Source organism: Sutterella sp. KLE1602 (assembly GCF_001578585.1).
Taxonomy (GTDB): Bacteria; Pseudomonadota; Gammaproteobacteria; order Burkholderiales; family Burkholderiaceae_F; genus Sutterella; species Sutterella wadsworthensis_A.
Window position 1 is genome coordinate 94150 of the sequence record NZ_KQ968562.1, and the last position, 56947, is coordinate 151096.

Here is a 56947-nt window from a genome sequence, read left to right on the forward strand (position 1 = left end):
TCCCCACAGGCTAACGAGCTTCGTCCGCGCTCTTAATAAGATGGTCAGCTCCAGAAGGGGCATCAAACACCGGAGACCATCAATGCAGAACTTGACAACCTGCAAACAAAAGAAGCACTCTCTCTTAAATCTCGCTTTCGGCCGAGAATACCACGGCATCTAAGTGCCAAAGAGTCGACTAAAACTCATACGATAAGAGGAGTGCTTCGTCATGAATAGTACACAAGTTTTCGAGAAACGCAAGATCGCCGTTGCGATTGGCATCGACCTGGCCAAAGACCATTGCGACGTTGTTGCATACAACGCTGACAACAAGATCTGCTTCACCAAAGCCAACATGACCTATCCGAAGCTTAGGACGGAGATATAAGCCGCAATTGGGTAAAACAGGATGGGAAGTCTGCGGACATGCGGGTTTCCGCATTCCGAATCCATGTGCGGAGAGGAGCTCCGTGGTTTCACGCTCGGTTGGCCCCCTCCTTTTGTTGCTAAAATAATAAATTAAGTCAGACAGCGGCGTACAAACCTTAGGGAAGGTCGCCGCCTTGCCTTTTCGGGGTTTCTTCCCTCCGGTTTTCTTCAATCCGCTCACAGAAATACTATGACCTCTCAAGCCTCTGCTCAGATGATGGCCAACGCGATCCGTGCCCTCAGCATGGACGCCGTCCAGAAAGCCAAGTCCGGTCACCCGGGCATGCCCATGGGCATGGCCGATATCGCGACGGCCCTCTGGTCGCGTCACCTTCGTTTCAATCCGACGAATCCGAAGTGGACCGGCCGCGACCGCTTCATCCTTTCGAACGGCCATGGCTCGATGCTGCAGTACGCTCTGCTGCACCTCACCGGCTACGACCTTTCGATCGACGATCTGAAGGCTTTCCGTCAGCTGCACAGCAAGACGCCCGGCCATCCCGAAGTGGATGTCACGCCCGGCGTTGAAACGACGACTGGTCCGCTCGGTCAGGGCATCGCCAACGGCGTCGGCATGGCGCTTGCCGAAAAGATGCTTGCGAACGAATTCAACCGCGAGGGTTTCCCTGTCTTTGACAACCGCACCTACGTCTTCCTAGGCGACGGCTGCATGATGGAGGGCATCAGCCACGAAGTCTGCTCGCTCGCCGGCGTCTGGAAGCTCAACAAGCTCATCGCCATCTACGACGACAACGGCATTTCGATCGACGGTGACGTCAAGGGCTGGTTCGGCGACGACACGCGCGGCCGCTTCGAAGCCTACGGCTGGAACGTGATCGGCCCGGTCGACGGCCATGACATCGACGCCATGGACGCCGCCATCGCCGAGGCCAAGCTCTCCGAGGATAAGCCCACCCTCATCATCGCCCGCACCACCATCGGCAAGGGCTCGCCCAACCGTCAGGGGACCGCCAAGGTCCACGGTGAAGCGCTCGGCGATGAGGAAATCGCCGCCACCCGCGCCGCGATCGGTTGGCCCTACGCTCCGTTCGAGGTTCCGCAGGAGGTCTATGACGCCTGGGATCACCGTGCCGAAGGCGCCCGCATCGAAGCCGAATGGCAGACGATGTTCGACGGCTATGCCGCCCAGTATCCCGAGCTCGCCGCAGAACTCAAGCGCCGCCTCGCCGGCGACCTGCCCGAAAACTGGTCCGACACCGTGATGGACGCCCTCTGCGCCGCCGAAGAGGCTGCCGAGACCGTCGCCACCCGCAAGGCCAGCCAGAAGGCCCTCAACGCTCTTGCGCCCGCGCTTCCCGAACTGCTCGGCGGTTCCGCCGACCTGACGGGCTCGAACCTCACGAACTGGACCGGCGTCAAGTCGCTTAACAGCGGCGACTTCCTTGCCCGCCACATCAGCTACGGCGTCCGTGAGTTCGGCATGTCTGCCATCATGAACGGCATTGCGCTCTACGGCGGTTTCATTCCGTACGCCGCCACGTTCCTGACGTTCTCCGACTATTCCCGCAACGCCCTGCGCATGTCCTCCCTCATGAAGCAGCGCGTCATCAACGTCTTCACGCATGACTCGATCGGCCTTGGTGAAGACGGCCCGACGCATCAGTCCGTCGAGCACGTGCCCAGTCTGCGCCTCATCCCCGGCATGCATGTCTGGCGTCCCGCCGACACGGTCGAGACGATCATCGCCTGGGCGAGCGCCATCGAGCGCCGCAACGGCCCGTCCTGCCTCGTGTTCACGCGCCAGAACGTTCCGTTCCTCGATCGTGACGAAGTGGATGCCGACGCGATCGCCCGCGGCGCTTATGTTGCCGCCGAAGCGCCTGCCGGCGCCGGTGAAGCCGAAGTCGTGCTTCTCGCCACGGGTTCCGAAGTTGGTCTCGCCATGAAGGCCCGCGCCGAGCTGACGGCCCGCAACGTTCAGGTCCGCGTCGTTTCCATGCCCTGTGCGAACCTCTTCGACGAACAGGACGAGGAATACCGCCGCGCCGTGCTGCCCGAAGGCGTGCCCGTGCTTGCCATCGAGGCTTCCAAGTCCGACCTCTGGTACAAGTACTTCTCCGGCAAGGGCGCCGTGATCGGCGTCGATACCTTCGGCGAAAGCGCGCCGGCCTGCGTCCTCTGGGAACGTTTCGGCTTTACGGTTGAAAACGTGGTTGCCAAGGTTGAGCAGCTTCTCAAGTAACAACAAAGACAGAAGGATTAGACATGACCATTCGTGTTGCCATCACCGGTTTCGGCCGCATCGGCCGCAACGTTCTCCGCGCTCACTACGAGGGCGGCAAGAAGCATGACGTCGAAATCGTCGCGATCAATGCCCCCGGCGACCTCGCCATCCACGCCCATCTTCTCAAGCACGACTCCTGCCACGGCCGCTTCAACGCTGACGTGCAGGTCGAAGGCACGGACACGCTGATCGTCAACGGCGACCGCATCCGCGTCTTCGCCACGCGCGACCCGAAGGAGATCCCCTGGGGAGAACTCAACGTCGACGTCGTGATGGAGTGCACGGGCGCCTTCAATTCGAAGGAAAAGAGCATGGTGCACATCGAGCAGGGCGCCAAGAAGGTCCTGCTCTCCGCTCCCGGCAAGACGGCTGACGCTACGGTTGTCTACGGCGTCAATCAGGAGGTCCTCAAGGCCTCCGACCTCGTCGTCTCCAACGCCTCCTGCACGACGAACTGCCTCGCTCCGCTCGCCAAGGCCCTGCACCGCACGGTAGGTATCGAACGTGGCCTGATGACCACGGTCCACTCCTACACGAACGACCAGGTCCTCACCGACGTCTATCACAAGGACATGCGCCGCGCTCGCGCTGCCACGCTCTCCATGATCCCGACGAAGACCGGCGCAGCCAAGGCCGTGGGCCTCGTGCTTCCTGAGCTCAACGGCCTGCTCGACGGCTTCGCCGTCCGCGTCCCGACGATCAACGTCAGCTTCATCGACCTCACCTTCATCGCCAAGCGCGACACGAGCGTCGAGGAAATCAACGCCCTCGTGAAGGCCGCCTCCGAGTCCGAAGACCTCGCCGGCATCCTCGGCTACAACGACGAGCTTCTCGTCTCCACCGACTTCAACGGCGATGACCACAGCTCGATCTTCGACTCCACGCTGACGAAGGTCTCCGGCAACCGTCTTGTGAAGGTCACTGCCTGGTACGACAACGAATGGGGCTTCTCCAACCGCATGCTTGACACGGCCTGCGCGATGATGGCCGCCAAGTAAACGGCAAGTTCCGATGATCATGAAAGCCATGCCCCGGATCCGCATCCTCGGCGTGGCTTTCGCACTTTATGTTTCCTGAGCGGCGCAATGCGCCGCACTCCCTTTCGGAGAACAAGTCATGCACGTTCTGACTCTTGAAAAGCTTGCCAAGGACGGTCTTCTCGCCGGCAAGCGCGTCCTGATCCGCAGCGACCTCAACGCGCCGCACGATGAAAACGGCCGTATTACCAACGAAACCCGTCTTGTGGCCAGCGTTCCCGCCATCCGCACCGCGCTTGACGCCGGTGCCGCCGTGATGGTGATGAGCCACCTCGGCCGTCCGACGGAAGGCACCGTGACGCCGGCCGACAGCCTCGCGGGCGTTGCCCGCCGCATGGGCGAGCTTCTGGGGTGCGACATGCCGCTCGTCGCCGACTGGGTTGATGGCGTCAAGGTCGGGCCCGGCCATGTCGTGATGCTCGAAAACTGCCGCTGCAACGTTGGCGAAAAGAAGTGCAACGACGAACTCTCGAAGAAGTACGCCGCCCTCTGCGACGTCTATGTCAACGACGCCTTCGGCACGGCCCACCGCGCCCAGGCTTCCACGGTCGGCGTCGCCCGCTACGCTGACGTCGCCTGCGCCGGCCCCCTGATGGCTGCAGAAATCGACGCCCTCACGAAGTCCGTCGAGGAGGCCCGTCACCCGCTCGCCGCCATTGTCGGCGGCTCCAAGGTCTCCACGAAGCTCACGATCCTCTCCAACCTCGCCGAAAAGGTCGACCGCCTGATCGTCGGCGGCGGCATTCTCAACACGTTCCTTCTCGCTGCGGGCAAGCCGATCGGCAAGTCCCTCGCCGAGCCCGAGCTCGTCGATGAATGCCGCAAGGTGCTCGCCGTGCTCGCCGCCAAGGGCGCCAGCCTGCCGATGCCCGTCGACGTCGTGGTCGCCAAGGCCTTCTCGGCCGACGCCGAGCATCGCGTTGCCGATGTGGACGACGTTGCCGAGGATGAAATGATCCTTGACGTCGGTCCCAAGACCGCCGCGATCCTTGCCGACATTCTCAAGAGCGCCGGCACGATCGTCTGGAACGGCCCGGTCGGCGTCTTTGAAATGGCTCCCTACGCCGAAGGCACCCGCGTGATGGCCGACGCCATCGCCGAGGCGACCGACAAGGGCGCCTTCTCGATCGCCGGCGGCGGCGACACGGTTTCCGCCGTGCACCAGTTCGGCATTGCCGACCGTGTCTCCTACATCTCCACGGGCGGCGGCGCCTTCCTTGAGTTCCTGGAAGGCAAGAAGCTCCCGGCCGTGGCCGTGCTTGAAGAGCGCGCCGCTCAGTAACAGGATCGCTGATCCGCATCCGGACGGCGGCAGGACCCATGGCCTCCGTCCGGACAACAAGGCGCCCCGCCTGAGGCGGGACGCCAACCGCATGCAGAGAAACCCCTTTGAGGAGAGAAAACATCATGAAGGAAGCCATTCTTGAACGATTCCTGCGCTATGTGGCCGTCACGAGCCAAAGCGACGGGAAGGCAGGCGTCGTCCCGAGCACCGAAGGCCAGCGCAAGCTCGCCGGCATGCTCGCCGAAGAACTTGCCGAACTCGGCTTCGTCAACATTGAGATTTCCGAATACAGCGTGCTGACGGCACTGCTTCCGGGCAATCTTCCCGACAACAAGGCCGTTCCGACGGTCGGCTGGTGCTGCCATCTCGACACTGTGGATGCCGGCCTCAGCCCCGACGTCCATCCTCAGGTGATCCGCGGCTATCAGGGCGGCGACATCTGCCTGAACAAGGAAAAGGACCTGTGGATGCGCACGTCCGAGCATCCTGAAATCGAGAAGTACGTGGGCGACGACATCGTCGTCACCGACGGCACCTCGGTGCTCGGTGCGGACAACAAGTCGGCCATCGCCAACGTCATGACGGCCTTCGACATCGTCGTGAAGGAAAACCGCCCGCACGGCGACATCTACGTCGCCTTCGTCCCCGACGAGGAGATCGGCCTTCTCGGCGCCAAGAAGATCGACTTCTCGAAGTTCCCCGTCGACTTCGCCTACACGGTCGACTGCTGCGAGCTCGGCGAAGTGGTCTACGAAACCTTCAATGCAGGCAGCGCCACGATCCGCATCAAGGGCGTCACGGCCCATCCGATGTCCTCCAAGGGCGTTCTCGTCAACCCGACTCTCATCGCCACGGACTTCGTGCAGATGATGGACCGTGGTTCGACGCCTGAATGCACCGAGGGCACCGAAGGCTTCGTCTGGGTCAACAGCATCGTCTCGAACCCCTCGCAGGCCACGGTTTCGATCAAGATCCGCGACCACAATCGCGAGAAGTACGAGGCCAAGAAGGAGCTCATCGCCTCCGCTGTCGAATACCTGAAGGTCCGCAATCCGCGCGCCAGGATCGAACTTGAAGTGAAGGACATGTACGGCAACATCGCCGACGCGCTCACGGACGACAACCGCTGCGCCGTCGATCATCTCTATCGCGCGCTCGAGATCGCCGGCGTCAAGGCCAACACGATTGCCATGCGCGGCGGCACGGACGGTTCCTTCATCTCGACGCAGGGCGTCATCACGCCCAACTACTTCACGGGCGGCCACAACTTTCACAGTAACTGCGAATTCCTGCCGCTTGGTGCGGCCGTGAAGAGCACGGAAGTGACGCTCACCCTGATCGACCTGATTGCAGGCACGAAGCACTAAGGTCAGGCTTGCTCTGAACCTGAACGGGCGTCCTCACGCTGTGAGTGGACGCCCGTTTTCGTGAGGGCGGCAGGACGGAAACGGAAAGGGAAATCATGACGACACAGCTTCATGTGACGGCACTCGGTCTGCCGGGCGTCCTGCTTTTGAAGAGCATCGTTCACGCGGATGCGCGCGGCAGCTTCACGCAGAGTTGGCAGGCGGCTGACTGGCGCGCGGCGGGCGTGGACATTGCCTTCATGCAGGACAATCTCGTCTGCAACGCCCGCAGAGGGACGCTGCGCGGCATGCACTGGCAGCGTGAGCCGCATGCGCAGGCCAAGGCCGTGCAGTGCGTCAGAGGAGCGCTCCTTGACGTTGTGGCAGACGTGAGGCCCGAGAGCTCGCTGTTCGGCAGGTGGATTTCCGTCGAGCTCAAGGCTGGCGAGGGGGAGTCTCTCTATGTGCCAGCCGGCTATGCGCACGGCTACGTGACGACGGAGGACGATACGATCGTGCTCTACAAGGTCGACAAGCCATGGGTGCCGGGGTCGGAGGCCTCGTGTCGATGGAATGATCCGACGCTGAACATCGACTGGCGGTGCGAAAATCCCATCCTCTCCGAGAAGGACGCCGCAGCCCCCTTCCTTTTGCCGTGAGAAAGGTCTGAATGCAGAAAAGCCTGCCGATCCGGCAGGCTTTTCTCACAAGTCGACTTATTTTTGCGGGTCTTCCGCGTCAAGTCCCTTTCGCTTCTGGATGAACTTCCAGACCATGCCCACGAGGACGGGGCCTGAGATGGCGGCGATGATGCCGAGAAGAAGGATGAGAGAGAGGTTGTTCTTGATGAACGGGATGTTGCCGAAGAGGTAGCCTGCGCCGACGATCGAGACAGCCCAGAGAATGGCACCTGCGCCGCTGAAGAGCTCGAAGCGGATGCCGTTCATGCGGGCTGCGCCTGCAATGAGCGGCGCGAAGGCGCGGACGATCGGCACGAAGCGGGCGAGCAGGATGGTCTTGCCGCCGTGGCGCATGTAGAAGTCGTGAGCGTGGCGGAGCTTCTTTTCGTTGATCCAGGAGATGTTGCCGCTGTAGATGCGGTTGCCGAGCCAGCGGCCCTGCTCGTAGCCGAGCGTGTTGCCTGCGATGGCGCCGACGATGACGGCGAGCATGATGAGCCAGGGACTGGCCGTACCGGAGGCGGCGACGGTGCCTGCAACGAAGAGAAGAGAGTCTCCCGGCAGGAATGACATGATCACGAAGCCAGTCTCCAGGAAGAAGATGAGGAACATGGCGGCGTAGATGAGGGTGCCGTAGTCCGTGGCGAGGGAAACGAGAAAGGCGTCCGTATTGGTAAAGAGGTTGACTACGAGATCGAGGATGTCCATCTGAGAATCCCAGGTGATTGTTTCCTGCCCCCGAGGGAGGGCCGGCCATGTGCAAGGAGCGGAGATTGCACATATCATACTGAATGCAGTCCCCGGCTGACGGGGCATATCTTAACGAATTGAAATTGCCCGAGGCTTATGCAAAACCTGATGCCGCGCACGCTTGCGCCCAAACGAAGCATTGCTGAACTACCGAGCCAGCTCATCAGCCAGATTGCGGCAGGCGAAGTGATCGAGCGTCCTGCCTCCGTTGTGAAGGAGCTGGTGGAGAATGCAATCGACGCTGGCGCCGGTGAGATCGACGTCAAGCTCGATGGCGGTGGCCTCAAGCGCATCGTCGTAACCGACAACGGCTCAGGCATTCCGAAGGACGAGCTGGCGCTAGCCCTCAGACGGCACGCCACCAGCAAGATCCGCGACCTTCTGGAGCTCGAGCGCGTCGGAAGCCTCGGCTTTCGCGGCGAGGCCCTGGCGTCGATTGATGCCGTTGCCGAGATGAGCATCCGCAGCCGCACGCCTGAGGCCGACAGCGCATGGGAGATCTCCGACGGAGAGGTGCATCCCGCCGCAGGCGTCGTCGGCACGCGCGTGGAGGTGCTCGACCTTTTCTACAAGACGCCGGCTCGCCGCAAGTTCATGAAGTCCGACGCGACGGAAACGGCTCATGTGACCGAATATCTCGAGCGCCTGGCGCTCGCCAACCCCGACATCGGCTTCACGCTTTCGGCAAACGGTCGCAATGTTCTGAAGCTTCCTGCCGCCACGAACGTTGTTGACCGCATTGAGGCGCTGATGCCCAGAGCCTTCAAGGGACAGCACCGCGAGGTGGCGGCCGAGGAGGACGGCATGACGATTCGAGGACTCGCCGGCATTCCGGCCATCGCCCGCAGTCGTGCGGACGGGCAGTACTTTTTCGTCAATGGCCGCTATGTGCGCGACAAGACGCTCATGCATGCCGTCAAGGCCGCCTATCAGGACGTGCTGCACGGCCAGAGCCAGCCCGTCTTCTGTCTCTATCTGACGCTGGATCCGACTGCGGTCGACGTAAACGTACATCCCGCCAAGCTTGAGGTCAGGTTCAGGGAGTCGAGCAGGGTACACCAGTTCGTCATGCATGCCGTGAAGGCGGCTCTCGCGCCGCCCACCGCCTCGCTTCTGAATGGTGAGGAGACCGAGGCAGCCCTGCCTGCTCAGAAACGGCAGGAGGCCGCACGTCCCGTGCAGTCGTCTGCACCGTCCGTTTTTTCATCAGGCTCGCTCGGTAGCACTCCCGCATTCACCGCACCTTTGCGTCCCGTGTTCAAGCCCGAATCCTGTCCTGACGTCAGCACGGCTATGCGCCTTTTCGGCGCGGACGTCGATACTGCCAGAGCGGCTGCGCAGGGCAGAGTTCCTGAGGGACGCTTCTCGGGACGGAAAGACGGCAATTGGCTCAAGAGCGAGAAAGTGCCGCCTGCCGAACCCGAATCCGGACGTCTCGACCTTCAGGGAGGATCCTTCCTGAAGGAGACGAATGAGGCAACGTCTCTCGGGCCGATTGACGTGCCCCCGCCCGAAACGGCCGAGGGCATGAGCTTCGAGGAGATTGCCGAGGCGGTTCCGTCCGCTTCCGACAAGACCTCGGCATGTGTTGCGGCCACTCCCGCATCTGAAGCTTGCAAGCCCGCGACGCTTCCTCCGGGGACGCTCGGCCGCGCCATTGCCCAGATCGGCGGCATCTACATTCTGGCGGAGAATGAGCGCGGGCTCGTGGTGGTTGACATGCACGCGGCGGCTGAGCGAATCACCTACGAGCGTCTCAAGCGCGAGATGGACGCCCGCGGCATCGCCGTACAGCAGGTTCTGATCCCGCAGGTCTTCCGCCTGAACCCGCTTCTCTTTTCCGTCTTTGAGGAAAACCGCGAGCTTCTTTCCACGCTCGGCCTTGAGCTCACGGGGGCCGGAGACTGCGCCGTCGCCGTGCGTGCGCTCCCGATGCTCTGCAAGGACATGCCGTCCCAGACGGTGGAGACCATGGTGAAGTGTCTTCTAGAGGATCTTCAGAACTTCGGTGAGACGTCTGTCATCGAGGAGCTCAGAAACAGGCTTCTCGCCACGGTCGCCTGTCATGGCTCCGTGCGCGCGCACCGCCGTCTCACCCTGCCCGAAATGGACAGGCTTCTGAGGGACATGGAGGAGACCGAGCGGGCCGACCAGTGCAACCACGGCCGTCCGACATGGCGGCAGATGACGCTTACAGACTTGGACAAGCTCTTCATGAGGGGCAAGTGATGGACGCGATTGAAAAGGTCCTGCATGAATGCGGGCAAAAGCCGCAGGCGCTGATGATTCTTGGGCCTACGGCGGGCGGCAAGTCCGCTCTTTCTCTGGAGATCGCCCGACGTCATGACGTTGAGATCATCTCCATGGATTCTGCGCTTGTCTACAGGGGCATGGACATCGGCACGGCAAAGCCGACGAAGGAGGAAAGGGCGGTATGCCCGCACCATCTGATCGACATCCGTGACATTGGTGAGGCCTACAGCGCCGCCGATTTTCTGGAGGATGCCGTGAGACTCGTGGGTGAGATCCGCTCGAGAGGGCGGCTTCCGCTCATCGTGGGCGGCACGATGCTCTACGCCAAGGCTCTCAGGGACGGCATCAACGACATGCCCTCGAGCACGCATGAGGTTCGCGAGGCGGTGGCGACTGAGGCGGCTGAGCGCGGCTGGCCAGCCATGCATGCAGAACTCGGGAGGATCGATCCCGTGACGGCCGCCAGACTGGCGCCCAACGACAGCCAACGCATCGGGCGCGCTCTGGAGGTCTGGAAAATGACGGGCAGGCCGATCTCGGCCTTCCATGCAGAGAGTGTTCGCAGACCTGCGGTGGAGACGTTGACGATGGGGCTGCTGCCCTCGGACAGAAAGTGGCTGCATGCCCGAATCGAGGCAAGGTTTGAACAGATGCTTGCCGATGGCTTTCTGGATGAGGTTAGGTCTCTGATGATGCGTCCAGACTACGATCCTGACAGCCCGGCCATGCGGGCCGTAGGCTATCGACAGGCAATTGATTTCATCGAGGGGCGCACCGACATGGCGGCCTTTTATCTGGCAGGCGTTGCGGCCACCCGACAGTTGGCCAAGAGACAGATGACCTGGATGCGCAGCATGCCCGACGTTGCTCTGTTGGACCCACTTGACGCGGGCGCGCTCGACAGCGTGCTCGGGCTGCTGGAGAAGGTGACTTCTCCTGCGCTTGTTTGAATAAAAAGAAAGCGGCACTGCATCCGTTGCAGTGCCGCAATTCTTGGTCAGTGGCCTAAGGCCGATCAGCGGACGACGCAGGGAGCTTCGCCTTCGGGAAGCTTGGCGACCGTGCCGATCGTGAAGACCTTTTCGCCCTGAGCTTCAAAGGCTGCGCGGGCCTTTTCGGCGTCTTCGGCGGAGACGATCACGACGAGACCGATGCCGTTGTTGAAGACGCGGTGCATTTCATGGCTGTCGATGTTGCCCTTTTCCTGGAGCCAGTCGAAGATGGCCGGGCGCGTCCAGGACTTGCCGTCGATGACGGCCTGAACGCCTTCGGGAAGAACGCGGGGCACGTTCTCGACGAGGCCGCCGCCCGTGATGTGGGCCATGCCCTTGATCTTCACGGACTTCATGACTTCGAGAACCTGCTTGACGTAGATGCGGGTGGGTTCCATGGCGCGGTCGGCGAGCGTGGCACCGTCGAACGGCATGTTCCAATCAGCGCCGGCGACTTCGACCACCTTGCGGATGAGAGAGAAGCCGTTGGAGTGCGGGCCGCTCGAGGCAAGGCCGAGAATCGTGTCGCCCGGCTGGATCGTGCGGCCGTCGATGATCTGGTCCTTTTCGACAACGCCGACGGCGAAGCCTGCGAGGTCGTATTCGCCTTCCGGATACATGCCCGGCATTTCGGCGGTTTCGCCGCCGATCAGAGCGCAGCCTGCGAGTTCGCAGCCCTTGGCGACACCAGCGACAACGCGGCCGGCGACGTCAACGTCGAGCTTGCCGCAGGCATAGTAGTCGAGGAAGAAGAGGCTGCGGGCACCCTGCACGAGGATGTCGTTGACGCTCATGGCAACGAGGTCCTGGCCGACCGTGTCGTGACGGCCGAGCTTGAAGGCGAGCATGAGCTTGGTGCCCACGCCGTCCGTGCCGGTGACGAGAACCGGGTTCTTGTATTCCTTGCTGACTTCGAAGAGCGCGCCGAAGCCGCCGATGGAGCCGAGGACGCCCGGGATCATCGTGCGCTTGGCAAAGGGCTTGATGCGTTCAACGAGTTCGTCGCCGGCATCGATGGAAACGCCGGCAGCCGCGTAGGAAAGTTGGCTCATGGAAAGTATCTCGAGTAAAGAGGGTCCGCGGGCACACGCAGAAGAGGGGGCACGTCGTGCCGAAGGGTGTGACCGGGGACGGGTTGCCTAATAAAAGAGTTTGCGAAAGTATAAGCCAAAGAGCCGTCTCATGAGGCGGATAAGACGATTTTTGAGCAGGGGAGGTCGCAGGCGGAGCAAGGGTTTGAGTGAAGCGGAGGCATGACAAATGGAGCGGACGAAAACAATGTTTTCGAGGTAAACTCTAAGATTCTGGACGTGTGCGCATCATGCGCTCAGATTTCCACCGCCCGAGATTATGTACGAACACGAACCCGATCAGTATCTGCTCGACCTGCAGGAGCGCGACAAGCCGACGCTCGACAACTTCGTTGTCGGTGCCAACGGCGAAGCCGTCAGTGTTCTGCGAGAAGTGGCCGCAGGCTGCGGGCCCACCTTCGTGTATCTTTACGGTCCCAAGGGGGCGGGCCTCACGCATTTGCTGAGGAGTCTGGTGCCTGAAGAGGGCTTCCGCGTGCCGATGTTCGATCCGAAGGTGCCGCTCTACGTCGTTGACGACGTGGACGAACTGGATCCGGGCTGGGCGTTGCAGCTGCTTGCACTGCAGAATGCCGTGCGCGGAACGCCGGGCATGCATCTCGTGTGTGCGGGCAGGGTGCCCGCCGCTCAGCTTCCGCTTCCCGAAGTTGTCAGAAGTCGTCTGGCCTGGGGACTCTGCTATGCAATTCGTCCGCTTGACGATGAGGAGCGTCTTGCCGAGCTTCACCGTCAGGCCGCACGACGCGGCATCGAGCTCACGCCTGACATCCTTCACTGGATTGGGGCCAACCTGCCGCGTGACATGCGCACGCTCACCTGTGTGCTTGATGAGGCGGACCGCCTCGGGTTGCAGAAGCAGCGTCGCGTGACGCTTCCTCTGTTGCGCGAGGCCGTGACCTCTCTTGATGAGAGGCAGCACGCCCGTCAGGCATACTGATCCCGTTTTTTCACGACATGAAGTTTGCAGTCTTCGATCTTGATCACACGCTTCTCCCCGTCGACAGCGGAGAGAACTGGAGCCGCTGGCTCGTGAGAGCCGCAGGCATGGATGTCGCCCTGATGGACGCCCGGATCGAGGCCTATGCCGAAGCCTACCGCAAGGGTGCATTCAGCGCCGACGAGTTCATGGGCTTTCAGGCGGGGCTTCTGGCCGCCTGCAGGCGGCAGGATCTTGAGAAGTGGTGCACAGCCTACATCGATGCCTGCGTCAGGCCGCACCTCCGCCCCGAAGCGCTCGATCTGGTCGAATCCCGCAGGAAGGCGGGGTTTGAGCCCGTGCTTGCTTCAGGCACGCATGCCTTCGTGACGGGTGCGATTGCGCCGCTCTTCGGCATCAGGCATCTTGTGGCGGCTCGACCTGAAGAGGACGCCTTCGGAGAGTTCACGGGCCGAATTGCAGGGTCCCACTCTTACGGCGAGGGCAAGCTGGTGCTCCTCAGGGAGTTTCTGGAGAGTCTGGGCGCTGCTGATGACGGCCTCAGGTTGGAGGCCTACAGCGACTCGATCAACGATCTGCCGATGCTGGCCTTTGCCGCCGAACGCGGCGAGGCGTTCGCCGTCAATCCGGACGGCATGCTTCGGTCGGAAGCCGCCCGCAGAGGTTGGCGAATCATGGATATTTTCAAAAAGGACAGGGCGTAAATGTTTGGCCGTATTGTCAACCGGGTGAGGGACATGTTCGCCCCCCGTTCCGTTGTCGTCAAGAATCCCCGCGTGATTTCCGCAGATGAGCACCGCATCGATCCGGCCCTGGTGTCGGCTGAGGCGCGGGCGACCTGCGAGGCGCTCAAGCGTCGCGGCTTCCAGGCCTACATCGTGGGCGGTGCCGTTCGCGACCTGATGCTCGGCGTCACGCCCAAGGACTTCGACGTGGCGACCGATGCGACGCCCGAACAGGTGAAGCGCTGCCAGCGCCGCGCCGTGATCATCGGCCGTCGCTTCAAGCTCGTACATGTGATTTTCGGGCGCGAGATCATCGAGTGCTCGACCTTCCGTGCGCTCGAGGGCGCGGGCCAGCGCAAGGACGCCACGGGTCGCGTCGTCTCCGACAACGTCTTCGGCGAGATGTGGGAGGACGCGGCCAGGCGCGACTTCACGATCAATGCGCTGTACTACGATCCCCAGACGCAGGAGCTCTTCGACTATCACCGCGGCTTTGAAGATCTCGCCGCAAAGCGCCTTCGCATGATCGGTGATCCAGCCGAGCGCTACAGGGAAGACCCCGTGCGAATGATGCGCGCCGTGCGCATCGCGGCGAAGCTCGGCTTCACGATCGAGCCCGCCACTGAAGCGCCGATTCCCAAAATGGCGAAGCTTCTCGAAAACGTGCCCTCCGCCCGTCTTGTCGACGAGGTACTCAAGCTTCTGACCAGCGGTCATGCCGTGGCCTGCCTCTCGAAGTTGCGTCAGGAGGGACTTCACAAGGCGCTTCTGCCGTTGCTGGACGTGATCGTCTCCGAGCCTGACGGCGAGGAGTTCCTGATGCTCGCCCTGAAGCGCACCGACGAGCGCATCGCCGTCGGCAAGAAGATTTCGCCCTCCTTCCTTTTTGGCACGCTGCTCTGGCCGCAGGTCGTCAAGCGCTGGCGCTACAACGAGGATGAAAAGGGCATGAGCCGCATGGCCGCCCTTCATGCGGCCTGCGTCGACGTGCTTGCCACCCAGTGCCAGCAGCTGAACATCCAGCGACGCTATCAGGCGGACATCCACGATCTGTGGATGCTTCAGGCGAGGTTCGAGCGCCGCACGGGCAAGACTGCCTATGCGCTCGTCTCCCATCCCCGCTATCGTGCTGCCTATGACTTCATGCTGCTTCGTTCGCTGCTCGGTCATGTGCCCGAGTCTCTCGTTCAGTGGTGGGACGCTTTTGCGCTCTCCGACGAGGAAACTCGTGCAGGCATGATCGCAGAGGCTCAGCGCGAGGCCCGCATGACGGGGGACGCCGCCCGCAGCCATCGACGCCGCGCAGCGTCCGCCGACGGCGAGACGCCTGCCGAGGATGGCGAGCGCCGCTCGTCGAGAAGGCGTCGCCGTTCGCCGCGCCGCTCCTCCCGCAGCCGTCAGGAGCGCAGTGATGCCTGAGGCGATCATCGCGCTCGGGGCCAATCTGGGGCAGCCCGTTGAGGCACTCAGGTCTGCTGTGCAGGCGCTCGGACGGACGGACGGCATCCGCGTGCTCGGCACGAGTCGCTTCTATACGACGAGTCCCGTCGAGTCTTCCGGTCCCGACTACGTCAATGCTGCGGTGCTGGTCGAGACGACGCTTGAGCCTATGGCGCTTCTGCGCGCCTGTCAGGCGATTGAGAACGCACACGGTCGCGTTAGGCCGGCGGGTGTTGTCAATGCGCCCAGAACGCTCGATCTGGACGTGATTGCCTATGAGGGGACGGTTTCCGACGATCCCGTGCTGACGCTTCCTCATCCTCGCATGCACGAACGCCTCTTCGTGCTGGTGCCGATTGCGGATCTGCTGCCTGACTGGAGACTGCCTGACGGGCGCACCGTCGGAGAAGCCGTCAGGGACGTGCGGGAGGCTCATCCCGATCAGCTGATCCGCCCACTGGGCCCGGAAAATATGGCATAATTCACTCCTTAATTTGAAAGGGTTCCCCGGATGGCGGAATGGTAGACGCAGCGGATTCAAAATCCGCCGGTGAACAACCATGAGAGTTCGAGTCTCTCTCTGGGGACCATCAAAAGCTAAGGTCGATGCAGTCGTTGCACCGGCCTTTTCTTTTATCCTGCAAGCGGCAAAGCCTGCGCGGAAGTCCGCACAGGCTTTGCGTAATGAGAGTTGGGTCCTGTCTCAGAGATGCTGGCGGAGGAACTGTGCCAGCGCCGCGAGCTCGTCCTGACAGATTTCGTGGTCCATGTCGAACGGAAGCCAGCGGAAGTCGGGGTTGATCTCCTGAATGACCTGAGCGCTGCGCTTGGCGGTCAGTGGCGAAATGACGGAGTCGAAGAGACCGTGCGCCATGAAGACGGGCGTCTTGCGGCCGGCGGGCGTGATTTCTGAGAACAGAGTGCCCGCGAGCGGCAGGTAGCCCGAAAGGGCCACGATGCCCGCGACAGGTTCTTCTTCACGAAGTCCCGCGTAGAGTGCGGCGGCCGCGCCCTGAGAGAAGCCTCCGAGGAAGATGCGGCTGCGGGGGATGCCCGCCTTTTCGACGTCCGTGATGAGAAGACTGATGCGGGCTGCGGTTTCCCTGATGCCTGCACGGTCCTCGTTGTCGTCGATCTTGTCCGAGCGCACGTCGTACCAGGCGCGGAGCGGATAGCCCGGATGCGCGGAGATTTCACGCACGGGGGCGTTGGGCAGAACGAATCGGCAGACGGGACCGCCGAAGTCAAGGATCTCGTCAGGGAAGGGCGCGAAGTCGTTGTTGTCGACGCCCATGCCGTGGAGCCAGATGACGGCGGCTTCAGGCGCATTCTGCGCGCGCCGCGGGGAGACCATCAGGATGTCCTTCGGATCGAAGGGCTTGACGGCGGGTTCCGCAGGCTTGGCGGGTTGGGAGGGTTGGACCGGTTCGGCCTGCTTCTCCTCTGCGGGCTTCGGGCGCTGAGCGCTCTTGGGGCGGAAGGCCCTGACGACTTCCTCGCGGGTCTCGACGTAGGGACCGCCGATGAGGTCGATGCAGTAGGGCACGGCTGCAAAGATGCCGTTGACGACGGACTTGCCGTCCTTGCCCCTGAGGCCCTCAAGCGTTTCAGCAATGGCCTTTGGCTGGCCGGGAAGATTGATGATGAGCGCCGCATGATCGGGCGTTTCGCGAAGCACGGCCGTCTGGCGCGACAGAATGGCGGTCGGGACGAAGTGGCCTGAGATCGCTCGCATCTGTTCGCCGAAGCCCGGCATCTCGCGCGTACCGACGGCAAGCGTCGCTTCGGGCGTGACGTCGCGGCGCGAGGGGCCCGTTCCGCCCGTCGTGAGGACGAGGTCGCAGCCGATGATGTCGACGAGCTCGCGCAACGTTTTCTCGATCTCGAAGCGCTCGTCGGGGATGAGGCGCTTGTGCACGGCCATCGGATTGATGATGGCCTTCCTGCACCAGGCTTCGAGCTCGGGAATGCCGCGGTCGTCATAGACGCCCCTGCTGGCGCGGTCAGACACGGACACGAGGCCCAGAATCAGTTCGTTTTCACTTTTGCGAGGCGGCTTCATCGAAATCGTCCTTTGGCCTGATGGTTATTCTTCGTTCTCGTCGTCTTCGGCGAAGAGGCTGATGGGCTCTTCGAGAAGATCATGAAGGTAGCGGTAGAGCTCGCGGGCGCTCTTGGGCGGCTTCTGTGCCTCGCGCTCCTTGCGAGCTGTACGCACAAGCGTGCGAAGGCGTGGGATGTCAGCTTCGGGATGCTCGCTGATGAATTTGGTGAGCGCTTCGTCGCCTGCAAGCATTTGGTCGCGCAGCGTCTCGCAGCGGTGAAGCAGGGCGACGGCGGCGCGGGATTCGCCTGTGACGCGGTCGATCGCTTCGCGAACGGCGACGGGATCCATGTTGCGCATCTTCTTGCCGATGAGCTGGAGCTGGCGTCGTTGCGCGCCGAAGCTTCTCATGCGGCGGAATTCGACGATTTCCACGAGAACCTCGTCGGGAAGGCCGATGCGCTTGAGCTGCTCGTCGCCGAGCTTCGTCATCTCGCGTCCGAGATCCTGGAGCGCGTTCTGCTCGCGCTTGAGCTGGGATTTGGAGGGGCCGCGGTAGCCGTTTTCGTCAACGTCGTCTTCGTAGATCTGTTCCTGGCGCATGGCAAAGCTCTTGCGTTAAAAAGTCATCAAAACCCTTATGATAGCGGGATCGCGGGCAGGACGTCGGATGTCCGAAGGCCCGTGAAGGCGGAGGAAGGAGAGTGAAAATGCAGGATGAAGTCGAAATGCGCACGGAGGAGCTCGCCCGATGGACGGTGGAGCGTTCGAAGTCGCTGGGGGCGGACTGCGCAAGCGCAGAGGTGAGCCACGACAAGGGGCTGAGCGTGACGGTGCGCATGGGGGAGGTCGACGCCGTAGAGCACACCGAGGAGCGTGTCCTGACGCTCAACGCGTGGATCGGAGGGCGAAAAGGCTGCGCAAGCACGGCGGACTTTTCCGAACGCTCGCTCGAGGCGGCCGTGCAGGCCGCCGTCGACATCGCCCGCGTCTCGGCGGAGGACCCTGCTGCGGGACTTCCCGAGACGGAGGATCTGCAGGCCGACATGCGTGACCTGTCGCTCTGGCATCCGTTCGAGGGAGGCGTCCAGGAGGCCGTAAGGCTGGCCTCGGCCGTAGAGGAGGCCGTCTTCGAGGCGGACGAGCGGATCGTCAACTCCGATGGCACGAACTTCTCGACCTCGTCGGGGGAGTTCACGCTGGCCAATTCGCTCGGGTTCTGCGCTGGCTACAGGTATTCGCGTCACGACATGGACGCTGCGCCCATTGCCGAGGACGACTCCGGCATGCAGCGCGACGGCTGGTGGACGCAGGGGCGCGCCGTCGAGGATCTTCTGGACCCCGCCGAGCTCGGACGCACGGCTGCCGGGCGCACGGTCGCTCGCCTTGGCGCAAGGCCGCTGTCGAGCCGTCGTGCGCGGGTGCTCTTTGATGCGCCCGTGGCGACGGGACTTCTGGACATTCTTGAAGAACTCCTCAACGGGCGCGCCTGGTACAGGCATGCGAGCTGTCTCGAGGGAAGGCTTGGCGAGCGGATTCTTCCTGCTCATGTCTCCGTGGAGGAGGATCCCTATCTCATGAGGGCGCTCGGTTCCGGAGTCTTCGACGACGAAGGGTGCGCGGGACGAAGACGCATGATCGTGTCGGACGGACGGATTGAGGGGATCTTCCTCTCCAGCTACTCCGCCCGAAGGCTCGGAATGAGGACGACGGGAAATCTCGGCGGAGCCTACAACCTGAGGCTTTCCAGCACCGAGACTCGACCTGAGGACACGAGGCGGGCGATGCTCGAGCGCCTTGGCACGGGATTCCTCGTGACGGAGCTGATCGGGCAGGGGCTCAACGCGGTCTCGGGAGACTATTCGAGGGGAGCCTCGGGCTTCTGGGTCGAGAACGGGCGGATCGTCGCCCCCGTCGAAGGGGTGACCATTGCCTCGAACATTCTCACGATGATGAAGACGATCGAGGCGATCGGAGCCGACGAACACGACACGGGCGTGCGTCGATCGGGAAGCCTGCTGATTCCCGATCTGATGCTCGCGGGCGAATGAGCTCTGACGAATGAGCCTCGAAGGGGCTTCTTCGCAACGAGGTGCAAAGTCAGGCGTCTTTGTCGAGACAGTCGCGGGCAAAGCGGGTAGAATGCCGCTTTTCTCAAATTCCCACTGGCCTGTCAAGCCATGCAAGAACAGCACTTATCCGATTTCGATTTCGAGCTCCCGCCGGAGCTCATCGCCCAGTATCCCCTTGAAAACCGCACTGCATCTCGTCTTCTGCACATCACGAAGGACGTGATCGAGGACTGCACGTTCACGGACATCGAGGGCTTTCTTCACGAAGGCGACCTGCTTGTCGCCAACAACACCAAGGTCATCAAGGCCCGCCTGCTCGGCCGCAAGGCCACGGGCGGCAACGTCGAGGCCCTGATTGAGCGCGTCACGGGCGAGCGCACCGCTATCTCCATGGTCCGCGCCAGCAAGTCCCCGAAGCCGGGCACTGTCCTCTACTTCGAGGCCGACGGCATCGAGGAGCCCGTCATGGTGACGGGCCGTCAGGGCCAGTTCTTCGAACTTGAGTTCGAGCGTCCCGTACTCGACGTTCTCGAGGCGTTCGGTCGCGTTCCGCTTCCTCCCTACATCACGCATGCGGCGCAGAAGTCCGACGAGAGCCGCTATCAGACGGTCTATGCCCGCTATCCCGGCGCCGTGGCCGCTCCAACGGCCGGCCTTCACTTCACCGAGGATCTTCTCGGCAGGCTTGCGGCCAAGGGGGTCGACATCGAGTATGTCACGCTTCACGTCGGCGCGGGGACCTTTCAGCCCGTTCGCGTCGAGAATCTTTCTGAACACCAGATGCATTCGGAATGGTTCAACATGCCCGAGGACGTGGCCGCGCGCATCAATCGTGCGAAGGCCGAGGGCCGCCGCGTGATCGCCGTCGGCACGACGTCGCTGCGCACGATCGAGAGCGCGGCCGACGCCGTCGGGCACGTGGCCGCGGGCGCCCGCGACACCTCGCTCTTCATCATGCCCGGCTATCGCTTCCGCATCATCGACGCGCTCATCACGAACTTCCATCTTCCGAAGTCGACGCTCGTCATGCTGGTCTCCGCCCTTGCGGGCCGCGAGCGCATTCTGGAGGCCTACCGCCATGCCGTTGAGGAGAAGTACCGCTTCTTCAGCTACGGCGACGCATGCTTCATCGAAAACGCCCGTCTTGCAGGCTGATCCGGCCAGCAGGACCTGTACACAAGACAAGGACACAAGAGAAACATGGCTTTTGATTTCAAGGTCAAGGCGACGTGCGGCAGAGCCCGTCGCGGCGAACTGACGCTCAATCACGGCGTCGTTCAGACGCCGATCTTCATGCCGGTCGGCACCTACGGTTCCGTGAAGGCGATGGCGCCCTATGAACTCAAGGAGATCGGCTCCCAGATCATCCTCGGCAACACCTTCCACCTGTGGCTGCGTCCCGGGCTCGAGGTGATTGGGGCCCACAACGGTCTTCACGACTTCATGCAGTGGGACAAGCCCATCCTGACCGACTCGGGCGGCTTTCAGGTCTTCAGCCTTGGCGAACTGAGGAAGATCACCGAGGAAGGCGTGAAGTTCAGCAATCCGATCAACGGCGACAAGCTCTTCCTGTCGCCCGAAGTGTCGATGAAGATCCAGCGCGTGCTCAACTCCGACGTGGTGATGGTGCTCGACGAGTGCACGCCCTACAAGATCGGCGACCGTCCCGCCACCGAGCTCGAGGCCGCCAAGTCGATGCGCATGAGCCTTCGCTGGGCGAAGCGCTCGCGTGACGAGTTCGATCGTCTCGAGAACCCGAACGCACTCTTCGGCATCGTCCAGGGCGGCATGTTCGAGCACCTGCGTGAGGAGTCGCTCGAGGGCCTCAAGGACATCGGCTTCCACGGCTATGCCGTGGGCGGCCTTTCCGTCGGCGAGCCCAAGGAGGACATGCTCCGCATCATGGACCACATCGTGCACAAGCTCCCCGACGACCGTCCGCGCTACTTGATGGGCGTGGGCACGCCCGAGGACCTCGTGGCCGGCGTCTCCCAGGGCATCGACATGTTCGACTGCGTGATGCCCACCCGCAATGCGCGCAACGGCTGGCTCTTCACCCGTTTCGGCGACGTGAAGCTCAAGAACAGCCGTTACCGCAACGATCTGCGTCCGCTTGATCCGAGCTGCAACTGCTACACGTGTCGCAACTTCACGCGCGCCTATCTGCATCATCTCCACAAGGTAGGCGAGATCCTCGGCGCGCGCCTCAACACGATCCACAACCTCTCCTTCTACCTTCAGATCATGCAGGAGATGCGCGACTCGCTTGAGGCAGGGACGTTCGAGGCCTGGAAGAAGCAGTTCGCCGAGGATCGCGCCCGCGGGGTGGAGTAAATCCTCCCGGAGTTTCTCAGTCAGAGATAAGGCAAGATCCTTATAATGTCTCAAATCTCCTTCGGCGGGACTCGCTTCCGCCGAAGGTTCCGATTTCACACATTCCTGAATCACTGGAGTTCAAATGTTTTTTGTTAGCGATGCCATGGCTGCCGGCGAGGCCGCCGCTCAGGTGGGCGGCATGGAAGGCTTCCTCATGCAGGTCGTTCCGCTCGTCGTCATCTTTGCCGTGTTCTGGTTCTTCCTGATCCGTCCTCAGCAGAAGCGCCAGAAGGAACACATGCAGATGTGCGAAGGCCTGACGCGCGGCGATGAAGTCACCACGCTCGGCGGCATTTCCGGCCGCATCGAGTCCGTCGATGAACAGACGATCGGCCTTCAGGTGGCTTCCGTCGACGGCAAGCCCGTCGTGATCCGCATGCAGCGCACCTCGGTCAGCGTCGTCCTCCCGAAGGGCACGCTGAAGATCTGAGCAGCATCAACGTGCACGCACTGAAGTGCACGAAGCGCTGAGAGCAGATGCTCTTGGCGCTTTTTTAAGCCCGGACGAGCGTCCGGGCTTAAGCCCATTTTCGAACCCCACTTTCTTCAAGTGGTTTTCACAACGGTTGCGCCTGAGGAAAAATCCTGCGGCGCAACGGAGTAACATGCGATGAACCGCTATCCTCTCTGGAAATACATCGTCATCGTTGTCGCCCTTGTGATCGGTCTGGTCTACACCCTGCCGAACTTCTACGGCGAGTCTCCTGCAGTGCAGGTCTCGTCCGGCAAGGCGACGGTGAAGGTGACGGAGCAGACCCTGAAGACGGTCGAGGATCTTCTGCGCAATGCAGACCTGCATCCCAACGGCATCTTCTTCGAACAGGGCGCCCAGCAGAACACCGTGCGCGTACGCTTCGAGCCGACTGAGGCCGAAAAGCAGCTTCAGGCCCGCGAGGTCCTTGAAAAGGCGCTCAACCCGAACCGTGAGGACCCCGCCTACGTGGTGGCCCTGAACCTCACCCCGAACACCCCGCAGTGGCTGCTTTCGATCAGGGCGCTGCCGATGTATCTCGGCCTTGACCTTCGCGGCGGCGTGCACTTCCTGCTTCAGGTCGACATGCGCGCGGCCATTACGAAGCGCGCCGAAGCGACGCTCGCCGACCTTCGCACGCAGCTTCGCGACAAGCGCATCCGCCACACGGGCATGAACCGCGTGGGCAACGTGGTTGAAGTGAGCTTCGCTTCCGAAGAGGAACGCGCCCGCGCCAATGACCTGCTGCGCAACACGCAGCCTGATCTGGTGCTCTCGCTCCCCGAGGCTTCCGCCGCTCCGTACCTCCTGCGCGCCGAACTCTCCCAGAAGGCCGTCCAGAACGTCCAGTCCTACGCCCTGAAGCAGAACATCTCGACCCTGCACAACCGAATCAACGAACTCGGCGTTGCCGAGCCAGTGATCGCCCAGCAGGGTGCGGACCGCATCGTGGTTCAGCTTCCCGGCGTGCAGGATACGGCCAAGGCCAAGGACATTCTCGGCCGCACCGCCACGCTTGAAGTCCGTCTTGTCGACGACTCTCCTGAGGCGCTCGCCCAGCTTGCACAGGGCAACGTGCCCTTCGGCGATGAGAAGTTCATGGACCGCGAGGGCAACGTGCTTCTCGTCAAGCGCCGCGTGATCCTCACGGGTGAAAACCTCAACGACGCCCAGCCCGGCTTTGACAGCCAGACGCAGGAGCCGACCGTCAACCTCGAGCTTGACAGCCGCGGCGCCCGCATCTTCCAGGACGTGACCCGCGACAACGTCGGCAAGCGAATCGCCATCATCCTCTTTGAAAAGGGCAAGGGCGAAGTCGTGACGGCTCCCGTCGTCCGTCAGGAAATCGGCGGCGGCCGCGTGCAGATCTCCGGTCGCATGTCGACGGTCGAGGCGACCGACACGGCCCTGTTGCTGCGCGCCGGCTCGCTGGCTGCTCCGATGGAAATCGTCGAAGAACGCCTGATCGGTCCGTCGCTCGGCGAAGCCAACATTTCCGCGGGCTTCAAGTCCACGCTCTACGGCTTCATCGTGATCGCGCTCTTCATGGCCGTCTACTATCAGGTCTTTGGTCTTGTGAGCGCCGCCTCGCTCGTGTGCAACGTGATGATGCTCATCGCGCTCCTGTCCATGCTTCAGGCTACGCTGACGCTGCCCGGCATCGCCGCCATCGCGCTGACGCTCGGCATGGCCGTTGACTCGAACGTGCTGATCAACGAACGCATCCGCGAGGAACTGCGTCTCGGTCGTCTGCCTCAGACCGCCATCAGCGAAGGCTACGATCGTGCCTTTGCGACGATTCTTGACTCGAACATCACGAGTCTCATCGCCGGTCTGGCGCTTCTGATCTTCGGTTCCGGTCCCGTCCGCGGCTTTGCCGTGGTGCACTGTCTGGGCATCATGACCTCGATCTTCACGTCGGTCGTGGTCTCCCGCTCGATGATCAATCTGATCTACGGCCGCCAGAAGAAGCTGACGAAGGTTCACATCGGTCAGATCTGGCGTCCGGACGCAGAGAAGACTGCTCGCTGATGAGGGGATAACATCATGGAATTTTTCCGCATTCACAAGACGATTCCGTTCATGCACTACAGGCATGTGCTGAATCTGATCTCTCTGGTGAGCTTCATCGTCGCCGTTTTCTGGATCTTTACGCACGGCCTTGCGTTCTCGATCGAGTTCACCGGCGGCACGCAGATGGAGGTCCGCTATCCGTCCGCGGCCAACACCGAACAGGTTCGACAGGACCTCAAGGCCGTCTCCAACGAAGTGCTCGTCCAGACCTTCGGCACGGCCTCCGACATCGTGATCCGCGTGCCGACCAAGCAGGGCTACACCTCGGGCCAGGTGGCCGAGGAGGTCATGAAGGTCATTCACCAGAAGACCCCTGAAGCCCAGCTCACCCGTACCGAATACGTCGGTCCCCAGGTGGGCGAGGAGCTTGCCCGCGACGGCGGCACGGCGCTTGCGCTCGTCGTGGCTGGCATCATGATCTACCTTGCCTTCCGATTCGAATGGAAGTTCTCGGTGGCGGCCATCATCGCCAACCTGCACGACATCTTCATCGTGCTGGGCATCTTCTCGGTGATGCAGTGGGAGTTCTCGCTTCCCGTGCTCGCTGCGGTGCTGGCGGTCCTCGGCTACTCCGTGAACGAGTCGGTGATCATTTTCGACCGCGTCCGAGAGCACTTCCGCACGATGCGTCGCGCCGATACGATGGAGGTCATCAACTCGGCCATTACGGCGACGATCTCGCGTACCGTGATCACGCATACGTCGACGCTCTGCATGACGCTCTCGATGTTCTTCTTCGGCGGTCCGGCGCTGCACTACTTCTCGCTCGCCCTGACGATCGGCATTCTGCTCGGCGTCTACTCCTCCGTCTTCGTGGCGGCGGCCATTGCGCTCTATCTTGGCGTGAAGCGCGAGGACCTCGTGCGTCCGGTCAAGAAGGACGAGGTTGAGGAAATGGTGCCGTAAGGTTGCTGCATCCTGCACCTCAAAATGAACAATGCCGTCCGGGCTTCGTGTTCGGGCGGCATTGTTCGTTATGGCGTTGATGAGATGCCGATCTGAGCCCTTACTTCATGAAGACGAAATAGACGGCCGCCACCAGACAGGCGAAGGCGGCGAAGTGGTTCCAGGCCAGATGCTGCTGAAAGGCGATGACGGAGAAGAGCGTGAAGACTGTCAGGGTGATGACCTCCTGAATGATCTTGAGCTGAATGAGCGAGAAGGGACCGCCGTTGCCCTCGAAGCCGATTCTGTTGGCGGGCACCATGAAGCTGTATTCAAGAAGCGCGATCGCCCAGGAAAAGAGCACGACGGTGTAGAGCGGCCAGTTGCTGATGAGTTTGGCGCTCTGGAGCTTGAGATGGGCGTACCAGGCGAGCGTCATGAAGACGTTCGAGACGAGCAGAAGCCCGACGGTTGCAAAGCCTTTGGAGAGCATGTCGGTCAGATGCTCCGTTCATAGAGTTGCATGAAGACGCCCCTCAGCAGGGAGTCCGTCATGCGGGTGAGCTGTTCGACACCCTCTTCGGGCGTGAGCTTGCGGATGGCCTGAAAGCTCACCTTCTGTTCGGTCATGGCGTCCTGCACGGCCTTCTTCCAGAATTCGGGGCTTTCGCCTTCCTGCCAGTCGCCGCGGCCGCGCCCAAAGTGGGCGACGGCCAGATAAAGGAGCAGGCTTTCCAGCATGAAGTCCTGAGCGGCACGTTCGCTCCAGGAGATGTCGATGCCCTCCTTGCGGTGGCGGGAGTTGTAGATGGTGGCCGCGCCGACGCCGCCGATGGCACCGATGATGCCGCCGAGCAGCGTGCCGAGTCCGAGCGAGAGTCCTGCGCTCGCCATGTCGGCTGCGGCTCCCGCTGCAGCGCCGCCCGCTACGCCCACGCTAGCGCCGACAGCGGCGGCGGGGCCGGGGGAGATGCTGTGCGAGGCCATCTGCCAGTCGGTCTTCATGCGGCGCAGGATTTCGCGAGAAACGCCGCTTCCCGTGAGACCGTTGATTCCGATGAGCTTGTCCGTGAGCGAGCACAGGCTGTCGGCGGCCATGGCCGAGAGTGCGGTCTGGGCGTCCTCAAGCGCCTCGTTGCGCGTCTTGATGAGGCCGATCTGTGAGCCGAAGGAGCGCAGATGGTCCTTGAGCGTGGGAGTCGGGACGAGTTCGTGGGCCTGAAGCAGACGCCACATGTGGCGGGCCATGGCGTCGACGGAGGAGAGGTAGAGGGCGCGGCGGCTGCGTGTCCAGATGTCCCGAAGCGTGTCGAACGTCGAGTGCATCTGAGCGGGCAGCGCCCTGCCGATCGAATCGAACAGCGCCGTTTCCTGCACCCAGCAGCGGGCGAAGGCGTCCATTGGAAGGATGTCCTTCACGAAGGGGTACGGAGCCATGGCCTCTCGCCAAGCGGCGACGTCTGCCTGTTCCTCAGCATGCGTTCTGGGCTTGCCCATTTGGTTGAGCAGCACGATGACGGGTTTGTCTATCCAGGATAGGATCTGCATCTCCGCCGTGATGTATGGGGCTGTCTTGGGCAGGTCCGAGGCGTTGACGAGGTAGAGCACGACGCTGGAGATGTCGCGCACGTGCTTGATGGCCCTCTGGTTGAGCCAGAAGGCCTTGTTTGTCATGCGGTCCCAGATTTCGGAGAGGAACCATCCGATCGGGTTGCTTCGACCTGCAAGGCGCTTGGCGAGCGCGACGGAGTTGCCGAATCCCGGGGTGTCCCAGAGAACAAGCTCGCAGCCTGCCGAATCGCGGGCGAGCACGTAGTCGTCTGTCGTCTCCGTCACGTGGGCGCGGTCGGCGACCTCGCCCACGTCCCGCATCAGCAGGGTGCGGGCAAGCGTGGTCTTGCCGATGTTGGTGTGGCTCACGAGGCTGAGGTGAATGCGGAACTGATCGTGATCGGACATGTTTTCTTCTACGCGTTTTCGGACTGTTCCTGAATTATCGCACCTGACCTGAAAGGAGCGTGCAGATTCGGTCGACGTCTTCAGGAATGCTCATGTCGGTGGCCAGCGTTCTGAGGCCCCGCTCTGCGGCAAAGGTTTGCCAGAGGGCCGTGCGACTGCCTGCGGCGGGGTTTTCCCTGCCGAAGCGCCTGTTGATGCGTGAAAGATCAAGCACGACGACGGGGGCGGGACTCTGCTTCGAGGTGCACCAAGAGGCTGCCGCATCCATCATGGCCCCGTGCACCTCCACTTCTGGAGTGGAGGACGGGTCGAAGGCAAGAAGCAGGCGGTGGATGATCGCGGGTTTGACGGCGGCGAGAACTTCACTCGTTGTGCCGTCCCAGGCACTGTTGGCCAGCAGGTCGACGTCTCCTGAGCCGGGCTCGGCAGTCTTGAGCTTTGCCTTGAAGTCATGCCAGTGTGCGGGAAGGCCGTCGACCGAATCCGTGCTGTCGACGATGACGGTTGTTCTGACAGCGGGAGCGTCGGATACCGAGAGAATGGAACGGTAGTAGGGAGACTCAAGGTCGATGCGGACGCGACGACGGCTTGCTGCGAGCCCGACGGTGCACTTCAGGACGAGCAACAGGCGGGGAAGAATGATTGCGAGTGCAAGCAGGCACATTAGGCGCAGAAGCCATGGTGCGGCGTCGACTGCGGAGGCGGTCTGCGCGTCGAAGGCGAGCGCGGCGACCGCGCTGACGTCGGGCACTGGCGGGCAGAAAGGAAGATGACCGTAAATCGTATTAAGGACGGTGTGGACGGCCTCTGGGTTGTCGGCGAGCCAGGTGCTTTCCCAGCCGACGTGGTAGGCGGTGCCGATGCCGCGTACGGCCATGCCTGCGAGAAGGCCTGCGGCGAACAGGATGGCTGCAATGTGCAGGGCGCGGGCGACAAGCCAGCGGCATTGGGGCAGGAACAGCGCAGTTCCTGCTTCAACGGAGACGGCGGAGGAGCCTGCGGCCTTCAGAAGGCTTCTGGAGAGGAACTCCCTGACGGACAGAGGCCGTCGGGAGGTGCCGCTCGGCATCAGGGGCTTGAGAATGATCAGCAGGTAGACCGCAAGGTTCCAGACGATGAGAAGAAGGAGAGGCGGCGAGAGAAGGTTGATCCTTGCACCCTCGGTGGCGAGGTGGTCGGTGAGCATTCCGCTCATCAGGGCGGCAAGACCGAGAATGACGGTCAGCGCGAGGCTTGCGCGGCGAAACGACGTTGTCCCGAACGCATTGGCGGGATCCTCGTGCAGGCGGGCGGCCACAAGCCTGGCTCTCAGGGGGAGAAAGTCTCTTGCGCCTACCCCCTCGCCCGCGAGCCTTTTGGCGTCGCGCGTGGCCGCATCCCGGTTTCCGGCACTCCAGCGTCCGTCGCCTCCCGCCCTTTTCTCGAGCATTTCGGCAAAAAGGACGTCGCGGGCATCGCTTTCGGAGAGGTGAACGAATTTTGGGGTGGAGTCGGACATGGTCGGAACTGCTCAGGCAAGGGACAGTGCGGGCCCCGGAGGAACGCTCCGAAAAAGGGCCCGCTTCTGCAGTCATCATGCCACGTCTCGAGGATCGGCGGACGTGGGGAAAGGTCAGGACGGCATGGCGTCGAGAAGCGCCTTGACGGAGGCGGGGATGTCGGGCGTACCGCAGATGGCGGAGACGACGGCGACGCCGTCGACGCCTGACTGCATGACGCTGCCGACGTCGGCAGCCTTGATGCCGCCGATGGCGACCGAGGGACAGGGCGCACGGCTGACGATGTCCGTCAGGCCCGAAAGACCGATTTCGGCAGCCGCATCCTTCTTGGTGGGCGTAGCCCTGTAGGGACCGATGCCGATGTAGTCGACGAGCGCAGGATCCACGCCGAGGCATTCCGCCACGTTGGAGACCGAAAGCCCGAGCATCATGCCGGGCGTCATCAGGCGATGGCAGTCTTCAGGCGAGAGATCCGACTGGCCGACATGCACGCCGTGAGCGCCGATGGCGACGGCGACGTCCGCGTGGTCGTTGATGAAGAGCGGCACGTCGTACGGGGCGAGCGCCTTGAGGAGCTCCCTGCCGCATTCGGCATAAAGGCGCTTCTTCCAGTCGGGAGCCCTGAGCTGCACGGCCGTGACGCCTGCCGCGGCAGCGGCTTGCGCCGTGCGGACCAAGCCCTCGGAGCCGCCGCAGAGACCGGGATCAAGCACCAGATAAAGACGAAGGGCGCGAAGAACCCTGTAGTTGTCGGACATGACGGACCTCATTCGGCGGATGTGAAGTCGGCGGGCTTGATTAGATGGAGCCCGTCGAGGTAGGCGTTGTGGAAGCTGCCGGGGCCTTCGGACCTTCGGCGGGCTGCTTCGGCGGCCTTCTTCGCCAGAGCACAGGCTGTGGCCGAGGCGGTCAGGCGGTCATCGGAGACGGCACAGAAGGCGGCGACAAGCGCTGAGAGCGAGCAGCCCGTGCCGACGACGAGCGTGGCCATGGGGTCGCCCCCCGTCACGCGTAGCGTACGGACGCCGTCAGTGACGTAGTCCGTTTCGCCCGTGACGACGACGATCGAGCCCGAACTGCCGGCGAGTCGCATGGCACCCTCGACGGCTGCGTCGGACGAGTCCGTGCTGTCGACGCCCTTGCCGCCGGACTTTTCGCCCGCAAGAGCGAGGATTTCGCTGGCGTTGCCGCGAATGACCGTCGGCTGCTTCTCGACGAATTCGCGGATGATGCCGTCGCGCCAAGGAATGCCGCCAGCGGCGACGGGATCGAGCACCCAGGGGCGGCCTGCGGCACGTGCGGCATCAGCCGAGGCATGCATGGCGCGCAGACGTGATGGGTAGGGCGTGCCGATGTTGATCAGGACGCCTCCTGCAATGCCCGCGAAGAAGCCTGCCTCCTCCTCGGCGACCACCATGGCCGGCGAGGCGCCTGCGGCGAGCAGGACGTTGGCGGTGATTTCCTGCACGACTTCGTTCGTGAGGCAGTGAACGAGCGGGCGGGCCGTGCGCAGAAGCTCGAGATGGCGGGCGGCGTCGACGCCCGAAAGCAGGGGTGCGGTCATTTTGCTGAAAAGGCCTAAGCCAAAAGGTTCTGAAGGCTTCATAATACCTGCTTATCCCCAAGCGGATGCCCTTCACAACATTTCGCCAAACAAACGCCCATGCTCATTCATCCTCAGTTCGATCCCGTTGCCTTCAGCCTAGGACCGCTTGCCGTACGCTGGTACGGCCTCATGTATCTGGCGGGCTTCTTCTGCTTCTGGCTTCTCGGCAGGCGCAGAAGTTCCGAACCGTGGCGCGGGATTTCGGGCGAGGATCTGGAGAACCTGCTTTTCTACGGCATCTTCGGCGTCATTCTGGGCGGTCGCCTCGGCTACTGCCTTTTCTATCAGCCTGAGTTCTACCTGTCGCATCCCATGCAGATCCTGCATGTCTGGGAGGGAGGCATGAGCGCTCACGGCGGTCTTCTCGGCGTCATTGCCGTCATGATTCTCTACGGCCGTCTGCATGGAATTTCGTTCTGGACGATTTCGGACTTCGTTGCACCGCTCGCGCCGCTCGGCCTCATGCTCGGGCGCATCGGCAACTTCATCAACGGAGAGCTCTGGGGGCGTCCCGCTGATGCATCGCTTCCATGGGCGATGATCTTCCCTCAGGCGGGCGACGGCGTGCCGCGTCACCCCTCGCAGCTCTACGAAGCCCTCGGAGAGGGGCTTCTGCTTTTCATCCTGCTCTGGTGGGCCTCCTCCAGACCGAGGGCTGCAGGCTTTGTGTCGGGGCTTTTCTGTGCAGGCTACGGCGTGGCGCGCTTTGTGGTCGAATGGTTCCGAGAGCCTGATGCTTTCTTGGGACTGCAGGCGCTGGACCTTTCCAGAGGACAGTGGCTCACGCTCCCGCTCATCGTCCTCGGCATTGCCGTGATGGTGTGGGCGGGAAGAAGGAACAGGGCCTGAACGGGCACCTGCATCCTCCATGTCTGAAAACGAAGCAGCCGCCCCGATTCCATTGGAATACGGGCGGCTTGCTACAGGATTGCCACAGGAGGGACTGTGAATGTCACGTTCACGATATTTCTGGCGATCGATCTCCAACGAATGGGACGGGTGCGCCAATCAGCGTGAACAACTTGCGGCGATTCTTCGTGATCTCTCGAGATGCTCAGTTCGAGCAGGATGCCTTCAGGCTAAAGAAGGTTTCTGACGATGAAGGCAAACTCCTCCTTCTCGACGGGCGTGATCGAGAGGCGATTGCCCTTCTGAAGCACTCGCATGCCCGCCAGCTCGGGCTCTTCCCGAAGACGTCCGATTTCGACGACGGGGCACTTGAAGAGGGCTTCGACATCAAGCGTGAGCCAGCGGGGATTCTCCTTCGTGCTCTTGGGGTCGTAGTATTCGCTTTCAGGATCGAACTGCAGCTCGTCAGGGTAGACGTCCGAGGCAATTCTGGCGATGCCCGCAATGCCGGGCTTGGCACAGCTCGAGTGGTAGAAGAGCACAGCGTCGCCGATCGTCATGTCGTCGCGCATGAAGTTCCTGGCCTGATAGTTTCGGATGCCGAACCAGGAGACCCTGCGGCCGGGAGCGGCGAGCGCGTCGTCGATGGAGCACTCGCCGGGTTCGCTTTTCATGAGCCAGAAGCGACTGGCGGTGCGCAGGAGGTCTTCCGTAACGGTCGTGTTGTTCATGGGGGATCTGCCTAGCAAAACGGGCAGTCCCTTCGAGAAGGACTGCCCGTGAAAAAAAGGGACCTGCAGCGGGGCTGGACTACGTTACCTGAACCGGAAGTTCAGGGCGGTCGGCTCCGGAGCGGAACGGGCAGGACAACGCGTGTCCTGCACACTATCGGCTCTCGAGTCTGCCAACCTAATGGGTTTAGCATTGGTTCTAGGAACATTGGAGCCCGGTGCTCACCGCTACAGGGTTGAATTCATTGTAGCGGATTTGAGCTGCAGCGTGGGAGGTCGTTGCAATTTGATAAGCGGGTGTCAGAGGACGGCGCCGCGGCTCATGTTTGCGTAGATGGCCTGCTCGCACTGGCGGCAGAGGCGCTCGATTGCCTCCGTGGTCTCCGCGTCCGGCCCCGAGGCCTGCAGGGGTGCCGCAACGGGAGCGGGACGGGACTCAAGTTCCGCTATGCGGGCCTTGAGACGGGCAATCTCGGCGTCCTTTTCCGCTGCGGAACGCTGGGCGTCCGTGGAGTTCTTCTGGACGTTCTTGTTGGCCTCGTAAGCGACTTCAAGCGCCGCGAGTACGGCGATCTGATCCTGATTGATCACCTTTCCCCCCTCCCGGATGGCCTTCATCTGCTTGTCAACGATGTCGGCGCAGCGCTGGATGAGGGCCTCCTCGCCCGTGCTGACGGCAAGGCGGTAGGAGCGGCTGTAGATGTTGACGGTTACTTCAGGCATGACGTTCTCCTTCAGAGCCGCGGATCGCCGCTGCGGGAGGCGCTGAAGAGCGCCTCGACCTTGCGCCGCATGTCTTCAAGGCGGTGCTTCGTCTGGGCGAGCTCGGCCTCGCGGGAGGCGAGTTGGGAGGCCAGACGCCTGCTTTCCGATCTTTCGTGCTCGAGGCGCGCAATGAGCTGAGCCACGAGGGCCTGCAGGCGTTCAATCTGAGGATTCATGATGATGCTCCTCGTGAAAACGGATCAGTGCTGGGCGGCGACGCCGGGATCAACCTGAGGGGCGCGGGGCTCGAACGTATCCGTCGTGCCGAGGATCATCTGGTCGGCCTGCTCCTCGTCGGGCATCGGGTCGGATGTCCAGTGGTCCACGCGGCCGTCTTCATTGAACCAGACGGTGAGCTTGCGCAACTGGCGGTCGTCGTTGCCGCGAAGCAGATAGTAGATGTAGTCCCAACGGTAGGGGTGGAACTGGTCGCGCAGAAGCGGAATGCCAAGGAGGAACTGCACCTGCGGCTGGGTCATGCCCTTTTCAAGCTGCAGAACCATTTCACTCGTGATCAGGTTGCCCTGATGAACGTCGGCACGATAGGGCTGCAGGAATTCAGGGACGACGCTGCGAGGGCTGTCCCAAGCTTCGGAAACCGTATTGCAGCCGGTCAGGACCAGCGCTGCAGTCATCCCCAGAGCAGCAAGAGAGAATCTGTTGGCAAGCATAAAAAATCCAGTGAGCGGTGTTGCGGTGTGCAGAAGTTACACCAGCCTCGTATGATAACGGGTAAATGAACTTTTGAAGGGACGGACTAACGTGAACGATACGTCTGGAAACCAAACCTCGGAACTGAAGAACGCCGGCCTCAAGGCCACGGCGGCCAGGCTCAGGATTCTTGAGCTCTTTCAAAAGCGTGCCGAGGAAAAGAACGGTGAACGCCGTCACATCTCCGCCGAAGACCTTTACAAGGAGCTGGTGAGCACAGGAGTGGACATCGGTCTTGCGACCGTCTACCGCGTTCTCGCCCAGTTCGAGCAGGCGGGTCTCATCGTCAGACACCATTTTGACACGGATCGGGCCACGTACGAGCTTGAGGACGGCGGGCATCATGACCATCTCGTCTGCCTGCAGTGCGGAAAGGTGGTGGAGTTTGTTGCTCCCTCCATTGAGAAGGAGCAGGCCGCCGTCGCCAAGCGCTATGGGTACGAGCTCAGCGACCATACGATGGTGCTCTACGGACTTTGCGCGGACTGCCGCAAGAAAAGCGCGGGCTGACGCAGCATCCGTTGGTGCGCAGGCCTTGAGCGGACCTTCCTGAGAGGGGCCGCTTTTTGCGCTTGCTGGACCAGAATGCGAAAAAGCCCTTGAAAACGTCGTTTTCAAGGGCTTTGGAATTCTGGTGCGCGATACTGGTTTCGAACCAGTGACCCCTGCCGTGTGAAGGCAGTGCTCTACCGCTGAGCTAACCGCGCGTCGAGAATTTGAATTATACGGATTTGTCTGGGTTTTGCAAGAGTGGCTGGAGAAGGAATACCGCAAATGTGGTATGCGGGTGCTCAATAGCTCGGAGCGGGGCGCGTGCCGGCCGCGACTTCGCAGCCCATGTTCGCAAGCTCGTCCGCCTTTTCGTTGCCCGGGTCGCCCGCGTGTCCCTTCACCCAGCGCCATTCGATGTCGAACTGCGAGGTAAGTTCGTCAAGCTGCTGCCAGAGCTCCGCATTCTTGACGGGCTTCTTGTCGGTGGTTCGCCAGCCGTTGCGCTTCCAGCCGTGGATCCACTTCGTGATGCCGTCCTTCACGTAGGAACTGTCGGTGTGGATGATGATTGGGCACTTGCGGCGCAGAGCCGAGAGCGCCGAGATGACGGCCGTGAGTTCCATCTGGTTGTTGGTCGTGAGCTTGCTGCCGCCGTACATTTCCCGGGTATGCGCGCCCCAGACCATGTAGGCGCCCCAGCCTCCGATGCCGGGGTTGCACTTGCAGGCGCCGTCGGTCCAGATTTCCAGTGTCTTTTCGGTTTGCTGTGCCATGTGAGGATGTTGCGGAACGGTTGAGAAAGCAGACAGTGTACCGTCAGTTGCCGTGTCCCGCCTGCCGTCTGGCCTCCTTGGGAACGGGGAGCGGCGAGCCCGCCGTCAGGATGTCGAGCGGACTCTTCATCGGCAGACGTCCGACGAGCTTCATGCCTGGCAGGCGCTTGACGGCGCAGAGCACGATCAGGTTGGCGCAGTGCGGCGCCCAGCGGTCACCCGCCTTGTCAAGCCATTTCCAGCGTTCGAAGTTCCTGAGGCTATGGCAGCTCGGTGAATAGACGCCGAAGCGCCCACGGTCGATTTCGAATCCCAGAAGCGTGAGCCAGTCCTTGAGGCGGTAGAGCGGAACGGGTGAGGTGTGTGTCGGCAGGTAGGGCCTCAGGCCTGCGCCGACGGCCTTCTGGCGCATCCACCAGAGGCTCAGGGGATTGAAGACCGTCAGGATAAGCCTGCCTTCGGGCACTAGCACGCGAGCCGCTTCGCGAAGTGTCTGGTGTGCGGAGGGCGCGAAGTCAAGCGCATGAGGAAGCGTCACCAGATCAAGCGATTCGGTGGGAAAGGGCAGCCATCCGCTTTCGGCCTGCACGGTTTGCAGGGTGGGACGAAGAAGCCTGTTGTCGAGTTCGTCGTAGCTTTCACTCGTGAGCCACTGCGAAGTGATGCCGTTCGCTCTCAGCGTGTCGAGCTGAGGTGCGCCGACCTGCAGGGCCTCTCTGCCGAAGGCGTCGGCCGAAAACTCGTCGTACTGGGAGGACTCCCACGCATGCAGGGTCTCGCCCTGCGGCGTCTTCAGAAAGTCGGCAAAGGAAAAGCTGTTCATGGCTGCTGTGCGGATCGGGCGCATCTCTGCGTGAATGTGTATCTCATTGTGCCTGAAGAGGCGCTCCGGCATTGTAAATTCAATACGATTGATAAAATCGACTAATTGTCGATGCAAGACACGCTCCTGCCCATTTTTTTTTGCGCCATGATCAGACCGCTTCAGATTCGTCCGTTTCTGCTGAAAACGCTGCCCCTTCTTAGTCTCGGATTCACCTTTCTGCTTTTCGAGCCCGCAGCGGGCATTCCGAAGGCGGCTGCGGCTGCAGGCGTGCCTGCGGCCGACGAGGCTGCGACCGTTGCGCAGGCGGCTTCGGACGAGCCTGTCGGCACGGTTGAGGCACTCGGTCCTCCTGTTGACGTCTGGGACCGCATCCGTCGAGGCTATGCCATGCCTGCCCTTGAGAACGACAAGGTCGATCGGTGGCTCGAGTACTACCGCCGCAAGCCTGACTATTTGAACCGCATGTTCGAGCGCTCGGGGCGCTACCTCTATCACATTCTTGAGGAGGTCGAGAATCGTGGCATGCCCACGGAGCTTGCGCTCCTGCCGTTCGTGGAAAGCGCATTCCAGCCCGAGGCGCTTTCGCGCGCCAAGGCTGCAGGCCTCTGGCAGTTCATGCCTGCGACGGGCACGCACTACTCCCTGGAGCAGAATCTCTGGCGCGACGACAGGCGCGACGTGCTTGAGAGCACGCGCGCAGCGCTCGACTACTTCGAATATCTTTACGGTATGTTCAGTGACTGGCATCTGGCGCTCGCCGCCTACAATTGGGGCGAGGGAAGCGTGCAGCGTGCCATTCGCCGCCAGCAGGCGAGGAAGCGCCCTGCCGACTACCAGCATCTCCGCATGCCCAATGAAACGGCCAACTATGTACCCAAGCTCGAGGCCATCAAGCGCATTGTGACCGATCCCTCGAAGTACGGCGTGAAGTTGCCCGACGTGGGCAACGAGCCCTTCTTCGTCACGGTGACGAAGCCGCGCGACATTGACACCGAAACGGCCGCCGAGCTCGCGGGAATGCCGCTCAAGGAGTTCCGCCAGCTCAATCCCAGTTTCAAGTTGCCCGTGATCGTTGCCTCGCACAACAACGTGATGCTGCTTCCTGCCGACAAGGTCGACGAGTTCATCGACAATCTTGCAAGCTGGATGGACGGTGGCCAGCCGCTCTCGCGTTGGACGACCTACAAGTTGCAGGAGGGCGAGACGCTTGCCTCAGTCGCCGAAGCTGCAGGGATGACCGAGGACGAGCTTCGGGATGTGAACGGTATTCCGAAGGGCCGTCGCGTGCTCGCCAACTCCACGCTTCTTGTGAGGGCGAACGCAGATGATCAGACGGACATTGCGGCCGAGACAGCCGATGCAAAGCTCCGCCTGTCGCCTCTCACCACCTGGCGTCGCGTGACCTACCGCGTGCGAAAGGGAGACACGCTCTCGGGCATCGCTCGTCGCTGGCACATCACGAAGAAGTCCATCGTTCAGGCCAACCGCCTGCGTTCGCAGAACCTGCGCGTTGGCCAGCGCCTGATCCTGACGGTGCCCAACGTCGAGCGTGCGCCGATCCGCACCGTGAGCACGGACAGTGGTGCCAAGCATGTCATTCATGCCGTGAAGGCAGGCGAGACGCTCGGATCCATCTCGCGCCGGTACGGGGTGTCGACGGCCATCCTTAGAGCCACAAACCGCATCAGCGGCAACACCATCAGGGCGGGCCAGCGCCTGCGCATCCCGACCGTGGCATCGGTTGAGGAGTCCGATGTCCGCGTGCACACCGTGCGAAAGGGTGACACTCTCTCCGAAATCGCCGATCACTACGACGTGTCCGTGGTTCGCCTCAAGCGTGCCAACCGCCTGACGGGCAATGCACTCCGGGTGGGGCAGAGGCTTGAGATTCCAACGGGTTCCGAGCCCAAGGCGCCTGCAGTGCAGCCGAGCCGCGCCGACGAGTCGCCCGAGGCCGGACTTTATCGGGTGAAGTCCGGCGACACGCTCTATGAAATCGCGGGCCGCTTCGGCGTCTCCGTCAATGCCCTCAAGGCCGTGAACGGGCTTTCGGGCTCCTCGCTTCGCGCGGGGCAGAAGCTCGTCATTCCCGCAACTGCGAAAACCCAGCCCTCCAGAGCTGATTCTCAGCCCGCAGGTTCTGCTCAGGCTCAGGACACGGTCTATCGCGTGAAGTCGGGCGACACGCTTTCGAGCATAGCGAGCCGCTTCGGAACTTCGGTGCGGATCCTGAAGGATCTCAACGGCCTTCGTTCCAACAGGTTGAGCGTCGGACAGCGCATCAGACTGCCGTAGGCGAGGACCGAACGGCCTACCCAACGCAGGGGAGGGCGCGGTTCTTTTCGAGCCGCTCGAAAGTCCCTACAATAACCGCACTCCCGTTCCGGCTAGGCAAACGTGCCGGAAACGATGCTTGAACCCCGTCGTCCGTCCCTCTTGAGGAGCGGACGGCCCTGAAGAAGTGAGACTGATTATGGGATTTCTGAACGGCAAGAAGCTTCTGATCACTGGCGTGATCTCCAACCGCTCGATTGCGTACGGCATTGCCAAGGCCTGCCGCCGCGAGGGCGCCGAGCTCGCCTTCACCTATGCCAACGAACGCTATCGCGAGCGCATCGAGGGGCTGGCCGCTGACTTTGACAGTAAGCTCGTCTATCGCATGGATGTCGGCAGCGACGAGGACATCGCTGCGGTCGTTGAAGAACTCGGCAAGGCCTGGGGCGGCCTTGACGGCTTCGTGCACTCGATCGGCTTTGCGCCGCGCGAGGCCATCGCGGGCGACTTCCTCGAGGGCCTCTCCCGCGAGTCCTTCAAGATCGCCATGGACATCTCGGCCTACTCCTATCCTGCGATGGCCAAGGCCTTCCTGCCGCTCATGAAGGGCCGTCAGGCATCCGTCCTCACGCTGACCTACCTCGGCAGCGAGCGCGTCGTTCCCAACTACAACACGATGGGCCTTGCCAAGGCGGCACTCGAGTCGAGCACCCGCTATCTGGCCGCCAGTCTCGGCAGGGAGGGCATTCGCGCGAACGCCATCTCCGCAGGTCCCATCAAGACGCTTGCCGCTTCCGGCATTCAGGACTTCGGCAAGCTTCTGCACGTGATGGAGCAGGCAGCGCCGCTCGGCCGCACTGTGACGACGGAGGAAGTCGGCAACACGGCCGCCTTCCTGCTGTCCGACCTCGCAAGCGGTCTGACGGGCGACGTCGTCTACGTCGATGCGGGCTTCCATGCCATGGGCGCCGCGATGATCGAAGTGGAAAAGTAAGCGCAGTTTATTGACAGTGCACCTGAGCGGGGATCGATCCAGAGTCGGTTCCCGCTTTTTGTGCTTTATTTTTGATCACATGCAGGGTTATAGTGCTTCTGATTGTGGTCCCAATTTACGCATTCCCATGCCCATGACATCTGCATTCAAGAAAGTCGCGGTCTTCGTCAAGCCGACCGAGATCATGGTCGTGCCGCTTCAGGCGCTGATCAAGGTGATCGAGGCCTGCGGCGCGGAGGTCTTCCTCTGCGAGCGCAGCGCCGCATCGCTGAAGGGACGGAGCAACCGTCCCGGTCATCCGAGGGCCGAACTCGGCGCCATGTGCGACCTTGCGATCGTGCTCGGCGGCGACGGTACGATGTTGGGCGTTGCTCGTGATCTGGCGGGCTTCGACATTCCGATCATCGGTGTCAACGCGGGGCGTCTCGGCTTCATCACGGACATCGTGCTTGAGGACATGGAGACGATTCTGCCACAGGTGCTAGCGGGACGCTACACGCGCGACGTGCGCCGCATGCTCGCGTGCGAGGTCGTGCGCAAGGGCAAGTCGATCTTCTCGGGCATTGCCGTCAACGACGTCGGCATCAGCCACGGCCGTGCAGGCGGCATGGTCGAGTTCGTGATCTACGTGAACGGGCAGCAGATGTCGAGCCAGTCGGCCGACGGCATCATCTGCTCGACTTCGACGGGGTCCACGGCCTATTCGCTCGCCGCAGGCGGTCCGATCCTGCATCCGTCTCTTCAGGGGCTGTGCCTCGTGCCCGTCGCGCCGCACACGCTCTCGAACCGCCCCATCGTGCTCCCAGCAAACGTGGCGATCGACATCGAGCTCACGAACGCGCGAGATGCAGTCGCCTACTGCGACATGCAGGAGTTCTTCGACGTGCAGCCCGGCGACGTACTCAAGATCCGTCCGACCGAGATGACCATGACGATGCTTCATCCTGCGGGATACGACTACTTCGATCTGCTGCGCCGCAAGCTCAAGTGGAACTTCATGCCCACGAGCGTGAAGAGGCGCACGAATTCCTCGGGAAGCTGATAGAGTAGCTCCTTCAATACTGCTTCCGGAGATACGCCTTCATGCTGACTGCCTTGAGTCTTAGAGACTTTGTGATCGTCGAGTCCCTGAGTCTGGATGTCCGGCGGGGCTTTACAGTCCTGACGGGTGAAACCGGCGCCGGCAAGTCCATTCTCATCGACGCCCTGCAGCTGATTCTTGGTGGTCGGGCGGATGCCGGCGTCGTCCGTGAGGGTGCTGAGCGCACGAACATCGTGGCGGAGTTTCAGCCGCCTGAGAGCGCCCGAAAATGGCTTGCGGCCAACGAGCTTGAAACGGGCGACGACATGCTGATGATCCGCAGGACGGTCGACGTCAAGGGACGCTCCCGCGCCTGGGTGAACGGCGTCTCGGTGGCGGCTTCCCAGCTGAGGGAACTCGGCGAAACGCTCATTGACGTACATGGGCAGCATGCGCATCAGTCGCTTCTGAAGCCCGCCTATCAGCTCAAGCTTCTGGACGATCATGCAGGTACGTTCGTGGAACTCTCTGCCGTCAGAGAGGCCTTCACCGTCTGGCAGAAGGCCCGGCGCGCTCTTGATGACGCGACTGCCAACGCCGATGCGATTGCGGAAAAGGCCGAGCGCCTCGCCTGGATGATCGAGGATCTGGAGGCGCTGTCGCCAAGAGGCGGCGAATGGGAGTCCCTCAATGAGGACCACAGGCGCCTTTCGCACGGCGTTGCGATTGCCGAGGGTTTGAACGAGGTGCTCGGAACCCTGACGGAGGATGGAGAGTCCGCTTCCGCCATGCTTTCCTCGGCACACGCAAAGCTCTCTTCGCTGAGCCGCTACGATGCCAAGCTTGCTTCAGTTGCTGAAACGCTCTCGACGGGCATAGACCTCATTGAGGAGGCGGCACGTGACGCCGCCCGTTATCTCGACCGTGCCGATCTGGACGGCGAACGCTTTGCCGAGGTTGATCGCCGCGTCTCCCACTACTACGAGCTTGCCCGTAAGTTCAGGACGGAGCCAGAAAGCCTGCACGAGCTGCTCGAAAAAAGCCGGTCGGAACTCAAGGTGCTGACGGGCGCCAAGGACGTCGAGGCTCTGCGAAAGGCGGAGGCATCGGCGCGCGGTTCTTATGACGTTGCGGCGGCAAGTCTGTCTGAAGCGCGCAGGCACGGCGCGCTGGCGCTGGGCGAGGCCGTGACGGCTCAGATGCAGCATCTGGCGATGAAGGGGGCCCGTCTGGAGATCGCGCTTGTGAATCAGCCACCTAGTGCATCGGGGTCGGAGCATTGCGAGTTTCTCATTGCCGGCCACGCAGGCGTTCAGACTCGGCCCCTGATCAAGGTCGCTTCCGGCGGCGAGCTTGCTCGTATCAGCCTTGCCATTGCCGTGATCACGGCGGCCGCCATGCCCGTCCCCACGCTCATTTTCGACGAGGTCGACAGCGGCATTGGCGGCGCAACCGCCGAGGTGGTGGGACAGCTTCTGCACAGACTCGGCGAAAGCCGTCAGGTCCTCTGTGTGACGCATCTGCCTCAGGTGGCTGCGTGCGGTGACAATCACTGGCGCGTGGAGAAACAGTTTACGGGCGAGACCACTCGAAGCAGTCTGCGCGTTCTGACGGCACGGGAGCGCGTGGAGGAGGTGGCCCGCATGCTGGCAGGCATCTCGATTTCCGACAATACGCGTGCCGTGGCACAGGAAATGCTTCTGGCCGGGACGACGCCGAATTCTAAGGAAGTGTGTGATGAACAGTGTTGAACAAAAGACCGTGCCCGTTTCTCTTGTCGTCATTGTCAAGAACTCGGCTTCAAGCCTCAGGCGTTGCCTCGAAAGTGCGCCGTTTGTGGACGAGATTCTGGTCGTCGACTCGGGAAGCACTGATGACACGGTTGAGGTGGCCCGAGAATGCGGCGCTCGCGTTCTTTTTCAAGACTGGCTTGAATTTGGGCCGCAAAAGAAGTTTGCAGTCAATCAGGCTAAAAATGACTGGGTGTTGTGTCTTGATGCGGACGAATACCTGTCCGACGGGCTCCGCGAGTCAATGTTCAGGCTCTTTCAGAGCGAGCCTTCTCACAAAGCATATCGCTTTGCCCGATGCAATCTGTTTTTAGGCCGTTTCCTCAGGCATGGTGAAGGGTATCCAGACTGGTCGTTGCGTCTTTTCAACAAAAGAGCGGCCAACTGGACTGAGGATCTTGTCCATGAAAAGGTCGAGGGGCAGGGCGGAAGGCTGAAAGTCGGCACTTTGTCTGGGGACTTGATGCACGAGTCCTGCGAGAGCGTTGCCCGATATATTGAGAAGCAGAACAGCTATACAACCATTCAGGCTGAGAGGATGATTGCAGCAGGGAAATCTGTATCCAAAGCCAGAATTCTGTTCAGTCCAGCAGTCAGGTTTTTCAAGTACTACTTTCTTAAACTGGGATTCTTGGACGGATTCCCTGGTTTTGTACACATTTCGATAGGATGCTTCACCGTGTTTCTGAAGTATGTGAAGGCTTGCTTTGGTGCGAGGGCCGAAAAGTGATGCACGACAAAATGCTTGTTACTTACGTCATCAATCTCAAGCGCTCTACAGAGCGAATGGAAAACATGGACAGGGCTCTCAAGGCAATGCAAGTCGACTACGAGCGTGTCGAGGGAGTGGATGCGCAGCTGTTGTCCGAGGTTTTGCTGTCCAGAAATGCCACGCCGAGCGTCGAGTATCCGTACGAACTGACGAAGGGCGAGCTTGCCTGTTCCTCCGCCATTGGAGCGTCTGCATACTTGATCTCTAGAGGTGCGGCCGTGGAAGCCTTGCGGATGTCGGCGAGGATTTCTGAACCTGCAGACAACTTTTTGTTTGGGCCGTGGTCAGAGTTTTCCCGAAAGGTGCCATGTTGGAGACTGCTGGGAGGTGTAGTGCGCAGAAGGCACGGCATCAAGACGACCATTGCAGGCAGAAACGTCAGGCGGAAGTTCTATCTGACAAAGAGACTGAGTTTGAAGCGCTTGGCAAGAAAAATGCAGATGGCATTGCAAAAACGCCATCTGCAGGAAACGGTTCAGTATTGGCTGGAGTGACCAGCCTCGAAGGCGTCACAGGCTGTTGAATCAGCGAAGACTGCCCTTCAGTGCGGCAAGAACCTGTTCCAGAGAGGGCCAGCCGTCCGTGCTGTTGCCGAGACAGACGGCCTTGCTGTTCCAGGGGCGGGTTCTGGCGGGATCGGTGACGCCGAGAAGCGTGATCTGATTGGCGCTGATGGCGGCAGCGACATGGCTGATGCCCGAGTCATTGGCAATGACGATGCGGGCGCGCTTGGCCAGAGCCGCATAATTGCCCAGCGTGGTGGGCGGAAGAATTCTGGCGTTCGGACAGGCCGCATGGTTGGCTTCCTCTTCACGCACGGAAGGGAAGACGATGGGTTCGATCCCCATGTCGCGAAGCGGTCCGCAGAGTTCGTTGAAGTGCTTCCACTGCTTTTCCTTGCCGTGATGAAGGCCGCGGGCAATCGGGGCGAGCAGTGCGAAGTTTTCGGGAATGCCGTGTTCGGCCATCAGGTTGCGTGCGGCGGCCTCGTGGCGGGCAAGCAGTCTCATGCCGAGTTCTTCAGGAACGGAATCCCAGGCAGGGGTGCCGCCCCAGGCCTTGATCGCTCCGTGGGCAAGACGGAAAAAGCGCTCCACTTCATGCATGGTGCCGGGCTCTTCAACGACTTTGTCCAACAGAAAGCGGCGGCCATCCGTAGGAAAGCCCGCGTTGCGCACGCGCCCGATGGAGAAAAGCAGGGCCGAACTGAAGGAATTCGGAAAAAGCAGCCCCAGAGGACGCGGACCAAGATGATTGCTGATGTAGCGGATTCGGTGCAGATCCTCGGTGACGTGCCCCTCAATGGGGTCGAACCTCCAGCCCATGCCGGACATCAGGTCCTCCGCCCAACGCTTGCCCGTCAGCATGGGTGTGAAGCCGCTGGCCTCCAGAAGGCGAAGGGCGGGGAGAGTCATGCAGCAGTCACCGACATGATTGGGCAGACGGCAGAGAACGTTAGGCATTTGCGTAAAACCCGAATTGAGAAAATACAATGAGCGTAGTTATTGTATATGGTCAGCCTGTATGATGAGATCTTTGCGCGGCGTTCTCCCGAAGCAGGAGTGCGGACGGTTGAGGATGCTGCGGGCGTCAGTCCGAAGTCTTTCCTGCGGAGAGGCTTTGTCCCTTTTCGGAATTTGAGTTTCAGTTAAAAATGGCAGTCAGTGTTTTCGACATGTTCAAGGTGGGCATCGGCCCCTCGTCTTCGCATACGGTGGGACCGATGCGTGCGGGGCATGCCTTTGTCAAGGTGCTCAGGGATCGCGGGATGCTTGAGCAGGCAACGTCGCTCAAGATCGAGCTGATGGGAAGTCTCGCCGCGACAGGCAAGGGGCACGGCACGGACACGGCGGCACAGCTGGGACTTCTGGGACGCATTCCCGAAACCATGGATCCGGACGAGGTGCCCGTGCTGATTGGCGACATTCGAGCCTCCCGTCAGCTGAAGCTCGACGGTGTGCATGCGGTGGCGTTCGATCCTGAGGTCGACATCGCCTTTCATGCGGACAAGGTTCCCGTCTTTCACACCAATGCCATGGAGTTTTCTGTGTTCGCGGGCGACTCTCTCCTCTATCGACGCCGTTACTATTCCGTGGGCGGCGGCTTTATCGTGGCCGCCAGAGAGGATGATCCCGAGCAGCCTGTAACGCCCAAGGCGTTTCAGGGCGTAAAGACGAAGCCCTATCCCTATCGTACGGGCGACGAGCTGATGAAGGTCGCCAGAGACAACAATCTGACCATTGCCGAGTTGGTGTACCAAAACGAGTGCGTTGACCGCACCCCCGAGGAGGTGGACCGCAGGCTCGACGAGGTCTGGCAGGTGATGCACGCCGCCGTCGAGCGCGGCATGCGCCAGACGGAGGTCCTGCCCGGTCCCTTCCGGATTGCTCGTCGAGCGAATGCCCTCATGCAGGACGTGAGGCAGCGCACCGATGACCCGCTCGCCGTACTGGACTGGGTGAACGTCTATGCGATGGCCGTGGCCGAGGAGAATGCGGCAGGCGGCCGCGTCGTGACGGCGCCGACCAACGGTGCGGCCGGCGTGATCCCAGCCGTCATCGAGTACTATCTGCGTCACGTTTCGGGCAGTACCATGGAGGGCGTCAGGACCTTCCTGCTGACGGCAGGCGCCGTCGGCATGCTCTACAAGGAAAACGCTTCCATTTCCGGTGCCGAGGTCGGTTGTCAGGGCGAGGTCGGCGTGGCCTGTTCCATGGCGGCTGCGGGTCTGGCGGCCGTCTGCGGCGGCACGGTCGAGCAGATCGAGAATGCGGCTGAAATCGGCATGGAGCACAACCTCGGCCTGACCTGCGACCCCGTGGCCGGTCAGGTGCAGATTCCCTGCATTGAGCGCAACGCCATTGCGGCCGTCAAGGCTATCAACGCGGCGCGCATGGCACTTCGCGGCAACGGTTCCCACTACATCAGCCTCGATCAGGTGATTCGCACCATGATGGCGACCGGACGCGACATGCAGAGCAAGTACAAGGAAACGAGTCTTGGCGGTCTGGCCGTTTCGATTGTCGAGTGCTGATGCATCGAAACTGACTTTCAGGGATCTTGACCGCCATGCTGATCGGCGTTTTCTTCGGCATTGCCGCGTGCATGATCTGGGGTTGCGTTTACGTGGCCCCGCTGATCCTGCCGGACTACAGTCCTGTGCACATCGCGATGATGCGCTATCTGGTCTTCGGCATGCTTGCCGCAGGCCTGGCGGTCCCTGAGTGGCGCGAGTTGAAGTCCTATTCGGCGGCGGACTGGCGTAGGGCGCTTGCACTCGGTATTGTCGGAAACATCTTCTACTACTGGTTGCTGGCCGAGGCCTGCCAACGCGCAGGAGCGCCGATTGCAGGCGCCTTCACGGCGCTGATTCCCATCATGGTGGGCGTCATCGGCAACATGAGGGCGGGTGAGAGCGCCGTGCCTTGGCGGCGCATCGTGCCGCCACTGTGCCTGAGCTTCGCAGGGATGGTCTGTCTCAACTGGACGGAGTTCATCTATCTGGTGGGGGACGGACGCGTGACCTCGGGCAACTTCTGGCTTGGCGTAGGCTTTGCGTTCTTCTCCTCATTGGTCTGGACCTGGTATCCGCTCAGCAACGCCGAATGGCTGCTGTCGCATCCCGGCAAGTCGCCCAAGACGTGGTCGACCGCTCAGGGGCTTGCACTCCTGCCATGCGCTGCCGTCGGGATGGCTCTGCTTGCGGGAGACGGGACGCAGGGGGACATTCTCGGGCCCAGACCGTGGATGTTCATCGCAACGGTGGTGTTTCTGGGCGTCTGCGCCTCCTGGATCGGCATCGTGCTCTGGAGTTTGATGAGCCAGAGGCTGACGCCTGCGTTGGGCGGCCAGATGATCATCTTCGAGACGATCTTTGCTGTGACCTACGCCCACTTGTGGCGAAGCGAATGGCCGACGCCGCTCATGCTGGTCGGTCTGGGGCTTCTTCTGATGGGGGTTACAGCTTCCCTCAAGGTTTTCAGAAGGCCGAGACGCACTGCTTCAGGTACCACCTGACCGTAGCGCGCAGCCCTTCGTCAAAGGGGATCATGGGCTTCCATCCCAGCGTTTGACGCAGGCGTCCTGCGTCCAAAGCGTAGCGGCGGTCGTGCCCCGGACGGTCGTGGACATGCACGATCGCATCCGCGTGAGGACGGCCGTCGGCGCGCGGCGAAAGTTCATCGAGCACCGACATCGCGCTCTGCAGAAACTTCAGATTGCTCATTTCGTTTGAGGCGCCGACGTTGTAGATGTCGCCCGGTGCCGCCTTTTCCAAAATCATTCGCAGTGCTCGACAGAAGTCGTGTACATGGATCCAGTCGCGGATCTGCTCGCCGTCGCCGTAAACGGGGAGCGTCTTGCCCGTCAAGGCGCGCGTCAGCATGAAGGGCAGAAGTTTTTCCGGGTACTGTCTGGGACCGTAGTTGTTGGTGCATCTCACCGTGACGACGGGCAGGCCGTAGGTTCTGAAGTAGGCGCGTCCGAACTGATCGGCCGCCGCCTTGCTCGCGGAGTACGGACTGCTTGGATCGAAGGGCGTGGCCTCCGTGTTGGGCGGCGTGTCCGCGGTCATGGAGCCGTAGACCTCGTCGGTGGAGATGTTGATGAAGCGAAAGGCGGCCTTCTCCTCATCGTCGAGCGTCAGCCAGTACCGGTGTGCAACACCTAGAAGAACCGTCGTTCCCCTGACGTTCGTGTCGACGAACACCTGAGGGCCGGAAATTGAACGGTCGACGTGGCTTTCGGCGGCGAAGTGTACGACGGCGCGAGGACGGAAGCGGTCGAAAAGATCGGCCACCAGCGCTTCGTCCAGAATATTTCCTTCGACAAAGCGATGTCTGGGGTCGTGTTCGACGTCTCTGAGGTTGGCCTTGTTTCCTGCATAGGTCAGGGCGTCGAGCGTCAGAATGCTTTCGTCGTGTGACCTGAACCATTCCGTGATGAAGTTTGAGCCGATGAAGCCGGCTCCGCCTGTGACCAACAGCATGCGTGAAAATCCGAGAGAAGAGCGCCGGCTTTTAAAGCGGGTGCGGCAAACCCACTACAATGTGAGCAGTCAATTTTGAGCGCAACGTCGCAGGCAGGCAAGGAGCCGCCATCGTGGAACATATTCTCATCAACTGCACGCCCCGTGAAGTGCGTGTCGCCATTGTAGTGGATGGCGTTCTTCAGGATCTCTTCATCGAGCGCGACTGTGCGCGCGGCCTCGTGGGGAATGTTTATCTCGGCAAGGTCGTCCGTGTGCTGCCCGGCATGCAGAGCGCCTTCGTGGACGTGGGGCTAGAACGAACGGCCTTCCTTCACGTGGCCGACATTGCGGAGGCGCATTGCGAGGGCGAGAAGCCCGCGCCCATCGAGACGATCCTTCACGAAGGCCAGTCCCTCATGGTGCAGGTCGCAAAGGATCCCATCGGCACCAAGGGCGCCAGACTGACGACGACCGTTTCGCTCGCGGGTCGCAAGCTCGTCTATCTGCCCAGAGACAACCACATCGGCGTTTCCCAACGCATTGAGGACGCAGAACTTCGCGAATCACTTCGCGCCATGATGACGGAGCTTCGTCCTGAAACCGAAAAGGGTGGCTACATCATCCGCACGAGTGCCGAAGAGGGCGCGACCGAGCAGGAGTTCAAGGATGACATGGCCTATCTCGGCCGTCTGTGGACCGACATTCACGAGCTCGCAGGGCGAAGCACCGGACCGAAGCTCCTCTATCAGGATCTGTCGCTTGCCCAGCGCGTGCTCCGCGACATGGTTCATCAGGACACGCAGACCGTCGAGGTCGACAGCCGCGAGAACTACGAGGCCCTGCTGAACTTTGCAAGCCGCTTTGTGCCTGCGGCTAAGGACAGGCTCACCCTCTACAGGGGCGAGAGGCCGCTTTTCGAGTTGCACGGCATTGAGACCGAAATCGAGCATGCGCTTGAGCGCAGGGTAGACCTGAAGAGCGGCGGCTATCTGGTCTTCGATCAGACGGAGGCCATGACGACGATCGACGTCAATACGGGCGGCTACGTCGGCAAGCGTGACTTCAGCGACACGGTCTTCAAGACGAACCTCGAGGCTGCGCAGACCATCGCGCGCCAGCTGCGCCTGAGAAATCTCGGCGGCATCATCATCGTCGACTTCATCGACATGAGCTGCGACGAGCACCGCGAGGCGGTTCTTGCCGAACTTCGCCGTTCGGTCTCAACCGACCGCACCCGCATGACGGTGAGCAACTTCACCGAGCTCGGCCTCGTCGAGATGACACGAAAGCGCACCCGCGAGTCGCTTGCACACGTCCTCTGCGAACCTTGTCCCATGTGCGGCGGCAGGGGAGAGGTCCGCACGGCACGCACCGTCTGCTACTCGATCATGCGTGAGATCGTGAGGCTCTGCAAGCAGTATCAGGAGACGAAGGAGTTTCACATTCAGGCGAGCCAGACCGTCATCGACATGCTGCTCGAGGAGGAGTCGCAGGCGCTCGAGCTTCTGCAGGCCTTCGTCGAAAAGCCTGTGCATCTTGAGGTGGAGCCGAGCTACACCCAGGAACAGTTTGACGTGATTCTCGCCTGAGGACCTTCGCATGACGGAAAGCACCACCTTCTACTGGTATGACTTCGAAACCTTCGGCCTCGACTGCCGCAGGGACAGGCCCGCGCAGTTTGCAGGCATTCGGACGGACATGGACCTTAATCCGCAGGGAGATGGGGACGTGTTTTATTCCAGGCCTTCGGGAGACTATCTGCCCAGCCCCGAGAGCTGTCTTCTGACGGGGATGACGCCGCAGATCTGCGAGGAAAGGGGCATTCCCGAGAGTAAGTTTGCGGGCGAAGTCTGGAGTCGTCTCAACAGGCCCGGAACGATCAGCATCGGGTACAACGCGTCCGGCTTCGACAACGAGGTCGCGCGCTTCCTTTTCTGGCGCAATTTTCTCGATCCGTATTCCCATCAGCACCGGAACGGATGTTCATGCTGGGACCTGTACCCGCTTGTCTGCGCCGTCTGGGCGCTTCGAGGTGATGGCATCAAGTGGCCGCTCAGAAAGGATGTGGATCCTGAAAGCGATGATGAAAAGAGCGTCAGCTTCAGGCTGGAGTGTCTGAGCAAGGCCAACGGGATCGTGCACGCACATTCGCATGAGGCCTTGAGTGACGCAATGGCCACGCTGGGACTGGCGGCGCTCATCCGCAAAACGGAACCCAGACTTTGGAAGTGGGCGCTGGAAAACCGCAGCAGGGAGGCTGTGAAGGCGGCCGTGACGAAGGGGCCCGTCGTCTGGATCTCTCCGAAGTTCGGGCAGGCAAGAGGCTTTCTGCGCATAGCCGCCAGAATTCCGTTCCCCGGCGAGAGCGGCAATTCCGCGCTGATGTGGGACTTGTCCGTGGATCCGCTGATCGTGACGAAGCTGAGCGACGAAGAGATCAAGTCACGCCTTTTCGCCCGCAGGGAGGATCTTGCGGACGGCGAGGAGCCGTTGCCGGTCTACAGGCTCGCGATGAACAACTCTCCCTTTGTCTGCGCAAGCCTCAAGGTGCTTTCTCCCGAGCGCATGGACAGGTTCGGTGTGAAGCCGCAGGAGATTCTTGCCAACTGGGAGCGCTTCAAGGAGCTCGGCAACGTGATTGCGGGAAGGCTGGCCGGACTGATGGGCAGGCGTGAAAGGCCTGCGCCGAAGGACGTTGACTTCGGACTTTATGACGGCGGCTTTGCCAGCGGACATGATGTGGAGATGATGGCTCGGGTGCGCGGAATGACGCCTGAGAGTCTTGCGAAGGGCGGCATTCATTTTGACGATGAGCGCTTCAACCAGCTGCTCGTGCGCTACCGTGCCCGAAACTGGCAGGAGACGCTCAATGATGAAGAACGCAGCCAGTGGACGTTTTTTTGCCGATCCAGATTGATGGACGGAGCCGACGGCGCTCTGACCGTTTCGGCCTATTTTGATGAAATCGACCGCCTGCAGGAGAGCACTTTGGAAGATGAAGAAAAGCAGCTCGTGTTGGAGGCGCTTTACGAATGGGGCGAGCGTGCGGGTGAAGCCTGCGCGTTCTGAGTCTGTTGAAGAAGGAGACGGTTATGAAGATGGACAAGACTTATGCGTGCGTTCCCTCTCTCAAGGTGGCGTTTGTCGGCCTGGGCGTCATGGGATTTCCGATGGCGGGGCATCTGAAGCTTGCCGGACATAACGTCTGTGTCTACAACCGTACGACGACCAAGGCTGAGAAGTGGGTTGAGATGTTCGGAGGCCGCATGGCGGTGACGCCGGCTGAAGCGGCCCGCGGCGCAGGTATCGTCTTCGCCTGTGTGGGCAACGACGACGATCTGAGAGGCGTCGTGCTTGGAGAAACGGGGGCGTTTGCCGGCATGGAGCCGGGGACGGTCTTCGTCGATCATACGACGGCAAGCGCCGCTGTGGCGCGCGAGCTTGAGGCTGAAGGAGCAAAGAGGGGAATTGCCTTTATCGACGCACCTGTCTCTGGCGGTCAGGCGGGCGCTGAAAACGGGTGCCTGACAGTGCTCTGCGGCGGAGATGAAGCTGCATTCAGGAGAGTCGAGCCCGTGCTTGACGCATATGCGGGCGCGGTGACCTACTTCGGACCGTCTGGCTCAGGTCAGCTCGCCAAGATGGTCAACCAGATCTGCATTGCAGGCTGTGTACAGGGACTCTCCGAAGCCATCGCCTTCGGCATGAATGCCGGGCTTGACATGCCGAAGGTCATCGAGGCTCTGAGTTCAGGGGCTGCATCTTCCTGGCAGATGGTGAACCGCGGCAGGACGATGGTGAAGGGCGAGTTCGACTTCGGGTTTGCCGTCGACTGGATGCGCAAGGATCTTGGCATTGTCAAGGATGAGGCGGCCCGCAACGGTTCGGATATTCCCGTCACGAGGATGGTCGACAGCTTCTACGAAGAGGTGCAGAAGGCGGGGGGCGCCCGCTGGGATACGTCAAGCCTCATTACGCGCCTTCCCAGGCCGTAGGCGACGAGGGAGTGACGAATCCGCGTTCGTCAGCTTCCCGGGGTTTGCGGCTACAATACACGGATTACCTTCATTGAATTCGGATTAGATCAATGTCTTCTGAAACCGAAGCACCTGTCGCCGAAGCGCAGGTCACCAACTTTATTCGAAACATCATCGACGACGATCTGGCCCGCGGCGCCAATCTGCCCCGATTCTGGTGCGGGCATCCCGCGCCCTATGCCGAGCAGCTCGAAAAGGGCGAGCCCGACGCGGCCCGCATCCGCACGCGCTTCCCGCCGGAGCCCAACGGCTATCTGCACATCGGCCATGCCAAGAGCATCTGTCTGAACTTCGGCCTTGCTCGTGACTACGGCGGCGCCTGCCATATGCGCTTTGACGACACCAATCCCGTCAAGGAGGATCAGGAATACGTCGACGGCATCATGGACAGCGTCCGCTGGCTTGGCTTCGACTGGAAGTTCGGCAATGAAACGAACCTCTACTTTGCGAGCTCGTACTTCGACGACATGTTCCGCTTTGCCGAGCATCTGATCCGCACGGGCTATGCCTATGTGGATGAACAGACTGCAGACGAAATGCGCGAAAACCGCGGCACGCTCAAGGAACCGGGCAAGAATTCGCCCTACCGCGACCGCTCGGCCGAGGAGAATCTGAAGCTCTTCCATGAAATGCGCGACGGCAAGCATCCCGAAGGCTCCATGGTGGTTCGCGCCAAGATCGACATGGCGAGCCCCAACATCAATCTTCGCGACCCCGCCATCTACCGCATCCGCTTTGCCGATCATCATGCGACGGGCGACAAGTGGTGCGTGTATCCGATGTACACCTTCGCGCACCCGATCGAGGACTCGCTCGAAAACATCACGCACTCCATCTGCACGCTGGAGTTCGAGGATCAGCGCGCGTTCTACAACTGGGCTCTTGAGCGCATCATTCCGCTTCTGCGCACGCCGCAGTACGAGGAGGCCCTCAAGGTGATTCGTGCGATGGCCGATGGTGAGGACGATCGCGCCATGGCCTTTGTCAAGGCCGCTTTCGAAAGCCGCGCCAAGCTGGGCGGCAGCTTGCCCGAAGAGGGCGTGGCCCGTCTGATGCAGGCGTGGGAGAACGGCCTGCCCGAGACGATCAAGGACGAAACGGTCACGCAGTTCTTTGCTACGCTGCTTTGCTTCCCCGAGAACTTCACACCGCTCATGCAGGCGGCACTTGACGTGGTTCGTCCGAACTTCTTCTTGCTCTCGCATCAGTATGAGTTCAACCGCCTGAATCTGACGTATGTCGTCGTGAGCAAGCGCAAGCTCATTCAGCTCGTGCAGGAAAAGTATGTCGACGGCTGGGACGACCCCCGCATGCCGACCATCGTCGGTCTGCGTCGCCGCGGCTTTACGCCGAAGAGCCTGCAGAATTTTGCTGAACGCTGCGGCGTCTCCAAGGTTTCCGGCGGCTGGATCGACTATTCCGTGCTGGAACAGTGCCTGCGCGAGGATCTTGAAGAACGCGCCGAGCGCCGCGTTGCCGTGCTTCGCCCGCTCAAGCTCATCATCGACAACTATCCTGAAGGTCAGACCGAGGAGCTTGAGGCCAACAATCATCCGCAGAAGCCCGAAATGGGCACGCGCAGGATCTCGTTCTCGCGCGAACTGTGGATCGAGGAAGGCGACTTCGCCGAAGTCCCGCCCAAGGGTTTCCGCCGTTTGACGGTGCCTGCCGACGGCACGCCCGCCAAGCCCGTTCGCCTGCGCTACGGCTATGTGATCGTGCCGACCTCGTTCGAAAAGGACGAGTCCGGCCGCGTGACCGCGGTTCATGCCGAGTATCTCCCAGAGACGCGCTCCGGTTCGGAGGGCTCCATGTCCGTCAAGACGAAGGCGACGATCCACTGGCTTGATGCAAAGACGGCTGTTCCTGCCGAAATCCGCGTCTATGACCGACTCTTCAACGTGCCACATCCGGACGAAGGCGAGGGCAGCTTCCTTGACCGTCTCACGCCCGATTCGAAGACGGTGCTTTCGTCCTACGTCGAGCCTGCAGCCGCTGCGGCCGCCCGTGATGACAAGTTCCAGTTCGAGCGCAACGGCTATTTCGTGGCCGATCGTGAGGATCACACGGCTGAAAAGCCTGTCTTCAATCTGGCCGTCGGCCTGAAGGATTCCTGGGGCAAGTAATGCCCTGAATCGTCGGATTGCCGAAGAGGGGCGGGGCTGATGCTCCGCCCCTTGTTGTCTCGGCCCCTCGTGTTTTGTTCTATTGACATCATGAAAACCAAACGTTTCAAAACATCTCTGACTGCCGTTCTGCTGGCTCTGGGGCTTTCATCCGCTGCGCCGATTCTTTCGGCTGAAGGAGGGGTCGCCGAGGCTCCTCAGACTGCGGAGCCCCGGGAATACGCTCTTGAGCGTCATACGCTTCACATGGGCACTCTCATCAACGCGAAACTCTTCGGTGCTACGCCGGAGGCTGTCAAGCATTACGCGATCGTCTTCGAGGACAAGGTGACGGACTATGACGATCTGATGTCGGTCCACAAGGATACTCCTCTCAATGAGGTCAATCGCCGCGCTGGTGAGCCCGTCGAAGTGCCTTGTGAAATCGCCGACATGACGAAGCAGGCGCTTGCCATTGCCGATGAGACGAACGGCGCCTTCGAGCCGATGATAGGCCCTGTCGTAAATCTCTGGAAGATCGGCTTCGGCGGCGAGCACGTGCCGTCCGATGAGGCCATTGCCGAGGCGGTCTCCAAGGTCGACCGCTCCAAGGTTCGCGTCTGGCGCGAGGGCGGGCGATGCATGATGCAGATCGCCAAGGGACAGAGCATCGACATGGGTGCCATTGCGAAGGGCTTCATCGGCCAGAGACTCTCCGACATTCTCAAGCACGAAGGCATGACGCGTGGTGTTCTCGATCTTGGCGGCAACATCGTTGCCGTGGGCGAGAAGTCGGATGGCCGCCCTTGGCGCATCGGCATCCAGCATCCCGCGGAGTCCCGCGGCGGTTATTTTGCCGTGGCCTCGGTGAAGGATGAAAGCGTGATCACGTCAGGCGCCTACGAACGCTACTTCGAGGAGAACGGCAAGCGCTACTCCCATATTCAGGATCCGAAGACGGGGCGGCCTGCGAAGACTGACATTTCGTCCGTGACGATCATTGATCGCGACGGCGCACGAGCGGACGCGCTTTGCACGGCTCTCTTTGCGATGGGCTGGGATCGTGCGGAGGCTTTCCTGCGCACCCATCCCGAGCTGAAGGCGCTGGTGATGCACGCTGACATGAAGCAGGCGGTGATGACGCCTGCGGCGGCTTCGTCCGTGACGTCCGCCGATCCCTCGGTTAAACTCACCGTTTTGAAGTAACCCTGCAGAGCATTGTTTTAGGTCATGACTGAGCCCCGTTTCGTTCATCTTCGTCTTCACTCCGAGTATTCCGTCACGGACGGACTCGTGCGCATCGACCCCGCCATTCACAAGACTCTTGAAATGGGCGGGGTGGCGCTCGGTATTACGGACCTGATGAACGTCTTCGGCGGCCTGCGCTTTTACACGCATGCGCTCTCCGCCGGTCTCAAGCCCATCCTCGGCTGCGACGTCAAGATCAAGAACAACAAGTTCCCCGACAATCCCTACAGGATGACGTTCTACTGCATGAACCACACGGGGTACCACTCCCTGTGCGTTCTGCTCACCAAGGCGTTTCTGGAGGGACAGGATCCGTATCGCGGCCAGATCTGTGACGAATGGCTTGATGTGCCCGGTGCCACGGACGGCCTCATCGCACTGACGGGCGGCCCCAAGGGACGCCTGTCGCAGCTCATTGACACGGGCAGTGAGCGTCAGGCGGGCGGCATTGTCGGACGCTGGAAGAAGCTCTTTCCGAACCGTCTCTACATCGAACTCCAGCGTGCCAACAGACCGAAGGACGAAAATCAGAATGCCTTCCTTGTGACGGTGGCCTCTAGATTTGACGTTCCGGTTGTGGCGACTCATCCCGTTCAGTTCCTCGAGCCGCAGGACTTCGAGGCGCACGAAGTGCGCTGCTGCATTGCGGGCGGCTTCACGATCACCGACCCTCGTCGCGACAAGAGCTATACGCGCGAGCAGTACCTGAAGAGCGAGGAGCAGATGTGCGAGCTCTTCAAGGACGTTCCGAGCGCGCTGGCCAATTCCGTCATCATCGCGAAGCGCTGCAATCTTGACGGGGTGCTTTCGAAGCCGCAGCTGCCGCTCTTCCCGACGCCGGACGGCATGAGTCTGGACGACTACATGGACCATCTCTCCCGTGAGGGTCTGGAGAAGCGTCTGGCCTTCCTTTATGACGACGAGAAGGTGAGGGACGCCAAGCGCCCGGAATACGTGGAGCGTCTTGACTATGAGCTCGGCATCATCAAGAAGATGCAGTTCCCGGGCTACTTCCTCATCGTTCAGGACTTCATCAACTGGTCGAAGACCCACGGCGTGCCCGTGGGCCCGGGACGAGGTTCGGGCGCAGGTTCGCTTGTCGCCTATTCGCTCGGCATTACGGACCTTGATCCGCTCAAGTTCGACCTTCTGTTCGAACGCTTCCTGAATCCTGAGCGCGTGTCCATGCCTGACTTTGACGTGGACTTCTGCCAGTACAACCGCGACCGCACGATCGAATACGTGAAGGAGACGTACGGTGCGGACGCCGTGAGTCAGATCGCGACCTTCGGCACGCTGGGTGCCAAGGCCGTCGTGCGTGACGTTGCACGCGTGCTCAACGTCCCCTTCTCGAAGGCGGACCGTCTGGCCAAGCTCATTCCGATGCAGCCCGGCAAAAACGTCACGCTTGATGATGCCATCAAGGAGGTGCCCGAGTTCCGCGAGGCGATTGAGAGCGACGATGAGTACAAGGAACTCATGCGTGTGGCCAAGGGGCTTGAGGGCATCACCCGCAACCTCGGCATGCACGCGGGCGGCGTGCTGATCGCTCCGGGGGCGCTTACGGATTTCTGTCCGCTCTACAACTCCGATGGCGCTCCCGAAAATACGATCAGCCAGTTCGACAAGAAGGACGTGGAGAATGTCGGTCTCGTGAAGTTCGACTTCCTGGGGCTTACGACGCTCTCCATCCTTGCGAAGTGCAAGGAGTACATCGACAAGCTCTATCCCGAAAGGGAATTCGAGTTGGAGCGCATTCCCGTCACAGACGAGGAGACCTACCGCTGCTTCCAGAACGCCAATACGGCCGCCGTCTTCCAGTTTGAATCGGAAGGCATGCGTCAGCTGCTGCGTCAGGCGCGTCCCGACCGTCTCGAGGATCTGGTGGCCTTGAACGCACTTTATCGCCCTGGTCCGATGGACCTGATTCCGTCCTTCATCGCCCGAAAGTTCGGGCGGGAGAAGGTGGAGTACTTGGACGAGCGCATGGCGCCCGTGCTTTCCGAAACCTACGGCATCATGGTGTATCAGGAACAGGTGATGCGTGTGGCCCAGGTGGTGGGCGGTTATTCGCTGGGCGGCGCCGACCTTCTGCGCCGCGCCATGGGCAAGAAGAACGTCGAGGAAATGAAGCGCCAGCGTGCGGTCTTCGTGAAGGGCGCAGGCGAGCGCGGCGTGAAGGCGTCGGTTGCAACCGAAATCTTCAACCTAATGGAAAAGTTCGCAGGTTACGGCTTCAACAAGTCGCATGCTGCGGCCTATTCCTATGTCGCCTATCAGACGGCCTACCTCAAGACGCACTTCACGTCCTGCTTCATGGCGGCCAACCTCTGCATGGTGATGGACCAGGGCGACAAGATGAAGGCGCTTCTGGATGATGCCCGTGCCAACGGCATCGAAATTCTGCCGCCC

51 protein-coding genes and 2 tRNA genes (1 of these 53 cut by a window edge) are annotated in these 56947 nt (G+C 61.5%); 35 read left to right on the forward strand and 18 right to left on the reverse strand.

Annotated elements, in window-relative coordinates; all coding sequences use genetic code 11:
• The first annotated feature begins 211 nt into the window (after nt 1-211).
• The 6 genes from HMPREF3036_RS11950 to rfbC all read left to right on the forward strand — a co-directional run bounded on the left by HMPREF3036_RS11950 (nt 212) and on the right by rfbC (nt 6983).
• Nucleotides 212-370, forward strand: a complete 159-nt coding sequence (locus HMPREF3036_RS11950; protein WP_231853609.1) for a hypothetical protein — start codon at nt 212-214, stop codon at nt 368-370.
• Nucleotides 371-601: 231 nt separating this feature from the next.
• Entirely contained in the window at nt 602-2614 is a 2013-nt protein-coding gene (gene tkt / locus HMPREF3036_RS08685) for a transketolase (RefSeq protein ID WP_147645302.1), read from the forward strand.
• 23 nt (nt 2615-2637) lie between these two features.
• The gene (gap, locus tag HMPREF3036_RS08690; protein ID WP_062333621.1) at nt 2638-3654 is read left to right on the forward strand and encodes a type I glyceraldehyde-3-phosphate dehydrogenase; all 1017 of its coding nucleotides are present in this window, start codon (nt 2638-2640) and stop codon (nt 3652-3654) included.
• Nucleotides 3655-3772: 118 nt separating this feature from the next.
• Entirely contained in the window at nt 3773-4975 is a 1203-nt protein-coding gene (locus tag HMPREF3036_RS08695) for a phosphoglycerate kinase (protein WP_062333623.1), read from the forward strand.
• 125 nt (nt 4976-5100) lie between these two features.
• Entirely contained in the window at nt 5101-6345 is a 1245-nt protein-coding gene (gene pepT, locus HMPREF3036_RS08700) for a peptidase T (RefSeq protein ID WP_005436099.1), read from the forward strand.
• A 95-nt stretch (nt 6346-6440) separates the two neighbouring features.
• The gene (rfbC, locus tag HMPREF3036_RS08705; RefSeq protein ID WP_005436100.1) at nt 6441-6983 is read left to right on the forward strand and encodes a dTDP-4-dehydrorhamnose 3,5-epimerase; all 543 of its coding nucleotides are present in this window, start codon (nt 6441-6443) and stop codon (nt 6981-6983) included.
• Nucleotides 6984-7040: 57 nt separating this feature from the next.
• On the opposite strand, the gene HMPREF3036_RS08710 is transcribed toward rfbC, so the two are convergent.
• Nucleotides 7041-7712 carry a VTT domain-containing protein gene (locus HMPREF3036_RS08710; RefSeq protein ID WP_005436101.1) on the reverse strand — a complete coding sequence of 224 codons (672 nt, stop codon included), beginning with the start codon at nt 7710-7712 and terminating at the stop codon, nt 7041-7043.
• A gap of 150 nt (nt 7713-7862) precedes the next feature.
• Between HMPREF3036_RS08710 and mutL the strand changes: the two genes are divergently transcribed.
• Both mutL and miaA read left to right on the forward strand, forming a co-directional pair.
• Entirely contained in the window at nt 7863-9983 is a 2121-nt protein-coding gene (gene mutL / locus HMPREF3036_RS08715) for a DNA mismatch repair endonuclease MutL (RefSeq protein WP_062333625.1), read from the forward strand.
• A gap of 53 nt (nt 9984-10036) precedes the next feature.
• Nucleotides 10037-10957, forward strand: a complete 921-nt coding sequence (gene miaA, locus HMPREF3036_RS08720; protein WP_231853610.1) for a tRNA (adenosine(37)-N6)-dimethylallyltransferase MiaA — start codon at nt 10037-10039, stop codon at nt 10955-10957.
• Between the two features lie 65 nt (nt 10958-11022).
• Here the strand turns inward: miaA and purM are convergent, their stop codons facing one another.
• Complete coding sequence (gene purM / locus HMPREF3036_RS08725; RefSeq protein ID WP_062333629.1) at nt 11023-12051, reverse strand: phosphoribosylformylglycinamidine cyclo-ligase; 1029 nt, start codon at nt 12049-12051, stop codon at nt 11023-11025.
• A 298-nt stretch (nt 12052-12349) separates the two neighbouring features.
• Between purM and HMPREF3036_RS08730 the strand changes: the two genes are divergently transcribed.
• The 5 genes from HMPREF3036_RS08730 to HMPREF3036_RS08750 all read left to right on the forward strand — a co-directional run bounded on the left by HMPREF3036_RS08730 (nt 12350) and on the right by HMPREF3036_RS08750 (nt 15782).
• Entirely contained in the window at nt 12350-13027 is a 678-nt protein-coding gene (locus HMPREF3036_RS08730) for an HdaA/DnaA family protein (RefSeq protein WP_062333631.1), read from the forward strand.
• 17 nt (nt 13028-13044) lie between these two features.
• Nucleotides 13045-13731 carry an HAD family hydrolase gene (locus tag HMPREF3036_RS08735; protein WP_062333632.1) on the forward strand — a complete coding sequence of 229 codons (687 nt, stop codon included), beginning with the start codon at nt 13045-13047 and terminating at the stop codon, nt 13729-13731.
• Nucleotides 13732-15171 (forward strand): polynucleotide adenylyltransferase PcnB, encoded by a 1440-nt coding sequence (pcnB, locus tag HMPREF3036_RS08740; protein ID WP_062333634.1) that lies wholly within the window; start codon nt 13732-13734, stop codon nt 15169-15171. It abuts the gene before it with no gap.
• Nucleotides 15164-15673 (forward strand): 2-amino-4-hydroxy-6-hydroxymethyldihydropteridine diphosphokinase, encoded by a 510-nt coding sequence (folK, locus tag HMPREF3036_RS08745; protein ID WP_062333636.1) that lies wholly within the window; start codon nt 15164-15166, stop codon nt 15671-15673. The genes pcnB and folK overlap by 8 nt, the downstream gene beginning before the upstream one ends.
• A gap of 24 nt (nt 15674-15697) precedes the next feature.
• Nucleotides 15698-15782: transfer RNA gene (locus HMPREF3036_RS08750), tRNA-Leu, on the forward strand.
• Between the two features lie 113 nt (nt 15783-15895).
• Here the strand turns inward: HMPREF3036_RS08750 and mog are convergent.
• A complete protein-coding gene (mog, locus tag HMPREF3036_RS08755; protein WP_062333638.1) occupies nt 15896-17254 on the reverse strand; it encodes a molybdopterin adenylyltransferase in 1359 nt (452 codons plus the stop codon).
• Nucleotides 17255-17278: 24 nt separating this feature from the next.
• A complete protein-coding gene (yjgA, locus tag HMPREF3036_RS08760) occupies nt 17279-17839 on the reverse strand; it encodes a ribosome biogenesis factor YjgA (RefSeq protein WP_005436118.1) in 561 nt (186 codons plus the stop codon).
• A 107-nt stretch (nt 17840-17946) separates the two neighbouring features.
• Here yjgA and HMPREF3036_RS08765 point away from each other — a divergent pair, with 107 nt between their 5' ends.
• The 6 genes from HMPREF3036_RS08765 (at nt 17947) to secF (ending at nt 25135) form a co-directional block, all read left to right on the forward strand.
• Complete coding sequence (locus tag HMPREF3036_RS08765; protein WP_062333641.1) at nt 17947-19287, forward strand: TldD/PmbA family protein; 1341 nt, start codon at nt 17947-17949, stop codon at nt 19285-19287.
• Between the two features lie 129 nt (nt 19288-19416).
• Nucleotides 19417-20463, forward strand: a complete 1047-nt coding sequence (gene queA, locus HMPREF3036_RS08770) for a tRNA preQ1(34) S-adenosylmethionine ribosyltransferase-isomerase QueA (protein ID WP_062333643.1) — start codon at nt 19417-19419, stop codon at nt 20461-20463.
• A 45-nt stretch (nt 20464-20508) separates the two neighbouring features.
• The gene (gene tgt, locus HMPREF3036_RS08775; protein ID WP_062333645.1) at nt 20509-21642 is read left to right on the forward strand and encodes a tRNA guanosine(34) transglycosylase Tgt; all 1134 of its coding nucleotides are present in this window, start codon (nt 20509-20511) and stop codon (nt 21640-21642) included.
• Between the two features lie 124 nt (nt 21643-21766).
• Nucleotides 21767-22114, forward strand: a complete 348-nt coding sequence (gene yajC / locus HMPREF3036_RS08780; RefSeq protein ID WP_005436127.1) for a preprotein translocase subunit YajC — start codon at nt 21767-21769, stop codon at nt 22112-22114.
• A gap of 180 nt (nt 22115-22294) precedes the next feature.
• Entirely contained in the window at nt 22295-24187 is a 1893-nt protein-coding gene (gene secD, locus HMPREF3036_RS08785) for a protein translocase subunit SecD (RefSeq protein WP_062333648.1), read from the forward strand.
• A gap of 15 nt (nt 24188-24202) precedes the next feature.
• Nucleotides 24203-25135: a protein translocase subunit SecF gene (secF, locus tag HMPREF3036_RS08790; protein WP_005436135.1), complete on the forward strand. Its 933-nt coding sequence runs from the start codon at nt 24203-24205 to the stop codon at nt 25133-25135.
• A 100-nt stretch (nt 25136-25235) separates the two neighbouring features.
• Here secF and HMPREF3036_RS08795 read toward each other — a convergent pair whose 3' ends face one another.
• The 5 genes from HMPREF3036_RS08795 to thiM form a co-directional block, all read right to left on the reverse strand.
• On the reverse strand, nt 25236-25607 hold the full coding sequence (locus HMPREF3036_RS08795; protein ID WP_005436136.1) for a DMT family protein: 372 nt from the start codon (nt 25605-25607) through the stop codon (nt 25236-25238).
• 5 nt (nt 25608-25612) lie between these two features.
• Nucleotides 25613-27073, reverse strand: a complete 1461-nt coding sequence (locus HMPREF3036_RS08800; RefSeq protein ID WP_062333650.1) for a GTPase domain-containing protein — start codon at nt 27071-27073, stop codon at nt 25613-25615.
• A 34-nt stretch (nt 27074-27107) separates the two neighbouring features.
• The gene (locus HMPREF3036_RS08805) at nt 27108-28571 is read right to left on the reverse strand and encodes a DUF2868 domain-containing protein (RefSeq protein ID WP_062333652.1); all 1464 of its coding nucleotides are present in this window, start codon (nt 28569-28571) and stop codon (nt 27108-27110) included.
• Between the two features lie 114 nt (nt 28572-28685).
• A complete protein-coding gene (thiE, locus tag HMPREF3036_RS08810) occupies nt 28686-29330 on the reverse strand; it encodes a thiamine phosphate synthase (RefSeq protein WP_062333654.1) in 645 nt (214 codons plus the stop codon).
• A gap of 8 nt (nt 29331-29338) precedes the next feature.
• Entirely contained in the window at nt 29339-30136 is a 798-nt protein-coding gene (gene thiM, locus HMPREF3036_RS08815; RefSeq protein WP_038007369.1) for a hydroxyethylthiazole kinase, read from the reverse strand.
• A gap of 99 nt (nt 30137-30235) precedes the next feature.
• Between thiM and lgt the strand changes: the two genes are divergently transcribed.
• Nucleotides 30236-31027, forward strand: a complete 792-nt coding sequence (gene lgt / locus HMPREF3036_RS08820) for a prolipoprotein diacylglyceryl transferase (RefSeq protein ID WP_062333657.1) — start codon at nt 30236-30238, stop codon at nt 31025-31027.
• Nucleotides 31028-31257: 230 nt separating this feature from the next.
• Here lgt and HMPREF3036_RS08825 read toward each other — a convergent pair whose 3' ends face one another.
• From HMPREF3036_RS08825 to HMPREF3036_RS08840, 4 genes are all read right to left on the reverse strand, one after another.
• Complete coding sequence (locus HMPREF3036_RS08825) at nt 31258-31758, reverse strand: EVE domain-containing protein (protein ID WP_005436142.1); 501 nt, start codon at nt 31756-31758, stop codon at nt 31258-31260.
• A 300-nt stretch (nt 31759-32058) separates the two neighbouring features.
• Complete coding sequence (locus HMPREF3036_RS08830) at nt 32059-32481, reverse strand: cell division protein ZapA (protein ID WP_005436143.1); 423 nt, start codon at nt 32479-32481, stop codon at nt 32059-32061.
• Nucleotides 32482-32492: 11 nt separating this feature from the next.
• Nucleotides 32493-32699 (reverse strand): hypothetical protein, encoded by a 207-nt coding sequence (locus HMPREF3036_RS08835; protein WP_005436144.1) that lies wholly within the window; start codon nt 32697-32699, stop codon nt 32493-32495.
• Nucleotides 32700-32723: 24 nt separating this feature from the next.
• A complete protein-coding gene (locus HMPREF3036_RS08840; RefSeq protein WP_005436145.1) occupies nt 32724-33194 on the reverse strand; it encodes an outer membrane protein assembly factor BamE in 471 nt (156 codons plus the stop codon).
• 91 nt (nt 33195-33285) lie between these two features.
• Here HMPREF3036_RS08840 and fur point away from each other — a divergent pair, with 91 nt between their 5' ends.
• Nucleotides 33286-33744 (forward strand): ferric iron uptake transcriptional regulator, encoded by a 459-nt coding sequence (gene fur, locus HMPREF3036_RS08845; protein ID WP_005436146.1) that lies wholly within the window; start codon nt 33286-33288, stop codon nt 33742-33744.
• Between the two features lie 122 nt (nt 33745-33866).
• On the opposite strand, the gene HMPREF3036_RS08850 is transcribed toward fur, so the two are convergent.
• The 3 genes from HMPREF3036_RS08850 to HMPREF3036_RS08860 all read right to left on the reverse strand — a co-directional run bounded on the left by HMPREF3036_RS08850 (nt 33867) and on the right by HMPREF3036_RS08860 (nt 35322).
• Nucleotides 33867-33941, reverse strand: a tRNA-Val gene (locus HMPREF3036_RS08850).
• Between the two features lie 84 nt (nt 33942-34025).
• Nucleotides 34026-34499 (reverse strand): ribonuclease HI, encoded by a 474-nt coding sequence (rnhA, locus tag HMPREF3036_RS08855; RefSeq protein ID WP_062333668.1) that lies wholly within the window; start codon nt 34497-34499, stop codon nt 34026-34028.
• A gap of 43 nt (nt 34500-34542) precedes the next feature.
• Nucleotides 34543-35322 carry a class I SAM-dependent methyltransferase gene (locus tag HMPREF3036_RS08860; RefSeq protein ID WP_231853611.1) on the reverse strand — a complete coding sequence of 260 codons (780 nt, stop codon included), beginning with the start codon at nt 35320-35322 and terminating at the stop codon, nt 34543-34545.
• Nucleotides 35323-35469: 147 nt separating this feature from the next.
• Between HMPREF3036_RS08860 and HMPREF3036_RS08865 the strand changes: the two genes are divergently transcribed.
• The 6 genes from HMPREF3036_RS08865 (at nt 35470) to HMPREF3036_RS08890 (ending at nt 42670) form a co-directional block, all read left to right on the forward strand.
• Nucleotides 35470-37620, forward strand: a complete 2151-nt coding sequence (locus HMPREF3036_RS08865) for a LysM peptidoglycan-binding domain-containing protein (RefSeq protein WP_062333673.1) — start codon at nt 35470-35472, stop codon at nt 37618-37620.
• A 178-nt stretch (nt 37621-37798) separates the two neighbouring features.
• Nucleotides 37799-38593 (forward strand): enoyl-ACP reductase FabI, encoded by a 795-nt coding sequence (fabI, locus tag HMPREF3036_RS08870; protein WP_062333674.1) that lies wholly within the window; start codon nt 37799-37801, stop codon nt 38591-38593.
• A 133-nt stretch (nt 38594-38726) separates the two neighbouring features.
• Complete coding sequence (locus HMPREF3036_RS08875; RefSeq protein ID WP_062333755.1) at nt 38727-39635, forward strand: NAD(+)/NADH kinase; 909 nt, start codon at nt 38727-38729, stop codon at nt 39633-39635.
• Between the two features lie 41 nt (nt 39636-39676).
• Complete coding sequence (gene recN / locus HMPREF3036_RS08880; RefSeq protein WP_062333676.1) at nt 39677-41365, forward strand: DNA repair protein RecN; 1689 nt, start codon at nt 39677-39679, stop codon at nt 41363-41365.
• On the forward strand, nt 41352-42134 hold the full coding sequence (locus HMPREF3036_RS08885) for a glycosyltransferase family 2 protein (RefSeq protein WP_062333679.1): 783 nt from the start codon (nt 41352-41354) through the stop codon (nt 42132-42134). Before recN ends, HMPREF3036_RS08885 begins: the two co-directional genes overlap by 14 nt.
• A gap of 11 nt (nt 42135-42145) precedes the next feature.
• Entirely contained in the window at nt 42146-42670 is a 525-nt protein-coding gene (locus HMPREF3036_RS08890; protein WP_197457973.1) for a glycosyltransferase family 25 protein, read from the forward strand.
• 30 nt (nt 42671-42700) lie between these two features.
• Here the strand turns inward: HMPREF3036_RS08890 and HMPREF3036_RS08895 are convergent, their stop codons facing one another.
• Nucleotides 42701-43591: a glycosyltransferase family 9 protein gene (locus HMPREF3036_RS08895; protein ID WP_231853612.1), complete on the reverse strand. Its 891-nt coding sequence runs from the start codon at nt 43589-43591 to the stop codon at nt 42701-42703.
• Nucleotides 43592-43830: 239 nt separating this feature from the next.
• Here HMPREF3036_RS08895 and HMPREF3036_RS08900 point away from each other — a divergent pair, with 239 nt between their 5' ends.
• Nucleotides 43831-45210 carry an L-serine ammonia-lyase gene (locus tag HMPREF3036_RS08900; RefSeq protein WP_062333685.1) on the forward strand — a complete coding sequence of 460 codons (1380 nt, stop codon included), beginning with the start codon at nt 43831-43833 and terminating at the stop codon, nt 45208-45210.
• Nucleotides 45211-45245: 35 nt separating this feature from the next.
• Complete coding sequence (locus HMPREF3036_RS08905; protein ID WP_062333689.1) at nt 45246-46193, forward strand: DMT family transporter; 948 nt, start codon at nt 45246-45248, stop codon at nt 46191-46193.
• Here HMPREF3036_RS08905 and rfbB read toward each other — a convergent pair.
• Nucleotides 46156-47163: a dTDP-glucose 4,6-dehydratase gene (rfbB, locus tag HMPREF3036_RS08910; RefSeq protein ID WP_062333692.1), complete on the reverse strand. Its 1008-nt coding sequence runs from the start codon at nt 47161-47163 to the stop codon at nt 46156-46158. The genes HMPREF3036_RS08905 and rfbB overlap by 38 nt on opposite strands.
• A 110-nt stretch (nt 47164-47273) precedes the next feature.
• Here rfbB and rng point away from each other — a divergent pair, with 110 nt between their 5' ends.
• The 6 genes from rng to dnaE all read left to right on the forward strand — a co-directional run.
• Nucleotides 47274-48734 (forward strand): ribonuclease G, encoded by a 1461-nt coding sequence (gene rng / locus HMPREF3036_RS08915; RefSeq protein ID WP_038007375.1) that lies wholly within the window; start codon nt 47274-47276, stop codon nt 48732-48734.
• A 10-nt stretch (nt 48735-48744) separates the two neighbouring features.
• Nucleotides 48745-50214: an exodeoxyribonuclease I gene (sbcB, locus tag HMPREF3036_RS08920; protein ID WP_062333701.1), complete on the forward strand. Its 1470-nt coding sequence runs from the start codon at nt 48745-48747 to the stop codon at nt 50212-50214.
• A 23-nt stretch (nt 50215-50237) separates the two neighbouring features.
• Nucleotides 50238-51140 (forward strand): NAD(P)-dependent oxidoreductase, encoded by a 903-nt coding sequence (locus HMPREF3036_RS08925; RefSeq protein WP_062333711.1) that lies wholly within the window; start codon nt 50238-50240, stop codon nt 51138-51140.
• Between the two features lie 92 nt (nt 51141-51232).
• Complete coding sequence (locus tag HMPREF3036_RS08930; protein WP_062333714.1) at nt 51233-53308, forward strand: glutamine--tRNA ligase; 2076 nt, start codon at nt 51233-51235, stop codon at nt 53306-53308.
• A 90-nt stretch (nt 53309-53398) separates the two neighbouring features.
• Nucleotides 53399-54493, forward strand: coding sequence for an FAD:protein FMN transferase (locus HMPREF3036_RS08935; RefSeq protein ID WP_062333718.1), 1095 nt, complete (start codon nt 53399-53401; stop codon nt 54491-54493).
• A gap of 24 nt (nt 54494-54517) precedes the next feature.
• A protein-coding gene (dnaE, locus tag HMPREF3036_RS08940) for a DNA polymerase III subunit alpha (RefSeq protein ID WP_062333723.1) crosses the window boundary here: on the forward strand, nt 54518-56947 show its 5' portion. It continues 999 nt past the right edge of the window; only the first 2430 of its 3429 coding nucleotides appear in the window; it begins with the start codon at nt 54518-54520; the stop codon falls past the right edge of the window.

Bases quoted from the DNA above. Each gene is read 5' to 3' on its own strand.
- HMPREF3036_RS11950 (WP_231853609.1), top strand. From the start codon at position 212: ATGAATAGTACACAAGTTTTCGAGAAACGCAAGATCGCCGTTGCGATT.
- tkt (WP_147645302.1), top strand. From the start codon at position 602: ATGACCTCTCAAGCCTCTGCTCAGATGATGGCCAACGCGATCCGTGCC.
- gap (WP_062333621.1), top strand. From the start codon at position 2,638: ATGACCATTCGTGTTGCCATCACCGGTTTCGGCCGCATCGGCCGCAAC.
- HMPREF3036_RS08695 (WP_062333623.1), top strand. From the start codon at position 3,773: ATGCACGTTCTGACTCTTGAAAAGCTTGCCAAGGACGGTCTTCTCGCC.
- pepT (WP_005436099.1), top strand. From the start codon at position 5,101: ATGAAGGAAGCCATTCTTGAACGATTCCTGCGCTATGTGGCCGTCACG.
- rfbC (WP_005436100.1), top strand. From the start codon at position 6,441: ATGACGACACAGCTTCATGTGACGGCACTCGGTCTGCCGGGCGTCCTG.
- HMPREF3036_RS08710 (WP_005436101.1), bottom strand. From the start codon at position 7,712: ATGGACATCCTCGATCTCGTAGTCAACCTCTTTACCAATACGGACGCC.
- mutL (WP_062333625.1), top strand. From the start codon at position 7,863: ATGCCGCGCACGCTTGCGCCCAAACGAAGCATTGCTGAACTACCGAGC.
- miaA (WP_231853610.1), top strand. From the start codon at position 10,037: ATGATTCTTGGGCCTACGGCGGGCGGCAAGTCCGCTCTTTCTCTGGAG.
- purM (WP_062333629.1), bottom strand. From the start codon at position 12,051: ATGAGCCAACTTTCCTACGCGGCTGCCGGCGTTTCCATCGATGCCGGC.
- HMPREF3036_RS08730 (WP_062333631.1), top strand. From the start codon at position 12,350: ATGTACGAACACGAACCCGATCAGTATCTGCTCGACCTGCAGGAGCGC.
- HMPREF3036_RS08735 (WP_062333632.1), top strand. From the start codon at position 13,045: ATGAAGTTTGCAGTCTTCGATCTTGATCACACGCTTCTCCCCGTCGAC.
- pcnB (WP_062333634.1), top strand. From the start codon at position 13,732: ATGTTTGGCCGTATTGTCAACCGGGTGAGGGACATGTTCGCCCCCCGT.
- folK (WP_062333636.1), top strand. From the start codon at position 15,164: ATGCCTGAGGCGATCATCGCGCTCGGGGCCAATCTGGGGCAGCCCGTT.
- mog (WP_062333638.1), bottom strand. From the start codon at position 17,254: ATGAAGCCGCCTCGCAAAAGTGAAAACGAACTGATTCTGGGCCTCGTG.
- yjgA (WP_005436118.1), bottom strand. From the start codon at position 17,839: ATGCGCCAGGAACAGATCTACGAAGACGACGTTGACGAAAACGGCTAC.
- HMPREF3036_RS08765 (WP_062333641.1), top strand. From the start codon at position 17,947: ATGCAGGATGAAGTCGAAATGCGCACGGAGGAGCTCGCCCGATGGACG.
- queA (WP_062333643.1), top strand. From the start codon at position 19,417: ATGCAAGAACAGCACTTATCCGATTTCGATTTCGAGCTCCCGCCGGAG.
- tgt (WP_062333645.1), top strand. From the start codon at position 20,509: ATGGCTTTTGATTTCAAGGTCAAGGCGACGTGCGGCAGAGCCCGTCGC.
- yajC (WP_005436127.1), top strand. From the start codon at position 21,767: ATGTTTTTTGTTAGCGATGCCATGGCTGCCGGCGAGGCCGCCGCTCAG.
- secD (WP_062333648.1), top strand. From the start codon at position 22,295: ATGAACCGCTATCCTCTCTGGAAATACATCGTCATCGTTGTCGCCCTT.
- secF (WP_005436135.1), top strand. From the start codon at position 24,203: ATGGAATTTTTCCGCATTCACAAGACGATTCCGTTCATGCACTACAGG.
- HMPREF3036_RS08795 (WP_005436136.1), bottom strand. From the start codon at position 25,607: ATGCTCTCCAAAGGCTTTGCAACCGTCGGGCTTCTGCTCGTCTCGAAC.
- HMPREF3036_RS08800 (WP_062333650.1), bottom strand. From the start codon at position 27,073: ATGTCCGATCACGATCAGTTCCGCATTCACCTCAGCCTCGTGAGCCAC.
- HMPREF3036_RS08805 (WP_062333652.1), bottom strand. From the start codon at position 28,571: ATGTCCGACTCCACCCCAAAATTCGTTCACCTCTCCGAAAGCGATGCC.
- thiE (WP_062333654.1), bottom strand. From the start codon at position 29,330: ATGTCCGACAACTACAGGGTTCTTCGCGCCCTTCGTCTTTATCTGGTG.
- thiM (WP_038007369.1), bottom strand. From the start codon at position 30,136: ATGACCGCACCCCTGCTTTCGGGCGTCGACGCCGCCCGCCATCTCGAG.
- lgt (WP_062333657.1), top strand. From the start codon at position 30,236: ATGCTCATTCATCCTCAGTTCGATCCCGTTGCCTTCAGCCTAGGACCG.
- HMPREF3036_RS08825 (WP_005436142.1), bottom strand. From the start codon at position 31,758: ATGAACAACACGACCGTTACGGAAGACCTCCTGCGCACCGCCAGTCGC.
- HMPREF3036_RS08830 (WP_005436143.1), bottom strand. From the start codon at position 32,481: ATGCCTGAAGTAACCGTCAACATCTACAGCCGCTCCTACCGCCTTGCC.
- HMPREF3036_RS08835 (WP_005436144.1), bottom strand. From the start codon at position 32,699: ATGAATCCTCAGATTGAACGCCTGCAGGCCCTCGTGGCTCAGCTCATT.
- HMPREF3036_RS08840 (WP_005436145.1), bottom strand. From the start codon at position 33,194: ATGCTTGCCAACAGATTCTCTCTTGCTGCTCTGGGGATGACTGCAGCG.
- rnhA (WP_062333668.1), bottom strand. From the start codon at position 34,499: ATGGCACAGCAAACCGAAAAGACACTGGAAATCTGGACCGACGGCGCC.
- HMPREF3036_RS08860 (WP_231853611.1), bottom strand. From the start codon at position 35,322: ATGAACAGCTTTTCCTTTGCCGACTTTCTGAAGACGCCGCAGGGCGAG.
- HMPREF3036_RS08865 (WP_062333673.1), top strand. From the start codon at position 35,470: ATGATCAGACCGCTTCAGATTCGTCCGTTTCTGCTGAAAACGCTGCCC.
- fabI (WP_062333674.1), top strand. From the start codon at position 37,799: ATGGGATTTCTGAACGGCAAGAAGCTTCTGATCACTGGCGTGATCTCC.
- HMPREF3036_RS08875 (WP_062333755.1), top strand. From the start codon at position 38,727: ATGACATCTGCATTCAAGAAAGTCGCGGTCTTCGTCAAGCCGACCGAG.
- recN (WP_062333676.1), top strand. From the start codon at position 39,677: ATGCTGACTGCCTTGAGTCTTAGAGACTTTGTGATCGTCGAGTCCCTG.
- HMPREF3036_RS08885 (WP_062333679.1), top strand. From the start codon at position 41,352: ATGAACAGTGTTGAACAAAAGACCGTGCCCGTTTCTCTTGTCGTCATT.
- HMPREF3036_RS08890 (WP_197457973.1), top strand. From the start codon at position 42,146: ATGCTTGTTACTTACGTCATCAATCTCAAGCGCTCTACAGAGCGAATG.
- HMPREF3036_RS08895 (WP_231853612.1), bottom strand. From the start codon at position 43,591: ATGACTCTCCCCGCCCTTCGCCTTCTGGAGGCCAGCGGCTTCACACCC.
- HMPREF3036_RS08900 (WP_062333685.1), top strand. From the start codon at position 43,831: ATGGCAGTCAGTGTTTTCGACATGTTCAAGGTGGGCATCGGCCCCTCG.
- HMPREF3036_RS08905 (WP_062333689.1), top strand. From the start codon at position 45,246: ATGCTGATCGGCGTTTTCTTCGGCATTGCCGCGTGCATGATCTGGGGT.
- rfbB (WP_062333692.1), bottom strand. From the start codon at position 47,163: ATGCTGTTGGTCACAGGCGGAGCCGGCTTCATCGGCTCAAACTTCATC.
- sbcB (WP_062333701.1), top strand. From the start codon at position 48,745: ATGACGGAAAGCACCACCTTCTACTGGTATGACTTCGAAACCTTCGGC.
- HMPREF3036_RS08925 (WP_062333711.1), top strand. From the start codon at position 50,238: ATGAAGATGGACAAGACTTATGCGTGCGTTCCCTCTCTCAAGGTGGCG.
- HMPREF3036_RS08930 (WP_062333714.1), top strand. From the start codon at position 51,233: ATGTCTTCTGAAACCGAAGCACCTGTCGCCGAAGCGCAGGTCACCAAC.
- HMPREF3036_RS08935 (WP_062333718.1), top strand. From the start codon at position 53,399: ATGAAAACCAAACGTTTCAAAACATCTCTGACTGCCGTTCTGCTGGCT.